General features: G+C 69.8%; 58 protein-coding genes (2 of these 58 only partly in view). 34 read left to right on the top strand and 24 right to left on the bottom strand.

Annotation, left to right across the window (positions count from 1 at the left end):
• The 20 genes from ACZ5PB_RS18660 to ACZ5PB_RS18565 form a co-directional block, all read left to right on the top strand.
• A protein-coding gene (locus ACZ5PB_RS18660) for a terminase (RefSeq protein ID WP_468692405.1) crosses the window boundary here: on the top strand, window positions 1-239 show its 3' end. It extends 1,315 nt beyond the left edge of the window; only the last 239 of its 1,554 coding nucleotides appear in the window; the start codon falls outside the window, past its left edge; it ends in the stop codon at window positions 237-239.
• 154 nt (window positions 240-393) lie between these two features.
• Entirely contained in the window at window positions 394-1,758 is a 1,365-nt protein-coding gene (locus tag ACZ5PB_RS18655) for a phage portal protein (protein WP_468692404.1), read from the top strand.
• Window positions 1,758-2,777 carry an HK97 family phage prohead protease gene (locus ACZ5PB_RS18650; protein WP_468692402.1) on the top strand — a complete coding sequence of 340 codons (1,020 nt, stop codon included), beginning with the start codon at window positions 1,758-1,760 and terminating at the stop codon, window positions 2,775-2,777. Before ACZ5PB_RS18655 ends, ACZ5PB_RS18650 begins: the two co-directional genes overlap by 1 nt.
• Window positions 2,777-4,249, top strand: a complete 1,473-nt coding sequence (locus tag ACZ5PB_RS18645; protein WP_468692401.1) for a phage major capsid protein — start codon at window positions 2,777-2,779, stop codon at window positions 4,247-4,249. Before ACZ5PB_RS18650 ends, ACZ5PB_RS18645 begins: the two co-directional genes overlap by 1 nt.
• A gap of 70 nt (window positions 4,250-4,319) precedes the next feature.
• Complete coding sequence (locus tag ACZ5PB_RS18640) at window positions 4,320-4,730, top strand: hypothetical protein (RefSeq protein ID WP_468692399.1); 411 nt, start codon at window positions 4,320-4,322, stop codon at window positions 4,728-4,730.
• Between the two features lie 10 nt (window positions 4,731-4,740).
• Entirely contained in the window at window positions 4,741-5,049 is a 309-nt protein-coding gene (locus ACZ5PB_RS18635) for a hypothetical protein (protein WP_468692398.1), read from the top strand.
• 4 nt (window positions 5,050-5,053) lie between these two features.
• A complete protein-coding gene (locus ACZ5PB_RS18630) occupies window positions 5,054-5,701 on the top strand; it encodes a hypothetical protein (RefSeq protein ID WP_468692396.1) in 648 nt (215 codons plus the stop codon).
• Window positions 5,702-5,703: 2 nt separating this feature from the next.
• Window positions 5,704-6,522, top strand: coding sequence for a hypothetical protein (locus ACZ5PB_RS18625; protein WP_468692394.1), 819 nt, complete (start codon window positions 5,704-5,706; stop codon window positions 6,520-6,522).
• Window positions 6,522-6,989, top strand: a complete 468-nt coding sequence (locus ACZ5PB_RS18620; protein WP_468692392.1) for a hypothetical protein — start codon at window positions 6,522-6,524, stop codon at window positions 6,987-6,989. Before ACZ5PB_RS18625 ends, ACZ5PB_RS18620 begins: the two co-directional genes overlap by 1 nt.
• Window positions 6,990-7,005: 16 nt before the next feature.
• Window positions 7,006-7,215: a hypothetical protein gene (locus tag ACZ5PB_RS18615; protein WP_468692391.1), complete on the top strand. Its 210-nt coding sequence runs from the start codon at window positions 7,006-7,008 to the stop codon at window positions 7,213-7,215.
• A 3-nt stretch (window positions 7,216-7,218) separates the two neighbouring features.
• Window positions 7,219-8,205: a phage tail tube protein gene (locus ACZ5PB_RS18610; RefSeq protein WP_468692389.1), complete on the top strand. Its 987-nt coding sequence runs from the start codon at window positions 7,219-7,221 to the stop codon at window positions 8,203-8,205.
• Window positions 8,205-8,723, top strand: coding sequence for a hypothetical protein (locus tag ACZ5PB_RS18605; RefSeq protein WP_468692387.1), 519 nt, complete (start codon window positions 8,205-8,207; stop codon window positions 8,721-8,723). Before ACZ5PB_RS18610 ends, ACZ5PB_RS18605 begins: the two co-directional genes overlap by 1 nt.
• A gap of 13 nt (window positions 8,724-8,736) precedes the next feature.
• Entirely contained in the window at window positions 8,737-9,252 is a 516-nt protein-coding gene (locus ACZ5PB_RS18600; RefSeq protein WP_468692385.1) for a hypothetical protein, read from the top strand.
• Between the two features lie 105 nt (window positions 9,253-9,357).
• Window positions 9,358-12,126 (top strand): hypothetical protein, encoded by a 2,769-nt coding sequence (locus ACZ5PB_RS18595; RefSeq protein WP_468692383.1) that lies wholly within the window; start codon window positions 9,358-9,360, stop codon window positions 12,124-12,126.
• Window positions 12,126-14,570 carry a hypothetical protein gene (locus tag ACZ5PB_RS18590; protein WP_468692381.1) on the top strand — a complete coding sequence of 815 codons (2,445 nt, stop codon included), beginning with the start codon at window positions 12,126-12,128 and terminating at the stop codon, window positions 14,568-14,570. Before ACZ5PB_RS18595 ends, ACZ5PB_RS18590 begins: the two co-directional genes overlap by 1 nt.
• A gap of 11 nt (window positions 14,571-14,581) precedes the next feature.
• Entirely contained in the window at window positions 14,582-14,992 is a 411-nt protein-coding gene (locus ACZ5PB_RS18585; protein WP_468692379.1) for a hypothetical protein, read from the top strand.
• Window positions 14,989-15,486, top strand: a complete 498-nt coding sequence (locus ACZ5PB_RS18580; protein ID WP_468692378.1) for a hypothetical protein — start codon at window positions 14,989-14,991, stop codon at window positions 15,484-15,486. The genes ACZ5PB_RS18585 and ACZ5PB_RS18580 overlap by 4 nt, the downstream gene beginning before the upstream one ends.
• 64 nt (window positions 15,487-15,550) lie before the next feature.
• The gene (locus tag ACZ5PB_RS18575; RefSeq protein ID WP_468692376.1) at window positions 15,551-16,306 is read left to right on the top strand and encodes a peptidoglycan recognition protein family protein; all 756 of its coding nucleotides are present in this window, start codon (window positions 15,551-15,553) and stop codon (window positions 16,304-16,306) included.
• 2 nt (window positions 16,307-16,308) lie between these two features.
• The gene (locus tag ACZ5PB_RS18570) at window positions 16,309-16,533 is read left to right on the top strand and encodes a holin (protein ID WP_468692374.1); all 225 of its coding nucleotides are present in this window, start codon (window positions 16,309-16,311) and stop codon (window positions 16,531-16,533) included.
• A gap of 24 nt (window positions 16,534-16,557) precedes the next feature.
• Window positions 16,558-16,890, top strand: coding sequence for a hypothetical protein (locus tag ACZ5PB_RS18565; protein ID WP_468692372.1), 333 nt, complete (start codon window positions 16,558-16,560; stop codon window positions 16,888-16,890).
• A 751-nt stretch (window positions 16,891-17,641) separates the two neighbouring features.
• Here the strand turns inward: ACZ5PB_RS18565 and ACZ5PB_RS18560 are convergent.
• The 4 genes from ACZ5PB_RS18560 to ACZ5PB_RS18545 all read right to left on the bottom strand — a co-directional run bounded on the left by ACZ5PB_RS18560 (window position 17,642) and on the right by ACZ5PB_RS18545 (window position 21,116).
• Window positions 17,642-18,265, bottom strand: a complete 624-nt coding sequence (locus ACZ5PB_RS18560; protein WP_468692371.1) for a hypothetical protein — start codon at window positions 18,263-18,265, stop codon at window positions 17,642-17,644.
• A 122-nt stretch (window positions 18,266-18,387) separates the two neighbouring features.
• Window positions 18,388-18,894 carry a hypothetical protein gene (locus ACZ5PB_RS18555; RefSeq protein ID WP_468692370.1) on the bottom strand — a complete coding sequence of 169 codons (507 nt, stop codon included), beginning with the start codon at window positions 18,892-18,894 and terminating at the stop codon, window positions 18,388-18,390.
• Between the two features lie 339 nt (window positions 18,895-19,233).
• Entirely contained in the window at window positions 19,234-19,779 is a 546-nt protein-coding gene (locus ACZ5PB_RS18550; protein ID WP_468692369.1) for a flavoprotein, read from the bottom strand.
• On the bottom strand, window positions 19,776-21,116 hold the full coding sequence (locus ACZ5PB_RS18545) for a hypothetical protein (RefSeq protein ID WP_468692367.1): 1,341 nt from the start codon (window positions 21,114-21,116) through the stop codon (window positions 19,776-19,778). The genes ACZ5PB_RS18550 and ACZ5PB_RS18545 overlap by 4 nt, the downstream gene beginning before the upstream one ends.
• A 259-nt stretch (window positions 21,117-21,375) precedes the next feature.
• Here ACZ5PB_RS18545 and ACZ5PB_RS18540 point away from each other — a divergent pair, with 259 nt between their 5' ends.
• The 3 genes from ACZ5PB_RS18540 to ACZ5PB_RS18530 are packed head-to-tail and all read left to right on the top strand — an operon-like array spanning window position 21,376 to window position 22,417.
• Entirely contained in the window at window positions 21,376-21,750 is a 375-nt protein-coding gene (locus ACZ5PB_RS18540; RefSeq protein WP_468692365.1) for a hypothetical protein, read from the top strand.
• Window positions 21,747-21,938, top strand: a complete 192-nt coding sequence (locus tag ACZ5PB_RS18535) for a hypothetical protein (RefSeq protein ID WP_468692363.1) — start codon at window positions 21,747-21,749, stop codon at window positions 21,936-21,938. The genes ACZ5PB_RS18540 and ACZ5PB_RS18535 overlap by 4 nt, the downstream gene beginning before the upstream one ends.
• The gene (locus ACZ5PB_RS18530) at window positions 21,935-22,417 is read left to right on the top strand and encodes a hypothetical protein (protein ID WP_468692362.1); all 483 of its coding nucleotides are present in this window, start codon (window positions 21,935-21,937) and stop codon (window positions 22,415-22,417) included. The genes ACZ5PB_RS18535 and ACZ5PB_RS18530 overlap by 4 nt, the downstream gene beginning before the upstream one ends.
• Before the next feature lie 73 nt (window positions 22,418-22,490).
• Here ACZ5PB_RS18530 and ACZ5PB_RS18525 read toward each other — a convergent pair whose 3' ends face one another.
• A complete protein-coding gene (locus tag ACZ5PB_RS18525; protein ID WP_468692360.1) occupies window positions 22,491-23,588 on the bottom strand; it encodes a hypothetical protein in 1,098 nt (365 codons plus the stop codon).
• A gap of 895 nt (window positions 23,589-24,483) precedes the next feature.
• Between ACZ5PB_RS18525 and ACZ5PB_RS18520 the strand changes: the two genes are divergently transcribed.
• Window positions 24,484-24,666, top strand: a complete 183-nt coding sequence (locus tag ACZ5PB_RS18520; RefSeq protein WP_468692359.1) for a hypothetical protein — start codon at window positions 24,484-24,486, stop codon at window positions 24,664-24,666.
• Window positions 24,667-24,708: 42 nt separating this feature from the next.
• Here the strand turns inward: ACZ5PB_RS18520 and ACZ5PB_RS18515 are convergent, their stop codons facing one another.
• The 5 genes from ACZ5PB_RS18515 to ACZ5PB_RS18495 all read right to left on the bottom strand — a co-directional run bounded on the left by ACZ5PB_RS18515 (window position 24,709) and on the right by ACZ5PB_RS18495 (window position 29,956).
• Entirely contained in the window at window positions 24,709-25,482 is a 774-nt protein-coding gene (locus ACZ5PB_RS18515; RefSeq protein ID WP_468692358.1) for an SDR family NAD(P)-dependent oxidoreductase, read from the bottom strand.
• Complete coding sequence (locus ACZ5PB_RS18510) at window positions 25,475-26,014, bottom strand: cupin domain-containing protein (protein ID WP_468692356.1); 540 nt, start codon at window positions 26,012-26,014, stop codon at window positions 25,475-25,477. Before ACZ5PB_RS18510 ends, ACZ5PB_RS18515 begins: the two co-directional genes overlap by 8 nt.
• Window positions 26,015-26,078: 64 nt before the next feature.
• Window positions 26,079-27,011, bottom strand: coding sequence for a carbohydrate ABC transporter permease (locus tag ACZ5PB_RS18505; protein WP_468692354.1), 933 nt, complete (start codon window positions 27,009-27,011; stop codon window positions 26,079-26,081).
• On the bottom strand, window positions 27,008-27,949 hold the full coding sequence (locus ACZ5PB_RS18500; RefSeq protein WP_468692352.1) for a carbohydrate ABC transporter permease: 942 nt from the start codon (window positions 27,947-27,949) through the stop codon (window positions 27,008-27,010). Before ACZ5PB_RS18500 ends, ACZ5PB_RS18505 begins: the two co-directional genes overlap by 4 nt.
• A gap of 714 nt (window positions 27,950-28,663) precedes the next feature.
• Complete coding sequence (locus ACZ5PB_RS18495; protein ID WP_468692692.1) at window positions 28,664-29,956, bottom strand: ABC transporter substrate-binding protein; 1,293 nt, start codon at window positions 29,954-29,956, stop codon at window positions 28,664-28,666.
• A gap of 278 nt (window positions 29,957-30,234) precedes the next feature.
• Here ACZ5PB_RS18495 and ACZ5PB_RS18490 point away from each other — a divergent pair, with 278 nt between their 5' ends.
• Complete coding sequence (locus ACZ5PB_RS18490; RefSeq protein WP_468692350.1) at window positions 30,235-32,364, top strand: NPCBM/NEW2 domain-containing protein; 2,130 nt, start codon at window positions 30,235-30,237, stop codon at window positions 32,362-32,364.
• Window positions 32,365-32,404: 40 nt separating this feature from the next.
• On the opposite strand, the gene ACZ5PB_RS18485 is transcribed toward ACZ5PB_RS18490, so the two are convergent.
• Window positions 32,405-33,367 carry an ROK family protein gene (locus ACZ5PB_RS18485; protein ID WP_468692348.1) on the bottom strand — a complete coding sequence of 321 codons (963 nt, stop codon included), beginning with the start codon at window positions 33,365-33,367 and terminating at the stop codon, window positions 32,405-32,407.
• Window positions 33,368-33,673: 306 nt separating this feature from the next.
• On the opposite strand from ACZ5PB_RS18485, the gene ACZ5PB_RS18480 reads away from it, so the two are divergent.
• The gene (locus ACZ5PB_RS18480; RefSeq protein WP_468692690.1) at window positions 33,674-34,672 is read left to right on the top strand and encodes a LacI family DNA-binding transcriptional regulator; all 999 of its coding nucleotides are present in this window, start codon (window positions 33,674-33,676) and stop codon (window positions 34,670-34,672) included.
• A 70-nt stretch (window positions 34,673-34,742) separates the two neighbouring features.
• Here the strand turns inward: ACZ5PB_RS18480 and ACZ5PB_RS18475 are convergent, their stop codons facing one another.
• The 6 genes from ACZ5PB_RS18475 to ACZ5PB_RS18450 all read right to left on the bottom strand — a co-directional run bounded on the left by ACZ5PB_RS18475 (window position 34,743) and on the right by ACZ5PB_RS18450 (window position 41,290).
• Window positions 34,743-36,656, bottom strand: a complete 1,914-nt coding sequence (locus ACZ5PB_RS18475; protein ID WP_468692688.1) for a serine/threonine-protein kinase — start codon at window positions 36,654-36,656, stop codon at window positions 34,743-34,745.
• Window positions 36,657-36,729: 73 nt separating this feature from the next.
• Entirely contained in the window at window positions 36,730-38,028 is a 1,299-nt protein-coding gene (locus tag ACZ5PB_RS18470) for a DUF6986 family protein (protein WP_468692346.1), read from the bottom strand.
• Between the two features lie 163 nt (window positions 38,029-38,191).
• Entirely contained in the window at window positions 38,192-39,154 is a 963-nt protein-coding gene (locus tag ACZ5PB_RS18465; RefSeq protein WP_468692344.1) for an electron transfer flavoprotein subunit alpha/FixB family protein, read from the bottom strand.
• A gap of 54 nt (window positions 39,155-39,208) precedes the next feature.
• Window positions 39,209-39,994, bottom strand: coding sequence for an electron transfer flavoprotein subunit beta/FixA family protein (locus ACZ5PB_RS18460; protein ID WP_468692342.1), 786 nt, complete (start codon window positions 39,992-39,994; stop codon window positions 39,209-39,211).
• A 211-nt stretch (window positions 39,995-40,205) separates the two neighbouring features.
• Window positions 40,206-40,730 (bottom strand): flavin reductase family protein, encoded by a 525-nt coding sequence (locus ACZ5PB_RS18455; protein WP_468692340.1) that lies wholly within the window; start codon window positions 40,728-40,730, stop codon window positions 40,206-40,208.
• A 212-nt stretch (window positions 40,731-40,942) separates the two neighbouring features.
• Entirely contained in the window at window positions 40,943-41,290 is a 348-nt protein-coding gene (locus ACZ5PB_RS18450) for a TlpA family protein disulfide reductase (RefSeq protein WP_468692338.1), read from the bottom strand.
• Between the two features lie 268 nt (window positions 41,291-41,558).
• On the opposite strand from ACZ5PB_RS18450, the gene ACZ5PB_RS18445 reads away from it, so the two are divergent.
• The gene (locus ACZ5PB_RS18445) at window positions 41,559-42,281 is read left to right on the top strand and encodes a lysophospholipid acyltransferase family protein (protein WP_468692337.1); all 723 of its coding nucleotides are present in this window, start codon (window positions 41,559-41,561) and stop codon (window positions 42,279-42,281) included.
• A 22-nt stretch (window positions 42,282-42,303) separates the two neighbouring features.
• Here ACZ5PB_RS18445 and ACZ5PB_RS18440 read toward each other — a convergent pair whose 3' ends face one another.
• The 6 genes from ACZ5PB_RS18440 to ACZ5PB_RS18415 form a co-directional block, all read right to left on the bottom strand.
• Window positions 42,304-42,903, bottom strand: coding sequence for a transglutaminase domain-containing protein (locus tag ACZ5PB_RS18440; RefSeq protein ID WP_468692335.1), 600 nt, complete (start codon window positions 42,901-42,903; stop codon window positions 42,304-42,306).
• An 87-nt stretch (window positions 42,904-42,990) separates the two neighbouring features.
• Entirely contained in the window at window positions 42,991-44,085 is a 1,095-nt protein-coding gene (locus tag ACZ5PB_RS18435; protein WP_468692686.1) for a threonine aldolase family protein, read from the bottom strand.
• 38 nt (window positions 44,086-44,123) lie between these two features.
• The gene (locus ACZ5PB_RS18430) at window positions 44,124-44,915 is read right to left on the bottom strand and encodes an SDR family NAD(P)-dependent oxidoreductase (protein ID WP_468692333.1); all 792 of its coding nucleotides are present in this window, start codon (window positions 44,913-44,915) and stop codon (window positions 44,124-44,126) included.
• Window positions 44,912-46,294: a DUF6421 family protein gene (locus tag ACZ5PB_RS18425; RefSeq protein WP_468692684.1), complete on the bottom strand. Its 1,383-nt coding sequence runs from the start codon at window positions 46,292-46,294 to the stop codon at window positions 44,912-44,914. The genes ACZ5PB_RS18430 and ACZ5PB_RS18425 overlap by 4 nt, the downstream gene beginning before the upstream one ends.
• Window positions 46,295-46,389: 95 nt before the next feature.
• Entirely contained in the window at window positions 46,390-47,652 is a 1,263-nt protein-coding gene (locus ACZ5PB_RS18420; RefSeq protein ID WP_468692331.1) for an alpha/beta hydrolase, read from the bottom strand.
• Window positions 47,649-48,770, bottom strand: coding sequence for an LLM class flavin-dependent oxidoreductase (locus ACZ5PB_RS18415; RefSeq protein WP_468692329.1), 1,122 nt, complete (start codon window positions 48,768-48,770; stop codon window positions 47,649-47,651). Before ACZ5PB_RS18415 ends, ACZ5PB_RS18420 begins: the two co-directional genes overlap by 4 nt.
• A 52-nt stretch (window positions 48,771-48,822) precedes the next feature.
• On the opposite strand from ACZ5PB_RS18415, the gene ACZ5PB_RS18410 reads away from it, so the two are divergent.
• Both ACZ5PB_RS18410 and ACZ5PB_RS18405 read left to right on the top strand, forming a co-directional pair.
• Complete coding sequence (locus ACZ5PB_RS18410; RefSeq protein ID WP_468692327.1) at window positions 48,823-49,530, top strand: helix-turn-helix transcriptional regulator; 708 nt, start codon at window positions 48,823-48,825, stop codon at window positions 49,528-49,530.
• Between the two features lie 288 nt (window positions 49,531-49,818).
• Window positions 49,819-50,502, top strand: coding sequence for a glycerophosphodiester phosphodiesterase (locus ACZ5PB_RS18405; RefSeq protein WP_468692325.1), 684 nt, complete (start codon window positions 49,819-49,821; stop codon window positions 50,500-50,502).
• Window positions 50,503-50,544: 42 nt separating this feature from the next.
• On the opposite strand, the gene ACZ5PB_RS18400 is transcribed toward ACZ5PB_RS18405, so the two are convergent.
• Window positions 50,545-51,093, bottom strand: a complete 549-nt coding sequence (locus ACZ5PB_RS18400; protein ID WP_468692324.1) for a GNAT family N-acetyltransferase — start codon at window positions 51,091-51,093, stop codon at window positions 50,545-50,547.
• 210 nt (window positions 51,094-51,303) lie between these two features.
• Here ACZ5PB_RS18400 and ACZ5PB_RS18395 point away from each other — a divergent pair, with 210 nt between their 5' ends.
• The 5 genes from ACZ5PB_RS18395 to ACZ5PB_RS18375 form a co-directional block, all read left to right on the top strand.
• Window positions 51,304-51,936, top strand: coding sequence for a DUF5134 domain-containing protein (locus ACZ5PB_RS18395; protein WP_468692322.1), 633 nt, complete (start codon window positions 51,304-51,306; stop codon window positions 51,934-51,936).
• A gap of 93 nt (window positions 51,937-52,029) precedes the next feature.
• The gene (locus ACZ5PB_RS18390; protein ID WP_468692320.1) at window positions 52,030-52,974 is read left to right on the top strand and encodes a M56 family metallopeptidase; all 945 of its coding nucleotides are present in this window, start codon (window positions 52,030-52,032) and stop codon (window positions 52,972-52,974) included.
• A 33-nt stretch (window positions 52,975-53,007) separates the two neighbouring features.
• The gene (locus ACZ5PB_RS18385; protein ID WP_468692318.1) at window positions 53,008-53,730 is read left to right on the top strand and encodes a phosphatase PAP2 family protein; all 723 of its coding nucleotides are present in this window, start codon (window positions 53,008-53,010) and stop codon (window positions 53,728-53,730) included.
• A gap of 2 nt (window positions 53,731-53,732) precedes the next feature.
• Window positions 53,733-54,428, top strand: coding sequence for an HAD family hydrolase (locus ACZ5PB_RS18380; RefSeq protein WP_468692683.1), 696 nt, complete (start codon window positions 53,733-53,735; stop codon window positions 54,426-54,428).
• Between the two features lie 131 nt (window positions 54,429-54,559).
• On the top strand, window positions 54,560-54,651 hold the 5' end (the start) of the coding sequence (locus ACZ5PB_RS18375) for a TetR/AcrR family transcriptional regulator (RefSeq protein ID WP_468692317.1). The gene runs 547 nt beyond the window's last position; the window shows 92 of its 639 coding nt (coding positions 1-92); its start codon is at window positions 54,560-54,562; the stop codon falls past the right edge of the window.

Here is a 54,651-nt window from a genome sequence, read left to right as displayed (position 1 = left end):
GCGGCAGCCTCTTCGACGCGGTCGCCGCTGCCGACATCGTCCACCTCGATCAGGCCCCGTTGGCGACCGCGCTCGCCGGCGCCCGCAAGCGTGACCTCGGTGAGGCGTGGGCGTGGGCGCGCCGTGGCGTCGGTGTGGACATCAGCCCTCTTGTGGGCGTGACGCTGGCCCGCTGGGGGCTGACGGCTGAGGTCGAAGAGCCGGAGGAGGAGGTGGCGCCGTGGGCCGCGTACGGGTAACTCGCGCCGGATGGGCGCGTGCTGGTGTCCTCGCGGGCGGAGCGCTGGTTACGGCCGGCGTGGGCCTCGGCATCGACCTCGCGGCGGCCCTGATGACGGGCGGCGTTCTTCTCATCGTGTACTGCCTGCTGCTGACGGACGTGGGTGGTAGCCAGTGACGAGTCTCTGGCGGGCCGCACGCCGGGGCGCGGCGGTGCGGGACATAGGGAGCATCGACGACTACGCGCAGGCGCTCCAGGAGTCGTTGGGGTACGGCGGGTACTCGGCGCTGGGGATCACGCAGACACAGCCCGGGCAGGCTGCGGAGAAGGCGCCTGGCGACCTCCCGGGTTACGCCAGGCTGTTCGCGACGAATCCGGTTGTGTGGGCGTGCATGGTGGCCCGGCAAGCGGTGTTCTCCGCGCCGCGGTTCACGTGGCAGCGCCTTAACAACGGTGCACCCTCCGAGATGTTCGGAACGACGGACCTGCGGCTGCTGGAGGCCCCATGGATGGGCGGCACCACGCAGGACCTGCTGGCCCGGGTGATCCAGGACGCCGACCTTGCTGGCAACAGCTACTGGACGCGTGATGGTGACGAGCTGGTGCGGATGCGTCCTGACTGGGTGCAGATCGTGCTGGAGCGACGCACGATGCGTGGCGGCGACCTCGGGTGGCGGCGGCTTGGCTACCTCTACCAGGAGCCGGGTGGCAACCCTGTGCCGCTCCTCGCGGACGAGGTGGCGCACTTCGCTCCGGTGCCGGATCCGCTGGCTACGTACCGGGGCATGTCGTGGCTGACGCCGGTGGTTCGCGAGACGCAGGCCGACAACCTGATGGCCACGCACAAGCGGAAGTTCATGGAGAACGCCGCCACGCCCAACATGGTTGTCCGCCTGGCGCGGGAGGTCAGTCCGGACGCGTTCGAGAAGTTCAAGGCCAAGATGGACTCGGCCCACAAGGGCGTCGAGAACGCTTACAAGACCTTGTTCCTCGGCGGTGGCGCGGACGTGACGGTCGTGGGCAGCGACTTCAAACAGCTCGACTTCTCGAACGTGCAGGGCGCCGGTGAGACCCGCATCGCTGCGGCGGCTGGGGTGCCGCCGATCATCGTGGGGTTCTCCGAGGGCCTGGCGTCCGCGACGTACTCCAACTACGGGCAAGCCCGACGCCGTTTCGCGGACGGGACGATTCACCCGTTGTGGCAGAACGTCGCGGGCAGCTTCTCGCACCTCGTCCAGCCCCCGGGCCTGAACACGTCCGGGGCGGTGCGGCTCTGGTACGACGCGAGGGACGTTCCGTTCCTCCGTGAAGACGCACACGATGCGGCGGAGATCCAGGGCATTCAGTCACGGACGATCCGCACCCTGATGGACGCCGGTTTCACCCCGGAGTCCGTGCAGCGTGCTGTCGGCGCACAGGACTGGTCGCTGCTCGACCACACCGGGATGTTCTCCGTGCAGCTCCAGAAGCCGGGCAGCGGTGGCACTGGTCCACCACCGGTCGAGCCGGATCCACCACCACCTGAGGAGGGGGCCTGATGCCCACCCTGCACCCTGCGGCGCGCGACCTGGAGAGGTCCGCGCCGTTCCTGCTCCAGCGCGCCGAGGGCGACGCGGAGGGCGATGACGGCCGCACCCTGTCGGGGTATGCGGCGATGTTCGGCGAGGCCACCGAGATCGACTCGTGGGAAGGCCGGTTCACCGAGACCATCCGCAAGGGCGCGTTCAAGAAGACCATCCGCGAGAGCACTCCGGTCATGCAGTTCGACCACGGCCGGCACCCGCTGATCGGGTCCCTACCGATCGGGTCGATCACCGACCTGCGTGAGGACGACCAGGGCCTGTACGTCGAGGCCCGGGTGACGGACAACTGGCTGATGCAGCCGGTCCGGGACGCGATCGCCGAGGGCTCTGTGAACGGGATGTCGTTCCGGTTCGAGGTCGTGCGCGAGGAGTGGCGCGACGCGGCCGGGAAGGTCGTCCGCCCGGAGCAGGTGATGGACCTCCTCTACATGCCCGGCGACCGGGGTCCGCTTCAGCGTGAGCTGATCGAGCTGAAGTGCAGGGAACTCGGTCCGGTCGTGTTCCCAGCCTACGCGGGGACGAGCGTGTCCGTACGGGCCCGGGACGTGGCCGACGGGCTCGCCACGGACGGCGACATGGCCCGACGAATCCGGCACTCCCTCGCCCGCGACGCCGGCGTCCCCTCGGTCCCTGACGACCCTGACCTTCGCCGCGAGGTGGCCACCGCGCTGCTCTACCAGCAGCCCGGTCAGCCTGCCCGAAGCGACCGCCCCGCAGTCACCATCCACGCGGTGGCCGACCCCGAGGAGATGGCCCGGGGTATCCGGGACACCCTCCTCTCCCTCAGTAGGAACACCGATGGCGCGCCGCCCGAACAAGGGCACCCGCCAGTCCCCGCAGTACCTGACGCGCCGCCCGCCGATGGGCACCCGTCGCCATCCCCGCGTACAGCCGCCCTCCGGGACCAGATCCGCGAGATCACCGGACTCATGGGCGAGCGCCTGGCGCTCATCGACGAATCGAAGGACAACTGATGGAACTCTCCCACCCGCAGGCGAAGATCCGTCTGACGGACATCAAGGCTGAGCTGGAGCGGCTCGGCGAGAAAAACGAGCTGACCGGCGAGGACGAGCAGTCATTCGACGAGCTCACCCGCGAGTTCGCCGAGGTCGACGCGCACCGCCGTCAGCTGGAGCGCAAGGCGGCCCTGGAGCGTGTCCGGTCGGCGACGACCGCGACGGAGCGACGGGCCCCGGCCGCGACTGCCGTTCAGGCAGGCGCCTCCTTCAGTGCCGCAGGCTACGACTCGGACCCGATCCTCAACCCCGACTCCGTGGAGGACCGCCGGTTCCGCAACCCGTGGGACCTCGGCGAGATGCGCACGTTCAACCGCTCGCAGGAGGAGGTCGGTCAGGAACTCCGGTCGCGTGCGCTGTGCGCGGTGGAGAAGATGGCCGGCGCCGACGACCGCATCCGGTCCACGGCCACGCAGATCATCGAGGCGTGGGACGACAAGAAGGGCAGCATCGCCAGGATGTGCCTGGCGACGTCCTCGCCGGAGTACCTGCGCGCCTGGTCCAAGCTCGCGCGTGGCAAGGGGCACATGGTGACCCCGGAGGAGCAGCGGGCGCTGGAGCGTGCCATGTCGCTCACGGACTCCAGCGGTGGCTACATGGTCCCGTTCCAGCTTGACCCGACAATCATCATCACCAGCAACGGGTCCCGGAACCAGATCCGGCAGGTGGCCCGGAGCGTGGTCGCGACCGGCGACGTGTGGAACGGAGTGTCCGCAGGCGCGGTGACGTGGCGGTGGGCCGCCGAGGCGTCCGAGGCCGGGGACAATGCGCCGACCTTCGCGCAGCCGTCCATCCCCGTGTACAAGGCCGACGGGTTCGTGCCCATCTCCATCGAGGCGATGGACGACGCGGAGAACGTCACCACCGAGGTCGGGCGCCTGCTGGCGTTCGGCAAGGACACCCTGGAGGCCGCGGCATTCGTCACCGGGTCCGGGTCCGGGCAGCCGACCGGCATCGTCACCGCGCTCACCGGAACGTCCAGCGTTGTCACCTCGACGACGACTGACACCTTCGCCAGCGGCGACGTCTACAAGACGGACACGGCTCTGCCCTCCCGGTACCGGCCGACCGCTGCGTGGCTGGCCAACCGTGGCATCTACAACGCCATCAGGCAGTTCGACAGCTCCGGGGGTACGAACCTGTGGGAGCGCATCGGCGCCGATGTCCCGCCGCAGCTCCTCGGCCGTCCGGCCCTGGAAGCGGAGGACATGGACGGCACGGTTACCGCAGCGGCCGACAACTTCGTTGCGGTGTACGGGGACTTCGACAACTACGTCATCGCCGACCGCATCGGCATGAGCATCGAGTTCCTGCCGCATCTGGTCGGAGCGAACCGCCGGCCGACTGGTCAGCGTGGCTGGTACGCCTGGTACCGGGTCGGCGCCGACTCCGTCAACGATGGCGCTTTCCGCATGTTGAACGTCACCTGATCCCCTCCCCCTCGTACGGGCCCTGCCGCATTCCGGTAGGGCCCGTACCCGCATCTGAGAGGAGACAGTGATGCGGCAGTCCCTGTACAACATCGCCCGCACCAAGACCACCCTGGCGCTGGCCACCCGCACCAACGGCACCGTCAACGGCACCACCGTCGACCTGCACGAGAACAAGGACGCGTCCCGCTCGGCGATGCTCGTCGTGCTCTCCGGCACCATCACGGACGGCACACACGCGGTGGTGCTCCAGGAGTCCGACGACAACTCGGCGTGGGGCACGGTCGCGGCGGCCGACCTTCAGGGGTCCGCGCCCTCGCTGGTGAGCACCGACGATGACGCGCTCTTCGAGCTGGGTTACAAGGGCTCGAAGCGCTACCTGCGTGCGTCGGTCACGACCAGCGGTGCGACGACCGGCGGTGTGTACGCGGCGTTCATCGTCCGCGCATTTCCCCGCCGTACCCCGATCTCGCACGCCTGAGGAGGCCCCCATGATCAAGCGATGCCGAGAACCCTTCACCGTGTGGCGCGACGGGGTGCCGGTCACCTACACCGCGGGCCAACTCATCGAGGAGAAGGACCGCATCCTCAAGACCCACGGGCACCTCTTCGAGGACGTCGCCACGGCGGCGCAGCCGAGGCAGGAAACGCGGGTCGAGGCGGCCACCGCCGAGCCCGGGGAACAAAGGTCCCTGACCCCACCGGCGCCCGAGACTGCCGAAGACGAGGGCGAGGACACCCCCGACGAGGAGACGTCCGACTCCGCGCCGAAGCGCCGCACCCGCCGCACGCGCGGGTGAGGACGTGGGCAGCTTCGCCCTCCTGCGCGACAGCTTCGGGGACGGGGTGGTGGACCCGGCTCTGTGGCCGCAGTCGTACGGCCCGGTCACCGAGACGGGTGGCCTGGCGCTCATCCCCTGTACGCAGGGGTATGCGGCGCTGTGGTCGGCGGCTACGTGGTCGCTGAGCTGGGGGCAGATCTCCGCGCGAGTGGACCCGCCAGCGGCCGGGGGCGCCTCGGTGGCCACGGTGTCCTTGCTCGTCCTTACGGAAACGGTGGGGACGAACGCGGGCTTCATCGTGGACCGGGCGGCCGGGGTGCTCGGCCTGTACCTGCGCACCGGGTGGGCCGACCCCGGGGCCCTTTTCCCTCCGTACGACCCGGTGGCGCATGCGTGGCTGCGGTTGCGCGAGGACGCCGGGACCTTGTTCTGGGAGGCCGCCCCGGACGGGACCACGTGGTCGGTGCTGCGCTCGGCGTCCTCCCCCACGTGGGCCTCGCAGGCGAATCTGTCCCTCCTGATCGAGGCACATCGGGACGCAGGTGTCGACGACATCGCAGGGATCGCGTCCTTGAACGCGTCGCGCGGCGGCACCCTCTCCGCTGGCACGGGCGCGGTGGCAGCGCTCGGCTCTCACATCCGTACCGGCCCGACCCTGAGCGGAGGTTGACCATGCCGTACGACCTCGGGGCAGTGGTCCCGCTCGGGACGACCGTGCGCGACGCGGCCGGGGTCCTGGCGAACGCCGGGTCCATGGCCGTGACCATCGCCCTGCCCGACGGGACGACGAGCACCGTTTCCCCAGTCGGCCCGGTGTCCACCGGGACCTACGCCTACGACTATCCGACCGTCCAGGCGGGGCGGCACACCGTGCGATGGATCGCCACCGGGGTATGCGCCGGCGCCTACACCGATAGCTTCGACGTGCGGGAGGCGGTGCCGCCGGGCATCCTCTCCCTCGCCGACGCGAAACGGCACTTGAACAAGACACAGGCTCATGACGATGACGAGATCCGGAGCTGGGTCGAGTCCATCACCGCGGGCATTGAGTCACTCTGCGGACCGGTCGTCGTCCGTACGGTGGTCGAGCGCCACGACATGCGCCGGGCGAGGACGCTGGCGCTGCGCATGACACCGGTCCTCACGCTCACAGCGGTTGATCCGCTGCTCTCGTCCGGGGTCGCGACGCCAGTGGTCGACCTCGACGTCGACCCGGACACCGGAGTCGTACGGCGGCTCGACGGTGGTCCGTTGTCCGGGCCGGTGAAGGTCACTTACAACGCGGGGCGCCGGGTAGTCCCGGCCGCGCTCACCTCGGCGGCCCGGATCATCCTTCAGCACCTGTGGCGTACGCAGCAGGGCCCGGGGCGCCCGCAGGCGGGGACGGACGACTACTCGGTGTCGGAGCCGATCTCCGGTTTCGGGTACGCGGTGCCCAACCGCGCGCTCCAGTTGATGGAGCCGTACCGGCTGCCACCGGGGGTGGGGTGATGGCAACGTCAGCAGTTCCTGGGGCGATCACTGCGTTGCTCGCGATCCTGCGGGCGGCGCCGTCGCTCGCCGAGGTAAAGGTCATTGACGGGCCGCCGGTCGGCGATATGGCGGACGCGGATCTTGTGGTCGTCGGCTGGTCTCCGGGCGCGGACGCGGCGGCCGAACTTGTGCAGGACTTCGCTTACGCCGGGGCACGCCGCAGGGATGAAGAGTTCGGGATCTCGTGCTGGATCGAGTCGTGGTCCGGGGACCTGGAGGTCGGCCCTCGGCGTGATCGGGCGTTCGCGCTGCTGGCCGTGGTCGAGGACGCGATCCGGGCCTCTGGCGGCGCACCGGAGGCGCCCACGCTCGGCGGCGCGGTCCTGTGGTCGCACCTGACCCGGGCGCAGTTGCAGCAGTTCACCACTGATCAAGGCGTACGGGCGGGGATCGCGATCACGGTCTCCTGCCGCGCCCGCATCTAGACGAGGGAGTACAGCGATGGCGCGAGTGCGCTACATCGGCCCGGAGCCGGTCACCGTGCCGGAGCTGGGTGACCGGACGGTGGAGCCGGACCAGGTGGTCGAGGTCCCGGACGAGAGGTACGACGGGTACATCTGCCAGCCCTCCGCATGGGAGGCGGTCGAGGAACCGCGGGGTGCGGATCCCGTGCCGAAGAAGAGCGCGGCCCGGCCGCAGAAGGAGGGCTGATCTGTGGCGATCGGATCCGGGCTCGGTGCCCAGCTGGGTATCGCGGCCGAAACGACGTACGGCACCTACGTAGCGCCCGCGAAGTTCCTGGAATTCACGAAGGAATCGCTGGTCTTGAAGAAGACCACAGCCCAATCCGCTGGGATCGCGGCCGGACGGCTGGTGCCGCTGTCCGCACGGCGAGTGGTCACCCAGCGGGAGGCAGCCGGGTCGCTGGAGATGGAGGTCACCAACAAGGGCATGGGGCTCCTGCTCCAGGCGTTGATGGGTACCTCGGTGACCCCGGTGCAGCAGGCGGCCACGACCGCGTACCTCCAGACCCACATCCTGGCGGACTCGTTCGGGAAGAGCCTGACCATCCAGAAGGGCGTGCCCTTGACGACGGGCACGGTGACCCGGAAGAACTTCCTCGGCTGCAAGGTGGTCGCGGCTGAGTTCTCGTGTGAGGTCGGCGGGATGCTGACCGCGTCGTTCGAGATCGACTCGAAGGACTGCGAGGAAACGTCCGTGCTGGCGGTCGCCACGTACCCGGCGATGACCCCGTTCCACTTCGGACAGATGGGGCTCAAGACCGGGCCATACGGCACCGAGGTAGCCAGGGACGGTATCCGCAAGGTGAGCGTGAAGATCGAGCGCGGCATGGCCGTGGACCGCTTCTACGCGAACTCGTCCGCGCTGAAGAAAGAGCCGATCGCCAACGACCAGGTGAAGATCACGGGCAGCATCGAGGGCGACTACGTCGACACCATCCTCGACGACCTCCACACCTCGGACGCGGCGACCTCGCTCGTCTGGGACTTCATCGGGCCGATCATCGCGGCCACCCACAACGAGAGGTTCACGATCAAGCTGCCCGCGATTCGATTCGACGACGCGCCTCCGAGCGTGGACGGTTTCGACGTGGTCCAGCCGAAGCTCGGATTCACCGGCCTGTATGACGGAACGAATCCGATCGCGATCGAGTACATGAGCACGGACGTCACTCTCTGATGGCGTCCGGCTCGGTACAGATCCTCGGCACGGGCCAGCTCCTGGAGCTGCAACGGCGGCTCCGAGCGGCTGGTCACGAGAATCTACGCGCCTCCATGCAGCGGCGCATCCGGCGTGCAGCCGAGCCGCTGCGCGACGACCTGCGCAACACGATGCGGTCGCTGCCGATCCGGTCCGAGCCCCGGAAGCCAGGCAAGCGCGGCGGGCCGTCGACGAACACCCGGCCGCTGCGGGCCACTCTCGCGGGCGCGGTACGGATCAGTGTCCGTACCGCGTCGGGCGGGGGCCCTGGGGCCCGGGTGTGGATCGACCGGGCCGCGCTCCCGAAGGACCTCCGCAACATGCCGACCGTGATGAACGACGGCCGCATCCGCCACCCCGTGTTCGGCAACCGGAAACGATGGGCCACCCAATGGGCTGACCCCGGGTGGTGGGACAAGACCGTGAAACGCCACACCCCTCGCATGACCGCCGAGGTTGCCCGCGTCGTCGACGACGTGCGGCGCCGACTCACCTGACCAGGAGCCCCAGTTGATCATCGTGTACACCCCCGACGGCGGGGAGCCCGAGCAGTACGACGCGCGGTCCCTGCTCACCTCGGAAGCGGCCATCGTCGCCCGCACCGTCGATATGAAGTGGCCGGAGATCAAGCAGGGTCTCGCGGACGAGGATCTCGATGCGATGCGTGGCATCGTCTGGATCCTCAAGAAGAGGACCACCCCCACGCTGCGCTACGGCGACTTCGACCCCGGGGTGGACGAGATGGTCACCCGCTTCGACCGGCGGGAGATCGAGACGTACGTGGCCAACGCGCAGAAGGCCACGGCCACGAACCCGGACGCCACCGGCGCGGAGGTGGCCGAGGCGCTGTCCGGGCTGGAGGACGCGGCGGCCGACCGGGAGCACGCGGAGGCTGTGATCCGCGCAGTGGCTGACGGCCCAAAAGCGCCGGCCCCTGGCGAGCTGGGGACCGAGGGGACTCAGCCCCCGACCTTGCCGAGCGACGAGACGAGTACCTGGGGCTCTTTGCCCACCTCCTCCACCTGACCCCGGCCGATGTTGACGCACTGACTGTCGACGACTTCGAGCTCCTGGTGGCGTGGATCGACGACGCCCAGGCGCAGGGCTCCGAATGACCTAACTGAATAGGCGGTGATCGCGGTGTCGGACTCCCGCCTGAACTTCATCCTCGCCGGACGCGACCAGCTGTCCCGGGTCTTCGACGGGGCAGGGGACGCGGCGAACCGGATGCACCGCCGGATCTCCGCCGCTGCGATCAACTCCGACGCAGCGATCCGACGCATGACCACCAGCACGTCCGCCCGTCTGGCGGCGCTGGACCGGGACACCGAGGCGTCCGGGAAGTTCACCGAGGCCCTCGGCAAGAGCCTGGTCTCCCTTGCTCCTGCGGCGCTCCCTGCTGCTGCGGCGATGGCGCCGCTCTCGGCTGCCACGGCGGCGGCCGGGGTGGCCGCTGCGGTGTATGCGGTCGCGCTCGGCCCGCAGATCAAGGCGATGGGCGAGGCGTCCGAGGCGGAGCAGAACTACAAGGACGCGGTCGAGAAGAGCGGCAAGACCTCGAAAGAGGCGGTGGCCGCGCAGGAGCAGTACCGGCAGGCGCTGGCCAAGCTCCCTCCGGAGACACGTCGGGCGCAAGCCCAGCTGTCCGTCCTGAAGGACACGTACAGCGCCTGGTCCGACGGCTTGGCTAAGGACACGATGACCCCAGTCATCAAGGGGATGTCGCTCTTCACCGGGCTCCTGCCCAAGACCACGGGCCTGGTGCGGGGCACGTCGGGCGAGCTGGACCGGATGGTCACCATCCTCGGCGGAGCGATGAACACGCCTGGGTTCGACCGGACCGTGGGGAAGTTCGAGGCGTTCGCCGTTGGCACCCTGCGCAAGATCACTGACGGGCTACTGTCCCTCGTCCGCACGGGAGATGCCGGGCCGGTAGGGGAGAACGTCCGGGAGTTCATGGACTTCGCCTCAGCCCAGGGGCCCGTCGTCCGGGACACCCTGCTGAACGTGGGCCGCGCCCTGATCAACGTGTTGAACGCTGGCGCGGACACCGGGGTCGGGCTGCTCCAGGTCGTCAACGTCCTGAGCAACATCATCGCTGCGGTTCCGCCCGGAGCGATCGCCATGTTCCTCCAGCTCGCCATTGCGCTGAAGGTGGTGCGCCTGGCGGCGCTCGGGTTCGGTGCGGCGAAGGCCGCGCTCGCAGGGTTCGGCGCGGCTCTGGTCGCGATGCAGACTGCGGCGGCCGGCGCACCCGGGCGGCTCGCTGCGGTGGGTGCGGCCATCGGCTCGCTGTCCCGCGCCGCGAAGGTCGCGCTCGTTGGGACCGGCATTGGCCTGTTGGTCATCGCGATCAGTGAGCTGTCGCAGATCGGGCGGTCCACGCCGCCGGATGTGGACAAGCTGACGTCGTCGCTCCAGCGGTTCGCACAGACGGGGAAGCTGTCAGGCGAGGCCGCGCGGGTCTTCGGCTCTGACCTCAGTACCCTCGGCGAGTCCCTGCGCACGCTGTCGCGCCCGAGCAACCTTCAAGGGTTCCAGCAGTGGGCCACCTCGCTGATCGGCATGGACAGCACGCCGGTGAAGGAGGCGAAGGAGAACCTCGACGGCGCGGACAAGGCCCTGGCCGCGCTCGTGCAGGGCGGCAAGGCCGACCTGGCCAAGCAGGCGTTCGACCGGCTCGCGGCGGGCATGCGGTCGCAGGGCATGACCACCTCCGAGCTGAAGTCCAAGCTCACCGAGTACGACGCCGCGCTCGCCAACGTGAAGACCGAACAGCAGATGGCCGCGCAGTCGATGGGCCTGTTCGGGGCGCAGGCACAGCAGGTGCAGGCCAAACTCGCCGCGCAGAAGCAATCGGCGGACGGGTTGCGCCAGTCGATCCAGGCCCTGAACGACGTCAACAGGTCGGCGCTCGGCGGGATGATCGGGTTCGAGGCGGCGATTGACGCGGCGACGGCCGCCGTCAAGGGGCACTCAACCGCACTGTCGATGACGGGCAACCAGCTCAATCTGGGCTCGGAGAAGGCCCGGACAGCTGCGGGCGTGTTGAACGATCTCGCGGCCAAAACTGAGGCCGCCGCCGCGTCGGCCCGTGAGAACGGGGCGTCGTGGTCCACGGTCAACGGGATCTATTCCCGTGGCCGGGAGGCTTTGATCCGGTCGGCTGACGCGATGGGTCTCACCACGGCGCAGGCGCGGCGGCTCGCTGATCAAATCTTGAAGACCCCGGACAAGACCGCGAAGTTGCGCGGTGACATGGCCGATCTTCAGGCGAAGCTCAACAACGCGAAGGGCCAGTTGGCCCGGGTGCCTGATTCCCGCAAGGCGTCGGTGCGGGCCACCATCGCGCAGCTTGAGGCGCAGATCGCTGCGGCCAAGCGGCGGCTCGCCAGCATCAACGACAAGACCGTGACTCTGCGGATCAACACCTACAGCTACAGCCGGTACGTCAACGTCGGCCCCGCCCCTGGTGGGGTGAGCAACCCGTGGGCGCGCGCGGACGGGGGCATCGTCCGCCGTGCGGCTGGCGGTCCGGTCGGCTACCCGGGTGGCGGCCCGGTTCGGGGTCCGGGGACGAGCACCTCGGATTCCATCCTGGCGATGATCTCGAACGGTGAGTACGTGGTGCGGGCGCGGTCTGTGGCGCGGTATGGCGTGGACTTTATGGACCAGCTGAACGAGGGCCGGTTGGGAGTCAGCCGTGCGGCGCGCACGGTGTCGGTTGGTCGGCCGGCCGTCGCGTCTGCGGCACGAGCGTCCACGCCACAGCAGGTCACCATCAACATCAACGTCACCGGTCCGGTGTCGGACCCGATCGCGCTGGCCCGTGAGACACGCCGCGAGCTGCTCAAGCTCAAGCGCGGCCACGGCCTCAACGTCGAACTGGGGGTGGGCTGATGGCGCTCCTGGTCGAAGCCGGATGGGGCGGGCTCGTGCAGGCCCCGTGGTCGATCACGTGGACGGACATCTCTCAGTTCGTCGACATGGTGCGCGGGATCGTCATCAGCCGTGGCGCCTCGGACGAGGTGTCGGAGATCCAACCGGGGACGATGACGCTGGCCTTCAACAACGAGGACGGGAGGTTCACCCCGGGTAACCCGAGCAGCCCGTACTACCCGTACGTGCGCCGGAACTCCCCGATCCGTGCGGCCGTGACCACGGCGCCTGTACGGTCTGGCCCCGCCCCGTGGCCCGCCGCGCAGCTAGCCGATGATTTCGACGACGAGCGGATAGACCCGGTGCTGTGGTCCGGGTCGTACGGCGGGGCCGCCGAGGTCGACGGACGGGCGCGCGTCCCTGTGATCCCCGGCGGGTTCGCCGCGTACCAGTCGGGTCGGCAATGGCGTCTCCAGGGCAGCCAGTTCAGCGTGAAAGTAGCGACCCTGCCCACGGTGAACGGGTCGTCAGCGGCCTCGGTATCCGTGATGGCGAACTCGGTGACGGCCGGGACCCGGGCCGGGTTCCAGTACAGCCCGGTAACCGGTCAGCTCAGGTGTGCGTCGGACGTCGGTTACTTCGACGCGGGCGCCACCGTCCTCGCCCACTCGCCGATCGAGCACGCGTGGCTCCGCATCCGCGAGGCGGCCGGCACCCTGTACTGGGAGACGGCCAGCGACGGGGTCACGTGGGTGGTGCGCCGCTCGGTGCCGACTCCGGCGTGGATAGTGACGGACACCTTGGTCGTCGAGATGGTGGGCACCCGCACCGGGGGGACTGCGGATTATGTCGAGTTCGACTTGGCTGGGCACCGGCCGCGCTGGCGGCACTGGGGCATGGTCAACGACTGGCCTACCCGCTGGGATGGGCTGCTGTCCACGGTGGCGATCAGCAGCACCGATCTGTTCAAACGGCTGAACCGCCTGCCCCCGTTGCGGTCCTGCCTCGCCGAGGAGGTGCTGCTCCTCGAACCGCTCGCGTACTACCCGCTGACCGAGTCCGCCGAGTCCGCATCCGCCGGCGACTTGTCCGGGACGATGGCCGGACAGCTCACCATCCTCCAGGCGGGCGTGGGCGGGACGCTGGAGTTCGGTTCCGGCACCGGCCCGGCCGCGACCGGGGAGTCCCTGCCCGCGTTCACTCCTGTGTCCGCGTCTGCGGGCAAGTACCTGGTGGCCGACCTCGGCCACGACTTCGCGGGCCGGTCGGCAGGACACTGGAACCACATGGAAGTGTGGTTTGCCACGACGGTGCCCGGCCGGGTCATGTGTGCGCTGACCAGCCATGACCAGCAATTCAACTTCGTGCTCGCGCTCGGGGCTGGAGGGGCTCTTCAGATCGAGTACACGAACGAGGCCGGTGAACCGCTGACCGTGCTGACCGTGGCCACCGGGAATCTCGCCGACGGGAAACCCCACCACGTCGCATGGGACGAGCGCCTCAACGAGCTGTACGTCGACGGGGTCGCACGGACAATCGGCGACGTGCCACTGATGTACCGGCTCCAGCACCTCGCCGTCGGCGGCCACCGCAACCTCCGCCTGTGGTCGGGGAGCGTGGGGCACGTCGCCCTGTACGCCACCGAAACGGGAACCATCACGGCGCCCCAGCTCGCCGAGCACTACACGGCCGGACAGACCGCGTTCGTGGGCGAACAGGCCGACGACCGCATCAAGCGCCTCGCGTCGTACGCGGGGATTACCTCGGTCACCGTGTGGGGGTCCGTACACGACCCGGTAGCCGGGCAAGGCGCCGGCGGAACAGGCGCCCTGGCCCGGATGCGGGAGGTCGAGAAGACCGAGAGCAGCAGGCTGTACGCGGAGCGGGATTGGTTCGGGCTGGCCTACCAGTCGCGCGACCTCCGCTACAACCCTGACCCGTTGTCCGAGGTGTTCACGGTTCCGTACGCGGACCTGGAGACGGACGCGGTGGAGCTGGCCGACGACGACCAGAAGCTGATCAATGTCGTTGATGCATCACGGCCTGGTGGTGCGACACAGCGGGTGTCCGCCCCGGCCTCGGTGCTGGCGTACGGCCCGTACGAAGAGCGCCTGGAGGTCCTGAAGACGTCGGACAATTCCGCGCTGGACGCGGCGAACTGGCTGGTCTCCCGGTACGCCAACCCAGACCCCGAACTCAGGGAGGTGCCGATCGAGGCGGCCACCCTGCCCTACTACTCCGACGTCCTCGACGCCGACATCAGCAGCTACTTCAGCGTGACCGGGCTGCCCGCACAGGCGCCAGCGTCGACGATGCGCGTCACGGTTGAGGGCTACACCGAGACCATCAAGCTCGGCTCCCATCTGATCCAGTTCCGGACCTCGCGCTCGGCCACCGACTCCGTCTGGGTCCTCGGCGACGCCGTGTACTCCGTCCTCGACTCCACTACCCGACTCGCCTACTGAAGGGGGCCATCATGCCCGTGCCCGTCGTCCGCGCCGAAGGTTTCTACCGGCCGCCGCCGCGCCTGCCCGCGACCGCGTGGGACCAGGTCCCCGGTGCCGAGAGGGTGTACCGGTACTTCGAGTACCGGATGGAGCGGCGCATCGAGCCCCCGGCGGAATCGGTCGAGGAGACGTACTACGCGCGCATCAACGCGAACCGGTGGATCGTCGACTGCGTATGCGGCTCGGCGCAGATCAGCACCCCGAGTGACCCCCGAGCAGCGTGCACCGAGTGCGGGTGGGGGTGGTGCACCGTCATCTACCCCGAGGACGTCGCCGCAGTCGAGGCCGGGCTGATGTCCCGGCCGCCGCACCTGCGGAACTGGTGGCACCCCAACGACCCAAGAAACCCTGACGTTCCGGTGGTGGGAATCAACCGATGACGACGACGCCGCGCACGTGGGTGGTCGGCGAGACCGTCACGGCCGCGCTACTCAACACCGAGATCCGCGACCAGTTCGCCAGCATCTTTCAGGCGTGGACGGTGTACACCCCGGTGTGGTCGGGGCTGTCCGCGCTCGGCGCGTCCACGGCGACGGGCCGGTGGCTGGCCGTCGGCCGCACGGTCAAGGTCTTGGCCGAGCTGTCGTGGGGTACCGGGTCGACGCTCGGCAGCGGGAACATCACGTGCAGCTTGCCGTTCACCTCGGCGACGATCGGCACCCCCGACACCGGATGGCGGGCCAGCGGCCGGTTCAAGCCGGGCGGGGGCGGCGCGTGGGCGCCGCTTTTCACCAACATCCAGCGGAACTCGAACGTGGTCAACGTCTTCTCAATCCGTCCGGCCGACGGGGTGATGCAGCCGGTCGGCAACGCAGCACCCGTGTGGGTGTCCGGTAGTCACCTGTCCGTGCAACTGGAGTACGAGATCCCTTAAGCCCACCCCGCCCCTCTGTCTCGCGCCGTCCCGGCCGGGGCTTTCGTCATGTCTGGAGGACTGCATGGCCTGGTATTCAGGGGCCACGAAGTACGAGCTGCAACCCGAGTCGGACAACCAACCGGCGATCAAGCCCACCCAGTTCATCGTGCATTCGATCATCGCCCCGTGGACGGCGAAGCGGACGTACGAGTACTGGCGCGACTCGACGAACTTGGAGTCGCACTTCGGTCTCGGCTACGAGGGTGATTTGGGGCAGTTCATCGGCACGGAGACGAGGGCCGACGCGAACGCCGCGGCGAACCGCCGGCCGGACGGGACCGGCGCCATCAGCATCGAGACCGCGTCGAACCTGGAAGGCTCCGATCCCTGGACGGACGCGCAGGTCGAGCAGCTCATCCGCGTCGGCGTGTGGTCGCACCAGCGGCACGGGATCCCGCTGCGGATCTGTCGCACCGCCGACGACCCCGGGTTCGGTTACCACCGGCTCCATGCCGCGTGGGCCGTGTCCGGCACCGCGTGCCCCGGAGACGCCCGGGTCCGCCAGTTCCGAGAGGTGGTGTTCCCGGGCATCGTCGCCCGCGCCACCCAACCCCCCGAGGAGGACAACGACGTGGCACTCACTGAAGCGGAGATGGACAAGATCGCGGCGAAGGTGTGGGCCTCGCGGTTCAAGAGCCCGGTCGCCGACCCCAAAGCAGGCGACCCGACGAGGGCAGCCAGCACCTACCTCGCCTACCAGGACAAGTTCCAGCAGACGCTGATGGCGGAGTTCGCCGAGATTAAAGCCCAGCTCAAGGCACTCAAGGAAGGCAAGTGACCGTGGCTGCACCCGTAGAGAAGAAGGTCACCGCGGCATCCGCTGGCGCGTACATCGCATCAACTGGGCTCCTTGCGAGTCTCGCCGCGGTGCAGGACAACGCGCGCTTGGTGGAGTGGATGCCGGACGGACTGACCCCGTTCGTCCTCGCCCTGGTCCCGGCTGCGATCACGTTCGTCGGAGGGTGGGTTGCCCGGCATACGCCGCGCGGACCGTCAACCCTCTGACCCCTGCTGGGAGGACGTGCACACGTGGATGCTGCGACGCTCGGCGCTATCGGGGCGATTGTCGTCGGGCTCGCAGCGGCCACCGCGTCGTGGATCGGACAGCGGGCATCGGCACGGGCCAACCACTCGGGCGCGGTGCTGACCGGGTACGGCGGGCTCGTCGATCAACTCCAGGAAGAACGGAACGGATTGCAGGCCAAGCTCACCACGGCCGAGGCGGCGCTGGCCTCGGCCTATGCGGAGCTGTCCCGCGAGCGCGCCGATCGTGCTGCCCTCCAAGCGGAGATCGCGCAGCTGCGGACTGAGATCGCCGACCTTGAGCGTCAGCTCGATGTACTGGGAGGGCCGACTCCGTGAGGACGACGACCAGGATCCGGCGCCGCCCTCGGCACACCCGTGGTCTCCTCGACCGGCGGTGGCGGTCGATCGCGGTGGCCGCGGTTCTGCTGATTCTCTCCGGGGCGGTGGTGCTGGTGTGGGTGCGGATCGAGGCGGAGTCGGAGCGTACGGCTCGGGTGGCTGCGGAGGCGGACCGGCGGGGCGACGCAGTGTCCACGCTCGCGACGGACGTGCGGGTGCTACGGGCGCAGATCCAGGCGAAGGGCGGTACGCCTGCGGCCCCGGATCCTGCTGCTGCGGTGGATGATCTGCCGGACCGTGCCGAGGTGCCGGTGCCGATCCCGGGGCCGCCTGGTCCGGCCGGCGCACGGGGTGAGAAGGGTGAGCCCGGCGTCTCGGGAACACCGGCTCCCCCGGTTCCAGGGCCGTCCGGTCAGCCCGGTGCGGATGGGGCGTCGGTCGTCGGCCCACCTGGTCCTACTGGTCCGCCGGGTCCTGCGGGTGCGGTTGGTCCTGCGGGTGAGCGCGGGCCGCAGGGTGAGCCAGGCCGGGACGGGGCATCCGGTCAGACGTGCCCGGACGGGTACACCCTCCAGCCCCCGGCCGGTGATCCGGACGCCCTGGTCTGTCGACGAGGAGGGGCTCCTCCGTCGGGTGATGCCCCGTCACCCGCGCCGCTCTTCTACCGTAGAAACCCTTAACAGCAGTGCGCCTCCTGTTCGGCCTGCGGGCCGGACAGGAGGCCGCGGAACAAGATGAACATCTCAGTTCACCTCATAAGTTCGGCACCATCTTCCTCTGACTTTGAACGAGTACCCCGAGCGCGCAGCCATCCCCAAATCGTGTGCCCCACGAGAGCAACTGCAACAACGATGGCAATGATTCGACTGACATTCCAGGTAGTCAAAACTACCTGAGGTTGCCCACGATCCTCGTTTTTCAAGCGCATGGAGGTTTCAAAATAGACAATCAAGGGAAGAAGCAGCCGGAATGGCAGGCCGCCAATTCCTGAGATTCGCGCCAAATTACCCACGAATCCAAGAGGCGCCCCAAAGATGAAAGCAAGAATCCCCCAGTAGAGGATTTTTCCTCCGGATGAACTGTAGACGATTAACCCGTTTGCGGCAGCCAGGAAATCCTTAAGCATATAATAAGCGACCACACCGATGGCCAAACCCACGGACGCAAGAATGGTTGACTCAATTTTTGACTTACAAAAATATCCGACCATGAATGCGTAGCAAGCCCACAACCACCCGCCGGAAAAAATGACATTTACCGCCGAACTGGCGACATTATTCCAATTTCCCGCAAATGGCCCCACCAGGCCGAGAAGCAAGCCAAGCCCCAGTAATGCCACCACCGAGCCGACCCGAGCGCGCGTGAAATGCATTATTCCCTTCCACGTCCAAGCAGATTAACCCACTTTCGGGGCTCTCTGCCGATTTCGGCAGAGAGCCCCGAAAGTAATTCGAACTCGTACCTACTTGGGAAACATCCCAACGAGTACTGCGACTAGGCGTTATTGTAATACGTGTAGCAGGTGTAGGCACTGCCGATGTTCGTTACGGTGGCATCGGAGATGTCCCCAGCGCCCACCCAACCGCTGTAGTAGTCCTGATTCATGACTCGCACCGATGATTGGTGCTTCACATTAGCAATGTAGCGCGACCAGCACTTCTTCTTCGGCCCGACGCCACCATTAAGCTCTGAACCGTAGCACCAGGTGCCGTGTGTTACCTCTTTACAGGTTCCTGCGAACAATTGAGCGGAGCCCGTCGGAATCTGCAGCTTTACGACGCCCCACTCAGAGGGGTTACCCATGCCCGCAGGAGGCTTCACTCCGTCACCACGCTTATGGATGACGGGCTCACCCACCTTAAGTTCCGCGAGGGCATCGGCCTGAGCAGCAGCAGGCACAGTGACTCGCTGGTCTTCTGCAAGCGCCGGCGTGGCAGTACCACCCACTATGAGCGCTAAGCCTGCAACGGCAAAGGCTATCGATCTTCCGAACTTCTTCACTGCGTTCCCCCTCGATTGACCTACTGACGTCAGATCCAGAGAAATCCTCAGCGAAGAACCCCCAGCAGTCAATCAGATACAAAGTTGCACACTAAACTAGTGGCTGGTTAAGTTTCCTGATTCGATCAATTTGACCCATTTTAGTCAGCCATCGCATCTCTCTTTCCATAATAGATTTCACGACCAAACGGCTTGATTCGGACCTTCGCCTACAGCAGGCGGGGAAGGGGTTATGCCCTGTCGAGCCCAGCATCGTCGACCAACCAACCGGTCTTGCCCGCACAGTGACAACTCCCCCTCTCGCCTTCGGGCGGGAGGGGGCTTTCGTCGTGCTCGGAGTCAGCGCTTCAGCTCGGCGGCGAGTCGCAAAGCCCGTGACCACGGGTACTTCTTCAGCTGTTCACCGCCGGTGCCCGGTTCGTGCGGCTCCCACTCTCCCGGTCCGTACAGGACCCGCACACCCCACTCGCGCAACACGTCCACAGACCGCCGCGTCGCCGGATGCGCGTCCAACGCGGTCGACCAGAACGGCAGCGCCACGACGGGCACGCCGACGCCGACCATCTCGGTGATGAGTCCTAGGGCGTAGGTGTCTGCGATGCCCGCAGCCAGCTTGTTCGCTGAGTTCATCGTCATCGGCGCACACACCACCGCGTCGGCCTTGGGGTTGCTCTTCTCCTCGCCCGAGCGGCGCCACGACGAGCGGACCGGGCGGCCCGTCATCTCCGCCAGCCCGGCCTGGTCGATGAATCCACCTTCGACCGCGGCAGGCGTACCGATGACGCACACCTCCCACCCGTCGTTGACCGCCTCGCCCACCAGCCTGCTGAGGTCTGCGGCGGGGCCAGCCGCACAGGCGATGACGTAGAGGACCGCGGAGGTCATACCGGCACCGCCGCACGTGAGGCCAGTTGTCTCAGCTCGGGCAACCTGGCGGCACGGTCGCGGGACACCATTTCCCCGATGAGCTCCTTCACCACTGGTCGCGACAAGACCTCTTCCTCCGCTTCCTTCTCTGCGGTCAACAGCGCGGTGACCGCCTTGTCGGGCTGCCCGCACAGGTGGAGGGCGCGGGCCACGTCCATCCAGTACACCGCGCGCCGCTCCGTCACTGCGAGTTGGGTGACGTCGACCTTGCGGGCAGCGTCGAGCGCCTGGCCCGCATTGCCCAGGGTCAGGGCGATCGAGAGCCGGTGCTGCTGGACGTTCTGCAATCCGAAGGCGGTCCACTCCAGGTTGCTGCTCTCGTCGAGGAGTTTCGCCGACCGTCCCGCCTCGTCGAGCAGCTCGGCCGACGTATCGGCATCCCCGCCTACGGCAGCAGCCCAGGCTCCACGAAGGAGCAGCGCACCGAACACAGCGGTCTTCGCTGGTACCTTCCTCGACACTTCACCGCTGAGCTGGTCCGCGCCGACGATGGCGATCCGGATCGCTTGCTGCTTGTGCCCCACGGCTGCAACTGCCTGGGTCAGGCTGCGGGATGCTGCGGCAATCAGCGCCGAGTCACCCACCCGCCGTGCTGCCGCCATGGCCCGCTCCGCGGCGATCCAGGCAGATGCTGCATCCTCGGCCTTGAGAAGCAGCGATGCTGCCACGTGAAAGGCGTGGACCGCGGCGATGTCAACTTCTCTCTGCTCGACCTCCGCCTCTCGCGGCTGCGCAAACTCGATCAACAGGCCTGGGAGCTTCCCCGCCAGCTGCGAGTAGCGGCAGGCCTGTACTTGCCGCTTCGCGGACGCGGTCGCCCGGAGAATGGACTCAACACTGCTCGGGCGGGACGGTGCGGGAAGCGTGCCTGTCAGCACATCCCGAATGCCCGACACCGGATCGGACGGCGGAGCCCCGAGCAGATCAAGGGCGGAGTTCGGAAGTGCTGCGGCGCCGACCGCAGTCACTGAGCGGGCCATGAAGACGCGTCGATTCACCCCTTCATCGTGAACCGGCCCCAGCCCTCCCGACGCCGCGAGATTTCGTGGCCGTCGACGGAATCCGAGTTCTTCAGGGGAGCGACCAAGCAGTGCGGTCAGCACGGCGCGGGCGGGGGGATGTGGCCATCCCGGCCGGGAGGATTCCCACCGCCGGATCTGACGGGCGGTCACCGTGGCATTCACACCCAGCTCAACGGCCTTCTCCTGGAAGGACTCGACGAACTTTTCCTGGGTGTGGATCCCGGCGGCAACGCGCGCCTGGACGAGAAGAGGGTTTCCGGGCGGCGCTGGCATCGTTGGCCTCCACGTGCGTGTCTTACACACGGTAGCCACGGTGGGGCGTTCTCGTCTCGAAAATGTCCTCTGAAATGTCCCCTGAAGCGCCCTGTGATCCGGCCTCGTCTTGACACCTCAAGTGAGGTGTTCTTCAGACATGAAGTCGACTGGTCAGACAGGTTGCAGCTCGTCAGCGACCGCCGCCACCGAGTGGCTTGCCCGAGCACACAGCGTGCCTCCTCAAGCGCAGGCTGAGTGGGCGGATCAGCGGATCGCGATGCTGCCACTCGGCGTCCGCTTCGACACGATCCGGATCCCGGCCGAGGTGTTGTACGCGGCGCTCGTCAACGTCCGCCCGGCCGCCGTGAGTCCGCTGCTGGAGCAGCTGCTCGGCGGTCCGGTGATCCAGGACGCGAACCGGTGGTTCTACCCGCTCGTACCGATCGGGCCGGCGGACCGCTGGCAGTCCCGCGCAGCCGAGTACCTCGGAAAGGGTGGGTGGCTCGGGGTGCCGCAGGTCGATCAGCTCGCCCCGCCCGGCGCCCACTGGATCGTCCCGGTACGCGCACCCGGACGTCTCTGCCGCTTGCAGTCTGTGTCCGAGCTGGTGGACATCGGGGCCGCCCGCCTCGCGTGCGGGATGTCGTCATGACGGCCTCGACCACACCGTCCGCGACGGCGTACCGGACACCGGAGTGCCGCAGCGACGTGCACGCCATGTGCTCCGGACCGCGACGCGAGATCCGGCTGCCCTGGATGCAGTCGACAGACCTCCCGGTCGAAGTGCTCCGCTGCGCGTGCGAGTGCCACCGCCGCAAGACTGCCGAGGCCGATCGGTGAGCACCCTGCACGGCCACGAACTGAAGGTCACCCAGTACGAGACGGTGCGGATGCCGGGCGACCTGGTGCACGCCGCCGCACGCAGTACCGCCCCTCGCCGCGTTGCCGCGTTCCTCGCCCGGTTCTTGGAGGGACCGGTGGTCTGTGCTCCAGGAGACGGCTGGTATCTGGCGCTCACCCAGCCGACCGGCTCCGGCTGGTACCGAAGGGTCGACCCGGACGCACTCGGTGAGGTCGTCCGGGTAGAGGACCGTCCGGTCCTGCCGCCTCCTGCTCGCACCACCCCGTGCAGCAAGGGGGCGTTCTGGTCGACGTCTGTCCAGCCGGGAGGGGAACTCTGCCGGATGCTCACCGTGGCCTGGCTGCTTGGTATAGGTGACCACGCCACCAGATGGGCGGCGATGTGGGAGGTCACCTCACATGACGACTACGTACGAGGTGTCAGAGCTCCCGTGATCGCTGGCCGGAAGGCCGGGTGACCCACAGACCCCGGTGGCTCGCTGCCCTACCCAGCGGGCCACCGGACGCACCAAACCCGAGGAGCAGCGCGTGCTACAACCCCCGCTCCGCCGAGCCGCCCCACCAGATGAGGACCTGGTCTCGGGTCATGCCGAGGGTGTCCCGCAGTGCGGCCAGCTCGCGGTCGACAGCACGACTCGACAGACCGACGCGAGCACCGACACGGGCTTGAGCGCAGCCCTTTTCCAGCTCGCGCAGGATGCTCCGCTGCTGGCGGTTGGTCACCGAAACGCCAGCATCCGGCGCCACCGTCTGCCACGGGGTCGCGTCAGCCCAGAATGCCTGGAACCCCCTTCTCACCCACGCGATCACGGGTTGGTCGACAACGTGCAGGCCGGAGTTCTCGTCCGCGTCGAGGACGTTGTCGATGAAGAGGTGGCGGCCATCGACGATGACCATGCGGGGGAACCCCCTGCTGCGGAGACGCACCTCGCCACCCGCACTGATGAGATCTGCGGCGTACTGCTGCGTCCCTGGGTCGGACCGTGCGTCACAGTGGTACAGGGCGCGGTTGGTGATGCCAGATCGTGCGGCGTCGCGCCCTCGCATGTGCCCGACCTCCTGTGCGTCCGGCCTGCGCTCGGCTGGTGGCTGAGGCTGAGCTGTGAGCAGTTCGCTCGTGGCGGTGGCGAGGGTCTCGCCGATGCGGGCCTCCATCTCGGCGCGGCTGCCGAGGAATTCGCTACGCGGGCCGCCGAACCATCTGTGTGGGTCGAAGTGCCTGGCGAGCTCGGTCAGTGCGGGCGCGGTGGCCATGATCGCGGTGGCCTGTGCAACGACCGCGGCCTGAGTGCTGAGGAGTTCATGGGCCGCCGCGCGTGGGTCGAGGGCGACATAGGGGCGCCGGTGCGTCGGATCTTCGGCCACGAGGCCAAGGGCCAGGAGTCGATCGACGGAACGGCCGTCGGGTACGTCGTCGCCTGCTGCGATGGCCGTGTAGGTGTCGACATCGTCAGGTGTCAGCGGTTCGGTGCTCATGGTGGTGCCCCCGTTGCTGGCGAGATCTCGCCGGGCGAGATGTCGCCACGCGAATGTGTGGATCTGGTGTACGCGCATATGCCAGGCTACGAGCACAGAGCGCGAATCGGATACACGTTCGATAAACATGCAGGTCAACAGGAGGGCCATCATGCGCACCAGGACACAACGCATAGCGACCGTCGCCGCACTACTCACCCTCGGACTACTCGCTCCAGCAGCAACAGCCGTGGCCGACTCGGCAAGTGATAGAGGAACAGCGGTCATCGCGGGTGACCCCGGATGGGGATCCGCTTCCGCCGAGGAGCCGCGCACCACCGAAGCGTCCGCGAAGGATCCGGGCTGGGGCTGACAGGCCCTCCAAACCCGCATCCGGGACACCCCCAGCCCGGCACGGCACTCCGTGCCGGACAGGCCGCCTGCCCGTCGTGAGTACCCCCTCGTCGACGAGCGGGCGGCTCCTGTCTCTTTAAAGCGGTTCATTTCATCGCGATAGGTGATCACCCGTGACATATGCACGCTAACTCTCGTTAGCCAGTTCGGCCAGGGTGGGGAACCGTCGACCTCCTCGGGTGACACCCCACCCTGGTTTACCCACAACGGCCCCGGCGGCATTCGCTTGGGGCCGCTGGCATTCCCATGGGAGACCCATGGGAGAACGATCTTGCCAGTCAGGGCTAACTCAAGCTAACTCGAACCATCTAGGACTAAGAGCCGGATAGGCGTATGCGCAGGTGAGCCGCTGACCTGCTCCTTTGCGGTGGACACCGTTGATCCAGACGATCACAGTGCCCCCTCTGCCGTAGCCCCCAGTGGACTGCCCGCAACACCCTGCCACGAACAGCGGGACCGGCGGCATGGTGCCTGGAGCAGTTCGCGCACACAACCGTGTCCGTCCTGTGGCCGGGACGGGGCAACGCACCGCAGGTGAAACGGCGTCGATGCAGATAACGGGGGCGCCCCGGGACGACTGCGACCGTGACCCGCCGTCACGGAGTCTCGTTGGGCGCACAGAGGTACAGCAGGAGCACGAAGAGAGGGATGCGGCATGAACCGCACGGTTTTGCAGCGATTTCCGGCCGGTGGTCCGCGCGGCAGCTGGCCCGCCGAGGAGTACGCGCACGCCCGCCGGGCGGAGGGGTGCCCGGCGGAGGTCGTCATGGACCTGGACGCGGACGCCTTTCTGGTCGTGGTCGCCCAGGGGTCCGGGGCGGAGCCCGTGGCCGCCTGAACTCCCCTTCGCCGACTGCTGACTTCTGCCTACCGGGCGGGCTTACCAGGTGGGGCGGGCGCTGATGCCGCCGTCCACCACCAGGTTCGTACCGCTGATCCAGGTGGCGGCGTCGGAGGCGAGGAAGACGCAGGCGTTGCCGATGTCCTCGGGGCTGCCGAGCCGTGCGAGCGGTGCGTTCTCGCTCCACCGCCGTACTCCGTCCGGCCAGTCGTCGGCGAGACCGGGGCGGTCGATCAGCCCCGGCGAGACGGTGTTGACGCGGATGCCGTGGCGGCCGTGTTCGAGGGCGGCAGAGCGGGCGAACATGATCAGGGCGGCCTTGGAGGCGCAGTAGTGCGCATGGCCCGGGGTGGCCATGGTGCCCTCGATCGACGCGATGTGGGTGATGCTGCCGCCCCCGCGCGCAGCCAGCAGGGGTGCGGCGGCCGCGGTGCAGGCGAAGGCGCTGGTGGTGTTCGTGTCGTACACCTCGCGCCAGTCGTCGGCGGTCATGTCGGCGAGGTCCTGCACGGGCTGGATTCCGGCGTTGTTGACGAGGGCGTCAAGGCCTCCGCGCCAGTCGGCCGCCGTCTCGACGAGCCGCACGCACTCCGACTCGCGCGACAGATCGGCCTGTACGGACAGGGCCCGCCCGCCCGCGTCGACGATCCGGGCGACGAGCGCCAGGGCGGACTTCTCGTCGTGCCGGAAATGGGCGACGACATCGGCCCCTGCGGCGGCGAACCGCTCGGCGATGCCCCCGCCGATCAGACCGCTGGCCCCGGTGACCAGCACCACCCGTCCGTCGAGACGGGGCAGGCTCACGTCACTCATCCTCAGCACCTCCGGTCATCCGCAGCGGCGCACCACTCCGGCACAACTCGCTTATCCGCGCGGCCTGTTGGGGGTACTGGCCGGCGAGCTTAGCGGCGTCCGCCCCTTCGTAGTCGGCGGGCAGGAATCCGGGTGCCATCGTCGTCCCGAACAGCGACCAGGCACCTCCCTCGGCCACCCGCGCCGCCATCCACGTCCCCGCCCGTACGACGTACTGCACCGGCCCGCCCCGCTCGAAGTCCCCGAGCAGCACGATCCGGTCGCTCCCGTCGGGTTCGAGCAGCAGCAACTCCAGCGGGTCGCCCCGGTAGAAGTGCCACACCTCGTCGGCCGGCAGCCGGTGCAGTGCGGAGAAGTCCCCGGGAGCGGACGTCAGCAGCACCATGATCGCGGTCCCGGCCGGCCGGCCCGTGTCGTCGGCTGCCCCCGCCCAGGTCTGCCGGAACAGCCCGCCCTCCACAGGCAGCGGCTCAAGCCGGTAGACCTCGGCCAGCCGCCGGGCCTCCACAAGCGCGCTCGCAAGTTCGGTCACCGACGGAACCTACCGCGCGGAGCCCCCCGCGAAACGGACTGCGGCCCACCCCGGCCGGAGCCCGTCACCCCTTGGTCGAGCCCAGCGTCAGGCCCGCGATGAAGTGGCGTTGCAGGAGCAGGAAGACGATCAGGGTGGGCAGGGCGACGATGACCGAGCCCGCCGCCAGGAGGTTGTAGTCGGTGAAGAACTGGCCCCTGAGGTTGTTGAGGGCCGAGGTGACGGGGAGTTTGTCGCCGTCGGAGACGAAGACCAGGGCCCACAGAAAGTCGTTGTACATCCAGGTGAACTGGAGCGTGCCGAGGGCGGCCAGGGCCGGGCGGGACAGGGGCAGGACGATGCGCCAGTAGCGGGTCCAGACTCCGGCGCCGTCGACGATGGCGGACTCCTGGATCTCGTACGGCAGCGCCCTCATGAAGTTCGAGAGGACGAAGACGCAGAAGCCGAGCTGGAAGCCGATGTGGACGATGATCACCGCCCAGTAGGAGTCGAACATCGTCATCGAGTCGGACATCCAGTAGGGCAGCGGGATCTTGTTGAAGACGACGTAGAGGGGGGTGACGATGACCTGTTGCGGCAGGAGGTTGCCCGCGGTGAAGAGCATCAGGAGGGGGATGGTCCAGCGGGCGCGGAGCTTGAGTCCGGTGGTGGCGAAGGCCACGAAGGAGGCGAGGAAGAGGACGACCAGGACGCCGGGGACGGCGATCAGGAGGGTGTTGAGGAAGTACTTGACCATCCCCGAGTCGGTGAAGGCCTGCCGGTAGTAGTCGAGGGAGAGCTTGTCGGGGAGGGAGAAGTAGCCGCGCTCGGAGGTTTCGTCGTACGGGCGCAGGGAGGCGTACACCGCGAGGGCGAGCGGGGCCAGGAAGCCGAGGGAGACCGCCATCAGGAAGGCGTGCAGTCCCAGGCGGCGGCCGGTGATGCGGCGGCGGGGCGGCCTCGGGGGCGGTGACTTCGGGGCGGACGGGGGTGCCGGGGTGGCGGTGGCGGCGGTCATCGCTTGCTTTCCCCTCGTAGTTCCTGGACCAGGTACGTCGCCACGAACCCGAGGGAGACCAGGAGGAGGACGACGGCTATGGCGGAGCCGTAGCCGATGCGGCTGGCCTCGCCGATGATGTTGTCGGTGACGAGGACGGAGAGCACTTCCAGGCCGTTGCGGCCCTTGTTGATCGCGTAGACGATGTCGAAGGCCCGCAGGGATTCGATGACGGTGATGATCCCGACGATGACGTTGACCGGACGCAGGGTGGGAAAGACGATGCGGAAGAAGGTCTGGGCCTCGTTGGCGCCGTCGATCGCGGCGGCTTCCTTGAGGGTCTGGTCGACGGCCTTGAGGCCGGCCAGGTAGAGGATCATCACGTAGCCGGTGTGCCGCCAGGCGGCGGCGAGCAGCACCACCCAGAGGTTGAGGTCGGGGTCACCGAGCCAGTCGGTGGGGTGTTCGGTGTTGCCGAGCAGGGCGTTGAGCGCGCCCTGGTCGCGGGAGAAGACCAGCTGGGCGATGAAGCCGACGACGGCGAGCGAGAGCACGACCGGCATGTAGAGCGTCGACTGGTAGAAGCGGCTGAAGCGGACGCCCCGGTCGATCAGTACGGCCAGGAAGAGGCCGAAGGGCGCGGCGACCAGGCCCAGGAAGGCCAGCCAGAGGAGGTTGTGGCGGACGGCCGGCCAGAAGGCGGGGTAGTTGGTGAAGACGTTGGTGTAGTTGTCCGTTCCGGCCCAGGTGATCTCGCCGAGCCCGTCCCAGTGGGTGAAGGACAGGACGACCGAGGCGAGGGTCGGACCCCAGACGACGAACACGTCGAGCAGCAGCGGCACGCCCAGCAGCGCACCGAGGACGAGGAGATCGCGTCGGGTGAAGCGCCGGGCCCGCTTTCTGCCCTTTCCGGGTACGGGGCGGGTGGCGCGCGGCGCGGTGAGGGGCGGCACGGTCATGTGCTCCAAGGACGCGGTGCGGACGGGGGGTCGGTAGTGGCGGGCGGGTGACTTGCCGGTGTCGTGCGGCGGAGTGCCGATGACGTCGCGGGGACGTGCGGTGGAATGCGGTGCGGTGGAGGGGCGGCGACGTCGCGGTGACGTGCCGTGGGAGTGCGGCGGGGGCGATGGAAGGGCGACGACGTGCCGTGCGAGGCGGTGGAACGCGGGCGGTGGAAGGGCGACGACGTCGCGGTGACGTGCCGAGGGATGCGGTGCGGTGCGGTGGAAGGGCGACGGCCTCCCGGTGGCGTGCCGGGGGGATGCGGCGGGGCGGTGGAAGTGCGACGACGTGCCGTGCGAGGCGGTGGAATGCGGACGGTGGAAGGGCGACGACGTCGCGGTGACGTGCCGAGGGATGCGGTGCGGTGCGGTGGAAGGGCGACGGCCTCCCGGTGGCGTGCCGGGGGGATGCGGCGGGGCGGTGGAAGGGCGACGACGTGCCGTGCGCTGCGCTGCGGTGGAAGGGCGACGGCCTCCCGGTGGCGTGCCGGGGGGGATGCGGTGGAAGGGCGACGGCGTCCCGGTGACGTGCCGTGCGATGCGGTGCAGTGCGGTGGAAGGGCTACGGCCTCCCGGTGGTGTGTCGTGGGAATGCGGTGGAGGGACGATGACATGAGGGGCAGGTGGCGGCGAAGGGGCGGTGGCGGGCCCTGGCGTGGCGCCGCGTGGGGGTCAGGCCGAGGCGAAGAGGGTCTTCTTCTGGCGCTCGATTCCGTTGACCAGTCCGTCCACGTCCTTCGGGTTGCTGATGAAGGTCTGGATGGCGGGGATCATCACGGTCGTCGCGAAGTCCGGCCGGGTGTCGCGGTCCAGGAACTGGGAGATCTGCTGGGAGCCGGAGATCAGCTCGACCGACTTCCGCTGGAGCGCCGAGTAGCCGGAGATGTCCGCCTGGTCGCTGACCGCGACGGCGGTCGGGTCGCTGGCGAGGTAGAGGTCCTCGGCCTTGCCGGTGGCCAGGAAGCGCAGCAGGTCCTTGGCGCTCTCCATGGTCTTCTTGTTCTTGAGGTTTTTGGCCTTCTTCGCGAGCAGGAAGCCGTCGGTCGGGGCCTCCACCGCGTCCCGCCCGTGCGCCGGGTCGATCTCGGGGAACGGGAAGAAGTCGAGGTCCGCCTGGTCCGCCGCCGGGAACTGCTGCCCGGCGTGCTGGAGGCCGAGCACGACCATGCCGCTCTGCCGCTTCTGGAGGGTGAGCGCGGACTCCTGCCAGGTGCGGCCGTTGGCGCCCTCGTGGCAGTACGGGAGGATGCGGCGCCAGGTGTCGAAGACCTCGCGGACCTTCTTGTCCGTCCAGGACTCCTTGCCCGCCATCAGCGACTTGTGGAACTCGTACCCGTTGGTGCGCATGTTCAGGTAGTCGAAGGTGCCCATCGCGGGCCAGCCGTCCTTGTCGCTGAACGCGATCGGAACCAGCTTGTCCTTCTGCATCTGCTTGGCCAGCGCGAGGTACGCGTCGAGGGTCTTGGGTACCTCGTAGCCGTGCTTGGCGAAGACGCTCTTCCGGTGGAAGACGGCCCACGGGTAGTAGTAGTACGGCACGAAGTACTGCTTGCCGTCCTCGCCCGTCGACTGCGCCTTCACCGCCGGGGAGAAGCCCTTGAAGTCCGCCCAGAGGTCGCTGATGTCGTACAGCAGGCCCTTCTTCGCGAAGAACTGCATGCGGTAGCCGGCGAACCACATGAAGACGTCGTTGGGGCTGCTCTGCAGGTAGCGGTTGATGTTCTCCTGGAAGGAGTTGTGGTCGACGGTGTTGACCTCGACCTTCCTGCCGTCCTTGGCCTGCTTCTGGTACGCGGCGAACGCGTCGGCGTACGCCTTCTTCGGTACGGCGTCGGAGGCGTTGGAGCCCACGGAGACAACGTTGCCGTCCCCGCCGGGCCCGCCCCCGCAAGCGGTGAGCAGTGCGGGCAGGGCCACGGCCCCGGCTCCTGCGGCGGCCCCCCGCAGCAGGTTCCGGCGGGACATCCCGGTCCCCTCGTGGATCGGCATCTGCGGACTTCCTCTCCTAGGGGGCCGCCGGAAGCACCCCGGCACAACCCAACACAATCGAACGGAAGAGTTGGATCCCACCCCCAACTCCCGTTCCCGTCAAGAGTTTTGACCGTCCATCAGCCAACCGTTACTCGCTCTCTTCCAACAGGCTCCAACAAGCTCTACCGTAAGCGCGCAGCGATGACACGTACATGACGCCTCACTCTCGTCCGTGAGTACCCCGCGTCACCACGAGTACGGAGGAACCGCACATGCACCGTCCGACCGAACACTCCCGCCCCACCGGCCACTCGCGCCGCCGAAGAGTCGCGGGGATCGCGGGAACTCTCACTGCCGCGATGCTGCTGGGAGGCGTGGGACTCACCGGGCAGGCAGCCCAGGCGGCCCCCGTCCCGGCTCCGGCTCCGGGCCCGGCCGCCCCTGCCCCCGGCGCCGGTCCCGCAGGTCCCGCCGGCCCCGTCGCCCCGCAGCCCCGGCTCCCCGACGGTCTCGCCCTCACCCCGCCCATGGGCTTCAACAACTGGAACTCCACCTACTGCCGTGCCGAGTTCGACGAGGCCATGATCAAGGGGATCGCCGACATCTTCGTCGAGAAGGGCCTCAAGGACGCCGGGTACGAGTACGTCAACCTGGACGACTGCTGGGCGAAGCCGGAGCGCGACGCGGCGGGCAAGCTGGTGCCCGACCCGGTCCGCTTCCCCCGGGGGATCAAGGCCGTCGCCGACTACGTCCACGCCAAGGGCCTGAAGTTCGGCCTGTACAGCAGTGCGGGTACCAGAACCTGCGACAGCGTCGGCATGCCCGGCGGGCTGAACCACGAGTACAGCGACGCGAAGCAGTTCGCCGAGTGGGGCGTCGATTTCCTGAAGTACGACAACTGCAACAACCAGGGCGTGGACCACATGCTCCGGTACACCACCATGCGCGACGCGCTAAAGGCGGCGTCCGCCGAGACCGGCAGGCCCATCCTCTACAGCCTCTGCGAGTGGGGCTCGTACAAGCCGTGGGAATGGGGCAAGGACGTCGGCCACATGTGGCGCACAACGGGTGACATCAGGGACAACTGGGCCTCGATGCTGGGGATCATGAAGCAGAACCTGCCGCTGGCGAAGTACGCGGGCCCCGGCGGCTGGAACGACCCGGACATGCTGGAGGTCGGCAACGGCGGCATGACCGGCACCGAGTACCGCACCCACTTCTCCATGTGGTCGATCATGGCGGCGCCGCTGCTCATCGGCTCCGACCTGCGCAAGGTGACCCCGGAGACCTTCGACATCCTGTCCAACAGGGAGGTCATCGCCGTCGATCAGGACAAGCTCGGCAAGCAGGGTGCCGTGGTGACGTCCGAGGGCGGCCGGTGGGTGGTCGCCAAGGAGATGGCCGACGGCAGCCGTGCCGTGGCGCTCTTCAACGAGACCGGCGCCCCGCAGCGCATCGCCACCACCGCGAAGGCGGTCGGCCTGCCCTCGGCGACCGGCTACCGGGTGCGCGACCTGTGGGCGAAGAGCACCGGGCACACCTCGGGGACGCTCGCCGCGACGGTGCCCGCGCACGGCACCGTGATGCTGCGGGTGTCGACCGAAGGGAAATGGGCGCAGCTGCCGCCGGTGGTCGAATCCGGCCTGGACAACGCCCCGTTGACCGAGGCGGGGCAGACCGTGAAGACCGCCTCCACGGTCGCCGACCTGGGCCGCACGCCCGCGCTCGACGTCTCGGTGAAGCTGACGGGCCCGGCCGGCTGGCAGCTCCGCGCCACCTCCGCCACCGGCAAGGCCGCGCTGCTCGGCGGCAGGAAGTTCCGCACCGGCTGGAGCGTCACCGCACCTGCGGGCACCGCGCCCGGGAGCTACGGGCTCACCCTCACCACCTCCTACCTCGCGGTCACCGGACAACGGCTGACCACGTCGGCCCCGGCGGCGGTGCGGGTCGCGGTCGCGCCGCCCGGCGGGGTCTCGTACGCCAGTGATCTCGGCGCGTTGACGTCGGCCAACGGCTGGGGTCCGGTGGAGAAGGACCGCAGCAACGGCGAGGCCCCCGCGGGCGACGGCCAGCCGCTGACCATCGGCGGCCAGGTCTTCGCCAAGGGCCTCGGCACCCACGCGGCGAGCGAGGTCGCGTACTACACGAACGGGAAGTGCACCGCCTTCACCGCACAGGTCGGACTCGACGACGAGAGCGGCACCAAGGGCACCGTCGCCTTCGAGGTGTGGGCCGACGGCAAGAAGGCGGCAACGACGCCGGTGCTCGACAACGCGGCCGCCGCACAGCGGATTTCGGCCAATGTGAGCGGGGCGCAGGTGGTCCGGCTGGTCGTCACCGACGGCGGGGACGGCGTCCAGTACGACCACGCGGACTGGGGGGACGCCAAACTGAGCTGCTGAGGCAGGCGTGGGGGCGCGGTCAGCCGTCAGCTGTCAGCCGTCAGCCGGGGAGGTGCTGCGGCTGTTCGCGCCCCTGGAGCGCTGCCGCAGCCGCTCCCACCAGGCCCGCTTCGGTGCCCATCCGCGCGGGCACGACCTTGATTCCCCGTACGAAGGAGAGCGCGGCGTACTCCGCCAGGGCCTGGCGCAGCGGGCCGAAGAGTACGTCGCCCGCGCCCGCCACTCCCCCGCCGATCACCGCGATGTCCACCTCGACGAGGGTCGCGGTGGCGGCGATCCCTGCGGCCAGTGCCTGTGCGGCACGGGCGAAGGCGGCGAGTGCGACGGGGTCCCCGGCCCGGGCGGCTGCGGCCACGGCGGCGGCCGTGGTGTCGCCGTCGGGGCCGGGGGTCCAGCCCTGTTCGGCGGCGCGGCGGGCGATGTGCGGGCCGCTGGCGATGCGTTCGACGCAGCCGCGCGAACCGCAGGGGCAGGGGTCGCCGTCCAGGTCGACGCTGATGTGGCCTATGTGTCCGGCGTTTCCGGTGGGGCCGGGGTGGAGCTGCCCGTTGAGGACGAGGCCGCCGCCGACTCCGGTCGAGACGACCAGGCACAGGGCGTTGTCGTGGCCCTGGGCCGCGCCCTGCCAGTGCTCGGCGGCGGTCATCGCGACACCGTCACCGACGAGCCGTACCGGCAGGTCACCGGCGCCCGCGTGGACCCGCGCCACCAGCGGGAAGTCGCGCCACCCGGGGACGTTGACGGGGCTGACCGTGCCCGCCGAGGCGTCCACGGGGCCCGCGCTGCCGATGCCGACGGCGGACACCCGGGACCACAGCGGGGACGCGGTCAGCTCGGCGAGGACCTTCTCGACCGCGCCCATCACCCGCTCGCCGTCCTCCTGGGCGGGGGTGGGCTGCTGGGTCTTGAGGTGTATCCGGCCGGTGTCGTCCACCAACGCACCTGCGATCTTGGTGCCGCCGATGTCGAGCGCGGCGACGAGGTCGGTGAACTCGGTGTGCATCGGTGTCGCGTCTCCAGGAGGAAGGGGTGGAAGGTGCTGAGGGGGATGAAGAGGGTGGGGTGTGTGAGGGAACCGGGTGGTCAAAGGGCTAGGCCAGTCTCCATTTAGCTGACAACGTTGTCCAGGTGTCAGCACCCTATGCTCGGTGCCGCACCGCTCCGTTCCGCTCAGTACCGCTCCGTACTTCGTCCCCGCCGACAACCGACAGGACAGCGCACCGTGGCCGACACCGCCCTTCCCCCTCCCGCCGCAGGAAGGACCCCGCGTCCGGTGCCGTCCCCGCACCGCTACGGCAACCGGCCGACCATGAAGGACGTCGCCGCCCGCGCGGGCGTCGGCCTCAAGACCGTGTCCCGGGTCGTCAACGCGGAGCCGGGAGTCACTCCGGACACCGAACGGCGCGTCAAGGAGGCCATCGACGCCCTGGGCTTCCGCCGCAACGACAGCGCGCGGGTGCTCCGCAAGGGCCGCACCGCCAGCATCGGTCTCGTCCTGGAGGATCTGGCCGACCCCTTCTACGGGCCGCTGAACCGGGCCGTGGAGGAGGTCGCCCGTGCGCACGGCGCGCTCCTCATCAACGGTTCCAGCGCCGAGGACCCGGACCGCGAGCAGGAGTTGGTGCTCGCGCTGTGCGCCCGCCGGGTGGACGGGCTGATCGTGATCCCGGCCGGGGACGACCACCGCTATCTGGAGCAGGAGATGGCGGCCGGGGTCGCCACCGTCTTCGTGGACCGCCCTGCGGGCAAGGTCGACGCGGACACCGTGCTCTCCGACAGCTTCGGCGGGGCGCGCGACGGGGTGGCCCATCTGATCGCGCACGGCCACCGCCGGATCGGCTTCATCGGCGACCAGCCCCGCATCCACACCGCCGCCGAGCGACTGCGCGGCTATCACGCGGCGATGGAGGACGCGGGCCTCGTGGTCGACCCGTCGTGGGTGGCACTGGGCAGCACGGATCCGGACCGGGTACGGGAGGCTGCGACGGGCATGCTCGGCGGACCGGCCCCGGTGACCGCGCTGTTCTCGGGCAACAACCGGGTGACGGTCACGGTGGTCCGGGTACTGGCGGACCGGGAGCGCTCGCGGGAGCGGCCGACGGCCCTGGTCGGCTTCGACGACTTCGAGCTGGCGGACCTGCTGGTGCCGGGGGTGACGGTGGTCGCGCAGGACGCGGCTGCACTCGGCCGCACGGCGGCGAACCTGCTGTTCCGCCGGCTGGAGGACGCCTCGCACGATCCGGTGCGGGTGGTGCTGCCGACCCGGCTGATCGCACGGGGGTCGGGCGAGACGACCCCGGCGGGCTGACCGCGGACAGGGCACGCGCTGGGTGCCGTCACCCGGCACCCAGCACCCAGCACCCGGCACCCGTCACCGGTCAGCAGGTCGGCAGGCCCGGCAGCGGCTTGTCGTTGTCGCCGCCCTTGAGGTAGACGACGCTGACGTACACGTTGGTGTTGCCGCTGTCGTCGTCCGTCCTGGCCCACCAGACGTTCGTCCAGTTGCCGTAGGTGACGCGTCGGCCCAGATTCGTCTGGCAGTAGAAGTAGTTGGTGCCCGCGTTGAGGGTGCCCGCACGGTCGCCGTTGGCGCGGATCGAGTCGGAGGTGCGCCAGACGTTGCAGTTGTACTTGCCGCCGCCGATGCCGTGGCAGACGGGCGCGGGTGCCGGGGGCGGCGGGGGCTGGTTGCCGCCTCCTGCGACGGCACCGCCGCCGGCTGCCGCACCGCCGCCACCGGACGCGGGGCCTCCGCCGGAACTGGCCGTTCCGCCCGAGCTCCGGGAGCCGCCGGTGGCGGTGGAGCCGTTGCCGCCCGTGGCCGCAGGACCGGTGGGCTTGCCGCCCGCACCCGGGGTGGGCTTCTTCCCGTCGGCGTCCTTGCCCTTCCCGTCCTTGCCGTCCTGCCCGCCCTTGCCCTTGCCGGTGGGCGCGGGGCCCTCGGTCTTCTTCGCGGCGTCGGTCGGCAGCGCACCGGGGGCCAACGGCCCTTCCTCGCCCGGCGACTTGGCGGCATCGGAGCTGTTGGCCGCAGGGGTGCTGCCCGCCACGTCCTTCTCGCCGCCCCGGTCGCCGAGCGCGTACGTCACCCCGGCACCGATCAGCAGTACGGCCGCGACTCCCGCAGCCACCACGGCCTTCCGGCGCCCGCCCGATCCCTCACCGACAGGCGCGGGCACGGACGCGGGCGCGGCCCCCGCTCCGTTCACCGGCTGTCCGGCCGGGATGGGACCGCTCTGGAAGGCGGACTGCCCCGCCGGAGTCGGCCCGGTCTGGTACGCGCCCGGCGCGGGCCCCGCCCCGTATCCGGCGTGCGGGGTGTGCGGGGTGTGCGGGGTATGAGTGTGCGGGGTATGCGGGCCGAACCCCGGGGAGGGCTGGACGTACGGAGCGGGCGCGGGCGCCGGGGCCGGGACGGGCGCGGGCCCGAATCCCTCCTGCGCGGCGGGCGGCTGGGCGGCGTCCGCCACCTGGGCCAGCAGCCGCGCCGCCTCCGCCGCGTCGGGCCGCTGTGCCGGGTCCTTGGCCATGAGCCTGCGCAGTACGGGCGCGAGCGGCCCGGACCGTACCGGCTCGGGCAGCGGTTCCACCACGATCGCGTTCAGCGTCGACCAGGTCGACGTACGGCGGAAGGGCGAGCCGCCCTCGACCGCCGCGTACAGCGTGGCGCCGAGCGCCCAGATGTCGGACGCGGGTCCCGGCTCCTGGCCCTGGGCGCGCTCGGGCGCCAAGTAGTCGAGGGAGCCGACCAGTTCGCCGCTGCGGGTGAGGTGGGTGGTGGAGCCGTCGCCCGGATCCTCGATCGCGGCGATGCCGAAGTCGGTGAGGACGACGCGGCCGCCGGCGTCCAGCAGGATGTTGCCCGGCTTCACGTCCCGGTGCAGTACGCCGACCCGGTGCGCGGCGCCCAGCGCGTCCAGCACCCGGGCGCCTATGGAGGCGGCCTCGCGCGGGTCGAGGAGCCCCTTGTCGGTCAGTACGTCGTCCAGGGACGGTCCTTCGACCAGTTCCATCACGATGAGCGGGCGGCCCTCGTGGTCGGCGACGTCGTGCACGGCGATCACGCCGGAGTGCCGGATGCGGGCTGCGGCGCGGGCCTCGCGCTGCATCCGCACCTTGAGGTCGGCCAGTTCCGGGCCCGAGGCGTCGTTGTACGTCCGCAGTTCCTTGACGGCGACCTCACGGCCCAGCACTTCGTCCACGGCGCGCCAGACGACGCCCATGCCACCCCTGCCGAGCTGCTCGATCACCCGGTAGCGGCCGGCCAGCCGCTCGTTGTCCCCCGTTGCCACCACTGCCCCGTTCCGTTCCGCCGGATGTGCTCGCGAACAGACTACGGGGCAGCGGTGACAGCGGAGTGCGGGGTCACGAAGCGGTGGCCGTGAGGTCCCCTCGGCGCGGCGAGGCGAAGCCCTCCAGGTCAGCCGCGGTCAGACCGCTGAGCCTGGCGACCTCGGCGGCGTCGAGGGCACCGCACTGGATGCCGCGCAGCAGGTAGGAGGCGAGCGCCTTGGCGGACGCGGGCTCGTCCGCGACATCGCCGCCGGTGACCTGGTTGGCGTAGGCGGCGAGGCGGGCCGCGGCCTGTTCGAAGCCCTCGCGGTAGTAGGTGAAGACGGCCGCGTAGCGGGTCGGCAGGTGGCCGGGGTGCATGTCCCAGCCCTGGTAGTAGGCGCGGGCCAGGGCGCGGCGGGTGAGGCCGTAGTGCAGGCGCATCGCGTCGTGCACCTTCTCCGTGCTGCCGACCGGCAGGACGTTGGTGGAGCCGTCGGAGACGCGGACCCCGGTTCCCGCGGCGGCGACCTGCATGACGGCCTTGGCGTGGTCGGCGGCCGGGTGGTCGCTGGCCTGGTAGGCGGCGCTGACGCCGACGCAGGCGCTGTAGTCGAAGGTGCCGTAGTGCAGTCCGGTGGCGCGGCCCTCGGCGGCCTCGATCATGTGGGCGACGGTGGCGGTGCCGTCGGCGCCGAGGATGGACTGGCTGGTCTCGATCTGGATCTCGAAGCCGATCCGGCCGTCCGCCAGGCCGTGCGCCTTCTCGAAGGCCTCCAGGAGGCGCACCATGGCGGTGACCTGTGCGGGGTATGTGACCTTGGGGAGCGTCAGGACCAGCCCGTCGGGCAGGCCGCCGGCCTCCATCAGACCGGTGAGGAAGACGTCGAGGGTGCGGATGGCCCGGTCGCGGACGGCGGCCTCGAAGCACTTCATCCGGATGCCCGTGTAGGGGGCGGCGGTGCCGTTCGCGTACGCCTCGGCCACCAGGCGGGCGGCGCGGGCGGCGTACTGGTCCTCCTCGTCGGCGGGGCCGGTGTAGCCGTCCTCGAAGTCGATGCGGAGGTCTTCCACGGGCTCGCGCTCCAGCTTGGCGCGCACCCGGTCGTACACGGCGTCGGCGAGCGAGGCGTCCAGGCCGAGCACGGCCGCGAACGAGGCGGCGTCGGGGGCGTGTTCGTCGAGCATGGCGAGCGCCTGGTCGCCCCAGGAGCGGATGGTGCCGCTGTCGAAGACGTTGCCGGGTACGTAGACGGTGTGGACGGGCTGCCGGGTGCCGGGGTCTCCGGGGTAGCGGCGCGCGAGCTCCTCGTCCACGGATACGAGGGAAGCGCTGATCTCCTCGCTGACCGCGCCGGCGAGGCTCGTTGCCACCTTCTCCTGCTGACCCATTCCAACCCTCCACGTTTCCGCTTCACGGAATCAACAATCCGCATAGCGAAGTTAATGCGGCCCACGACCGGAGTCAATGGTTGCCTGGCACACGTATACGAAACGACTCGGGGCCGCCCGGCGAAAATCGCCGCGCGGCCCCGAGTCGTACGGAAATCGCAGGTCAGCCCTTGCGGGACTCGACCTCGTCGGTCAGCTGCGGAACGACGGCGAACAGGTCGCCGACCACGCCGTAGTCGACGAGCTCGAAGATCGGCGCCTCGGCGTCCTTGTTGATGGCGACGATGGTCTTCGACGTCTGCATACCGGCGCGGTGCTGGATCGCACCGGAGATGCCGGAGGCGATGTACAGCTGCGGCGAGACCGACTTGCCGGTCTGGCCGACCTGGTTGGAGTGCGGGTACCAGCCGGCGTCGACGGCGGCGCGGGAGGCGCCGACGGCGGCACCGAGCGAGTCGGCCAGCTTCTCGATGATCGCGAAGTTGTCGGCACCGTTGACGCCGCGGCCGCCGGAGACCACGATCGCGGCCTCGGTCAGCTCCGGGCGGCCGGTGGACTCGCGCGGGGTGCGCGAGACGACCTTGGTGCCCTTGGCTGCGTCCGAGAAGGTGACGGACAGCGCCTCGACCGCACCGGCGGCCGGAGCGGCCTCGACCGGGGCCGAGTTCGGCTTCACGGTGATGACCGGGACGCCCTGCGAGACGCGGGACTTGGTGGTGTACGACGCGGCGAACACGGCCTGCGTCGCGACCGGACCCTCGTCACCGGCCTCCAGGTCGACGGCGTCGGTGATGATGCCGGACTTGATGCGGACCGCGAGACGGGCTGCGATCTCCTTGCCCTCGGCGGAGGACGGGACGAGCACGGCGGCCGGGGAGACGGCGTCGTACGCGGCCTGCAGCGCGTCGACCTTCGGGACGACGAGGTAGTCGCCGAACTCCGGGGCGTCGGCGGTCAGCACGCGGGTGGCACCGTGCTCACCGAGTACGGAGGCGGCGGCGTCGCCACCGGCGCCGAGGAAGACCGCGACGGGCTCGCCGATGCGGCGGGCGAGCGTCAGCAGCTCCAGGGTGGGCTTGCGGACGGCACCGTCCACGTGGTCGACGTAGACGAGAACTTCAGCCATGGGAATGCTCTCCTGCGAGTGCGAAGAAACGGGGAAGGGGGCGTCCGGTCCGGACTAGATGAACTTCTGTCCGGCCAGGTACTCGGCGAGCTGCTTGCCGCCCTCGCCCTCGTCCTTGACGATCGTGCCCGCGGTGCGCTCGGGGCGCTTGTCCGCGGAGTCGACCGAGGTCCAGGAGCCCTCCAGGCCGACCTGCTCGGCGTCCAGGTCCAGGTCGTCCAGGTCCAGGGACTCCACCGGCTTCTTCTTGGCGGCCATGATGCCCTTGAACGACGGGTAGCGGGCCTCGCCCGACTGGTCCGTCACCGACACGAGCGCCGGGAGGGAGGCCTCCAGCTGCTCGGTGGCCGAGTCGCCGTCGCGGCGGCCCTTGACGACACCGTCCTCGACCTTGACCTCGGAGAGCAGCGTGACCTGCGGGACGCCCAGGCGCTCGGCCAGGATCGCAGGCAGGACGCCCATGACGCCGTCCGTGGACGCCATGCCGGTGATGACCAGGTCGTAACCGGTCTTCTCGACGGCCTTGGCGAGCACCAGCGAGGTCGCCATGACGTCACTGCCGTGCAGGTCGTCGTCCTCGACGTGGACTGCCTTGTCGGCGCCCATCGACAGCGCCTTGCGCAGCGCGTCCTTGGCGTCCTCGGGACCGACCGTCAGGACGGTGATCTCCGCGTCGTCGGCCTCGTCGGCGATCTGCAGCGCCTGCTCGACGGCGTACTCGTCGAGCTCCGACAGCAGACCGTCGACATCGTCGCGGTCGACCGTCAGGTCATCGGCGAAGTGCCTGTCGCCGGTGGCGTCGGGCACGTACTTCACACAGACAACGATCCTCAAGCTCACGCCGGCTCTCCTACTGCATCGTCTATTTGTCGGCTGCCTCGTTGCAGGCAGCATAGGCGCCTGAAGGGGCGGTTTCCGGTCGGGGCGGGTTGCGCCCCGACCAAAATATTACTCGTCAGTACACCCAGAGCGTTCCCCGTAAGCAAGCGCTTTGAACTGTGACCTTGCCAACGCTGTGTAATCGCCGACATGCGCCGCTTTCCGGGAACTCTCAGTCGCGCAGGGCGTTGAAGCGCCCCTGGTGGTACAGCAGTGGCCGGCCCTGGCCCGAGGGGTCTCCCTCGACGACCTGGGCGAGCACGATCCGATGGTCCCCGGCGGGCACCCGGGCCACCACCCGGCACACCAGCCACGCCAGTACGCCGTCCAGGACGGGCACCCCCTCGGGGCCCGTGTGCCACCGCGTCGGCGCGCCGAAGCGGTCCGCCCCGCTGCGCGCGAACGTCCCCGCCAGCTCCTCCTGGTGCTCCCCCAGGATGTGTACGCCGATGTGCTCGGCGTCCGCGAGCACGGGCCAGCTGGAGGAACCCGTACCCACACCGAAGGACACCAACGGGGGCTCCGCGGCAACGGAGTTGAGGGACGTGGCGGTGAAGCCGACCGGGCGTCCGTCACGGCCCGCGGCGGTGATCACGGCGACCCCCGCGGCGTGCCGGCGGAAGACCGAGCGGAGCAGATCGGGTGCGCCCTGCCGGGGCACGGTGCGTTCCGGGGCGAGGGTGGGCTGAAGCGTCATGGAATTGTCCTTCGGCGGGAGCGGAGGGTGCGGCTGAGGTGTCCGTGGCTGCTCAGACACCACGACAGCGCGCGCTCGCGTTGCGGGCCAGATCGACGTCGGCCCGCCCGTACAGAAGGAGTTCCGGGGGCATGACGTCACCCTGACGACAGGGGCCGCGCACCGTCAAGTGCGCACCGGGTCCCGGCCGGTAGGAGATTGATCACGTTGTGTCACGCGACGGCGCGCCCCAGGGCCGCGATGACGTCCACGCGGCGCGGCTGTCCGGCCGCCCGGCGCACGATGCGGCCGCCCGCGTCCAGGACGAGCACGGTCGGTGTACTGCTGATCCCCAGCTCCCGTACGAGGGCGAGGTGTTCCTCGGCGTCGATCTCGACGTGGGTGACGCCCTCCACCATCGCGGCCACCTCGGCGAGGATCCTGCGCGTGGCGCGGCAGGGCTGGCAGAACGCGCTGGAGAACTGGACGAGGGTCGCCCGCTCCCCCGGTTCGGCCCCGAGTTCGGCCGCTCCCAGCCGCCGTTCCCCTGCCCGTTCCCGTTCCCGTTCCCGTTCCGGCATATTTCACCCTCCCCTTACACACCGCTTGTCACAGTGTGCAGCGTGTCCCACGGTGTCGCGATTCCCGGCCATGCTGCCGGTGACGCGCGAGCGACAGCAGGTCAGGGCATGGATGGACATGGCATGACGTGATGAGAATCTCTCGTTCTGGGTACCCGGGGACTGGCTACTCGGCCGTACATGGGGCACGATCTGGCAGACGCCGAAAACCTACGGCAGCGTAACTTTCACCGGGAGAGCCCTCCCCGGGTAGAGAAGGGTCCCCGTCATGGCAGAACTCGTCTATCGGCCGGTCATCGGCGCCGCACGCACGCTCTTCAAGGCGCTCGACCTCAAGATCGACACTCAGGGTTCTGAGAACATCCCCCGCACCGGCGGGGCAGTGCTGGTCAGCAACCACATCAGTTACCTGGACTTCGTCTTCAACGGCCTCGCCGCGCTGCCGCAGAAGCGGCTGGTGCGCTTCATGGCCAAGGAGTCGGTCTTCCGGCACAAGATCTCGGGACCGCTGATGCGCGGTATGAAGCACATCCCGGTGGACCGCAAGCAGGGCGAGAACGCGTACAAGCACGCACTGGACTCGCTGCGTTCCGGCGAGATCATCGGTGTCTTCCCGGAGGCGACGATCTCCGAGTCGTTCACGCTGAAGAGCTTCAAGTCGGGCGCCGCCCGGCTCGCCCAGGAGGCCGGCGTACCGCTGATCCCGATGGCGGTCTGGGGCACCCAGCGCATCTGGACCAAGGGCAAGCCGCGCAACTTCGGCCGCAACCACTTCCCCGTCACGATCCGGGTGGGCAGGCCCGTGGAGGCCGGTGCGGACGAATACGCGGGCGCCATCACCCGGCGGCTGCGCGAGCGCGTGCAGGAGCTCCTGGAGGCCGCTCAGCGCGCCTATCCGGTGCGTCCCCGGGACGACAAGGACACCTGGTGGATCCCGGCCCACCTCGGCGGCACCGCGCCCACCCCGGCGCAGCTGCGCGAGGCGGGCTGAGCCCTCGGGCCGACCCCTCGGGTCAGTGGGCGAGGGCGTTGGGCAGCGCGTCCCAGAGCTGCGGCCGGTCCGCCGGCTCCTTGAGGACGCGCAGCACCTCCGGTTCGGGCGCGGCGTAGAGGACGGGATAGTCCACTTCGCCGCGCCCTTCCCGCGGTATCCAGGCCAGCCGCTCGCCGTCGAGCGAGAATTGCGCGTCCACCCCCGGTTTGTTCCCCCGGCAGTCCTGGCGGTGCCACGCGCCGTGGAACCGTACGGCCACCAGCCCGTGCACACAGTGGCCGCTCGCGCCGTCGTACTCCAGGCGCTGGTAGCAGAGCGCCGTCGGAATGTCCTCGGCGCGCAGCAGCGCCGCGAGCGCGTGCGCCTTGGCGTGGCAGATCCCGGTGCGCCGGGCGAGGACGTCGGAGGCGCGCCAGGTGACGGTCATATCGCCGGAGTCCGCCGAGTGCGGGATGGTGTCGCGGACGAATTCGTAGGCCGCGCGGGCGTATGCATATGAGTCCGAGGCGTCGGCGGCGAGGCGCGCGGCCGTCTCCCGTACCAGCGGATGGTGATGGTCGACGGCCTCGTCGGCCGCCAAGTAGGCGGACAGATCAGGGGTTTGCTGGATCAGTTCCATGGTCGGGGAGCATAGGAATGCGACCACCCGCGAGTCAATGACTTTACGGATGATCGCATACTTATGCAGCGAGAGGCAGGGTGGCGGTCAGCGCGCCATCTCCTCCTTGAGTGCCTGTACGAAGGCGTCCACGTCGTCCGCCGTGGTGTCGAACGCGCACATCCAGCGCACGTCGCCGGCCGCCTCGTCCCAGAAGTAGAAGCGGAAGCGCTTCTGGAGTCGTTCGCTCACGTCGTGCGGGAGCCGGGCGAAGACCGCGTTGGCCTGCACCTCGTAGAGGACCTCCACCCCGTCGACGCCGCGGACGCCCTCGGCGAGCCGCTGGGCCATCTCGTTGGAGTGCCGGGCGTTGCGCAGCCACAGGTCGCGGGCGAGCAGCGCTTCCAGCTGCACCGAGACGAAGCGCATCTTCGAGGCGAGCTGCATCGACGTCTTGCGCAGCCGCTTCATCGCCGTGGGCCGCACCGCGTCCGGGTTCAGGACGACGACGGCCTCACCGAAGAGCATGCCGTTCTTGGTGCCGCCGTACGACAGCATGTCGACGCCCACCGCGTTGGTGAAGGCGCGCATGGGGACGTCGAGGGAGGCCGCGGCGTTGGCGATGCGGGCGCCGTCGAGGTGGACCTTCATGCCGTGCTCGTGGGCGTGGTCGCAGATCGCGCGTATCTCGTCCGGTGTGTAGACCGTGCCGAGCTCGGTGTTCTGGGTGATCGAGACGACCTGGGGCATGGCCCGGTGCTCGTCGTCGAAGCCCCACGCCTGCCGGTCGATCAGCTCGGGGGTGAGCTTGCCGTCCGGCGTCGGTACGGTGAGCAGCTTCAGCCCGCCCATCCGCTCGGGCGCACCGCCCTCGTCGACGTTGATGTGCGCGCTCTCGGCGGCGATCACCGCACCCCAGCGGTCGGTCAGCGCCTGGAGGCAGACCACGTTGGCACCGGTGCCGTTGAAGACCGGGAACGCCTCGGCGGACGGGCCGAAGTGGCCCCGGACCACCTGCTGGAGGTGCGCGGTGTAGTCGTCCTCGCCGTAGGCGACCTGGTGGCCGCCGTTGGCGAGGGCGAGCGCGGCCAGGACCTCGGGGTGGGCGCCGGCGTAGTTGTCGCTGGCGAAGCCCCGTACCGCCGGGTCGTGGTGCCGGCGCGCGTCGGTCCTCGGCGGGTCGGCGGGGCCCTCCGTGGTCACGGAGGTGGTCGTCGTGGTCGTCACCGTGGTGGTCGTGGTCACGGCTTGGGGGTCAGCCACAGGCGCTGTCCATTCACTTCGGATGCGGGCTTGTCCCAGACCCCGGCGATGGCCTCGGCCAGCTCCGTGACGTCCGTGAAGCCCGCGAACTTCGCATTCGGGCGCTCGGCGCGCATCGCGTCGTGCACCAGTGCCTTGATCACCAGGATGGCAGCAGCGGTACGCGGCCCGTCCTCGCCCCCGGCCTTGCGGAAGGCGTCGCCCAGGGCCAGCGTCCACGCCTCGGCGGCGGCCTTGGAGGCGGCGTACGCGGCGTTCCCGGCGGTCGGCTTCGAGGCTCCGGCGGCGCTGATCAGCAGGTAGCGGCCCCGGTCGCTGCGCTCCAGGCCGCCCTGGAAGGCGAGCGAGGTGTGCTGCACCGTGCGGATCAGCAGCTTCTCCAGCAGGTCCCAGTCGGCGAGGTCGGTCTCCGCGAAGGACGCGGAGCCGCGCCAGCCGCCGACGAGGTGGATCATGCCGTCGATCCGGCCGAATTCCTTCTCGGTCTTGTCGGCCCAGGCGCGCGTCGCCTCCAGGTCGAGCAGGTCCACGGTGTCACCGGTGACGGTGGCCCCGCCGTGCGCGTACCTGGCGGCGTCCACGGCCTCCGCGAGACGGGCGGCGTCCGCGTCCGCCCCGACGACCGTGGCACCGGCCTCGGCGAGCCGCAGGAGGGTGGCGCGCCCCGCCGGCCCCGCCGCCCCCGCCACCGCGATGACGGCACCGTCCAGAGGGCCCTCGGGAGGGTTGGCTGCGTTCATGTCGGTCGCCTCCTCGGCGCGGGAGCTCATGCGGCCACCCGCTCGGCGCTCGCCGCGGTGATGCCCTTGGTGGAGGCGATCACGGTCTTGAGCTTCTTGGAAAGCGCCTCATAGAACATGCTCAGCGGAAACTCGTCAGGAAGCACGTCGTCGACCAGTTTCCGCGGCGGCAGCGACAGGTCCAGGGCGTCGGGGCCCTTGGCCCAGCGGGATCCCGGGTGCGGGGCGAGATAGGTCGAGACCAGGTCGTACGCGGCGAACCAGTGGACCAGCTTCGGCCGGTCGATGCCCGCCCGGTACAGGTCCTCGATCTCGCCGCAGAGCTGGTTGGTGACCTGCGGGGCCCGCTCCCAGTCGATCTTGAGGGTGTTGTCGGTCCAGCGCACCACGTCGTGCTTGTGCAGGTACGCGAAGAGGAGCTGGCCGCCGAGACCGTCGTAGTTGCGGACCCGCTCGCCGGTGACCGGGAAGCGGAACATCCGGTCGAAGAGCACCGCGTACTGCACGTCGCGGCCCTGCTTGACGCCGTCGGCCTCCAGCTTCACGGCCTCCTTGAAGGCGGTGAGGTCGCAGCGCAGCTCTTCGAGCCCGTACATCCAGAACGGCTGGCGCTGCTTGATCATGAAGGGGTCGAAGGGCAGGTCGCCGTGGCTGTGCGTGCGGTCGTGGACCATGTCCCACAGGACGAAGGCCTCCTGGCAGCGGTCCTGGTCGGCGACCATGGCCCGGATGTCCTCGGGGAGCTCGACACCGAGGATGTCCACGGCCGCCTCGGTGACCGCGCGGAAGCGGGCCGCTTCGCGGTCGCAGAAGATGCCGCCCCAGGTGAATCGTTCCGGCGCCTGGCGCACGGCGATGGTCTCGGGGAAGAGCACGGCGGAGTTGGTGTCGTAGCCCGAGGTGAAGTCCTCGAAGGTGATGCCGCAGAACAGCGGGTTGTCGTAGCGCGTGCGCTCCAGCTCCGCCAGCCACTCGGGCCACACCATGCGCAGCACGACGGCTTCGAGGTTGCGGTCCGGGTTGCCGTTCTGGGTGTACATCGGGAAGAGCACGAGGTGCTGGAGGCCGTCGGCGCGCGCGAGGGCGGGCTGGAAGGCGAGCAGCGAGTCGAGGAAGTCGGGGACGCCGAATCCGGCGTCGGCCCAGGCGCGGAGGTCGCTCGCGAGCGCCCGGTGGTACGCCTCGTCGTGCGGCAGCAGCGGGGAGAGCTCCCCGACCGCGGTGATCACCTGGTCGAGCGTGGCCCCGGCGAGGGCGCGCGTCGGGGCGCCGTCGGCGTCGAAGTCGATGGATCCGTCGGCGGACTGCCAGGGCCGGATCTCCTCGACGGAGCGCTTCAGCGCCGCCCACGCCGGGTGGTCGATCACCCGCGAGGCCTCGGCTATGGCTCCACCAGCAATGTCCTGCATCAGATTTTGCGTCATGTCACTTCCTCCACGGGAGAACCTCGCGTAAAGGAACCGTATCCATCTACGGTTCTTCCACACAAGAGGTCCGTGGGAAATTATCCTGTGGCACCCCCCAGATCACCGGAAGTCTTCCTGTCCGACACCCCGGTGGCGGCGATGGCTCCGGCGACGGCGGACATGGCGGCGCGGGAGTCCACCAGTGCTTCGGTGAACCCCAGGAACCCGTGGAACATCGCCGGGAAGTGCTCCTCGGCGACCTTCACCCCTGCTGCCCGCAATGCGGAGGCGTAAGCCCTCCCCTCGTCGCAGAGCGGGTCGCAGCCCGCCGTCAGCACGAGGGCGGGAGGCAGCCCGGCCGGGTCCGGGGCCCGCAGCGGGGAGGCGTACGGATGGCGGGCGTCGGGGCTCCCGGGCCCGGCGGGGCCGAGGTACTGCTCCCAGAACCACCGCATGTGAGCGGCCGTCAGGAAGTAGCCGGTGGCGTTGCGGCGGTACGAGTCGGTGTCCTGGGCGGCGTCGAGCACCGGGTAGAGCAGCACCTGCAGCGCGAGGTCCGGGCCGCCGCGCTCGCGGGCGATGCGGGCGGCGACGGTGGCGAGCGCGCCGCCCGCGCTGTCGCCCGCGACGACCAGGGCACCGGGATCGCCGCCCAGCTCGCCGAGGTGTCCGGCGGCCCAGAGCAGCGCCGCGTAGGCATCCTCGACGGCCGCCGGGAAGGGCGCCTCCGGGGCCAGCCGGTAATCCACGGAAACGACGGCCGCCCCCGCGTCGCGGCACAGCTTGCGCACGGTCGCATCGTGGGAGTCGAGCCCGCAGATGCTGAATCCGCCGCCGTGGAAGAAGACGACGGTGGGAAACGGGGCGGGCCGGTCGGGCAGATAAACCCTGACGGGCACGGGCGGCGCCCCCGCCGGACCGGGAACCGCCCGCTCCTCGACGAAGCCGACCGGCAGCGCCACCCGCCCGGCCCCCGGCGCAACGGCCAGAAGGCGACGCGCCTCGACGGCGTCGGTGACGGCGCCACCGAGATCGGGAAACGCCGCGGCAAGCAGGTCGACGAGGGGACGAGCGGCGGGGTCGAGGCGGTCGGGGGCGGCGGGTTGGTCGGGGGCGGCAGACGGAATGGGCCGGTGGGAGGCATCGGGCCGGTCGGGGGAAGCGGACGCAACGGGCCGGTCGGGGGCATCGGGCCGGTCGGGAGCGGCGTACCGGTCGGAGGCCGCAGGCCAGTCGGGGGCCGCGGACGCAACAGGCCGGTCGGAGACGGCAGGCCGGTCGGACGCCGCAGACGCAACAGACCGGTCGGGCTCGGCAGGCCGGTCGGAGGCCGCGGGCCGGTACGCGGTCACGGGGGTCACAGCTCCCTGAAGTGTGGGATGACCTTTTGGCCCCACTGACGCAGCGTCTCCAGGCAGGCTTCCTGCGGGACGGTGCCCATCTGGATCAGGCACATGATCTCGTCGGCGCCCGCGTCCCTGAGCCGTTCCACGTATGCGATGGCGTCGTCGGCGGTGCCGTAGGCGTGGTCGGGGTTGAAGGTGGCCGTCGAGTTCGGGCGTACCGGGATGTCGTGCTCGTGCAGGTGTGCCACCACCTGTTCGGCCGCCCTGCGCATCTCGGCCGCCTCGTCGGTGCCCTCCACGACCGCCTCGTCGGGGATGCCCGCGCCGCCGTACCAGTGGCCGATGGACTGGGCGAAGAAGCGCTGGCCCCGGATGCCGATGCTGCGGGCCCGCTCGCCGTCGTCCAGGACGATGGTGGGGCAGAGCACCGAGAAGTGGTCGTTGACGACGGTCGACACGAAGCGCGCGTCGCCCCGGGCCGCGCGCGCCGCGTCGTAGGTCTGCCGCATCCCGGCGATCGAGTCGGGTCCGGCGAAGCCCATCACCAGGGCGCCGACGCCCAGTTCGGCGGCCCGGGTGAGGGTTTCGGTACGGCTGCAGGCGAGGAAGAGCGGCGGGTGCGGGGTCTGCCGGGGGCGCGGCAGGATCGGGTGTGGATCGATGTCGATGAGCTCGCCGTGGTACTCCAGTTCGTCGTTCTGCCAGGCCTTGCCGATGATCCTCAGGCCCTCCTCGACCTCCTGGGCCGTACGGTCGCGGTCGACTCCGCACAGCGAGGTCTCCTGCTCGGTGCCGCCGCGCCCGGCACCGAGGTCGAGCCGTCCGCCGGAGAGCAGGTCGAGCATGGCGGCGCGCTCGGCCACCCGGGCGGGGTGGTTGAAGGCGAACGGCATGCAGACGACGCCGTGGCCGATCCGGATGGTCGAGGTCTTGGCGGCGACGTACGCGAGGAACACCTCGGGCGCGGACATGTGCGCGTACCACTTGAGGGAGTGGTGCTCGACGGCCCAGACCCGGTCGAAGCCCATCTGCTCGGCGAGTACGGCCTGTTCGACGCTGTCGCGGATGACCTGGCGCTCGCGCTCGGGGGTGGGGTCGGCCAACTGGGCCTCGAAGATGACTGAGAATTCCACGGCCCCTCCAGGGGGTTGATTTCCGTGCTCCGCCCTTACTTCAATTCGTCATATGACTAGTCGTCAGGTCCCGAAGAAGCAAGACGCACGACGCGACGGACCCGCCGCGATCCCCGAACTCCCGGCCACCGCCTGGGCGGTGCTCGGCCTGCTGTCCTTCCCCGGCGAGCGCACCGGGTACGAGCTGAAGAAGTGGGCGGACTCCTCGCTGCGCTTCTTCTACTTCTCGCCCGCGCTCAGCCAGATCTACGCCGAGCTGCGCAGACTGGAGTCCCTGGGGTACGTCACGTCGCGCCGCTCGGGCCCCGAGGAGCCGCGCACCAAACGGAGTTACGCGATCACCGGCGCGGGCCGCGAGGCGCTCACCGGGTGGGCCGACGGCACCGAGGACGTCGAGCCGCCCGTACTGAAGCACCCGCTCGTGCTGCGCGTCTGGCTCGGCCACCTCGCGGACCCCGACCGGCTGCGCGACCGGATTGCCTCCCATATCGCGCGTACGGAAGGGGAGTTGGCGGAAGTACGGGAGGCCCAGCGGCGGGCCGACGGGGTGGCGGACTGGGCGCACCCCCGGGTGGCGCTGCGCTGGGCGGAGCGCCAGCACCTCGCGGAACTGGAGCTGGCGCGGGCGATGCTCACGGACCTCACGGAACTCGCGGACCTCGCGGACCTCGCGGACCTCGCGGAACCGACGCCCCTCACCGCCCCCACGGACCCGCGCGCACTCCGTCAACTCCCGCCGCACACGCCCACGGACGGGTGACGGAGGCCCAACCGGGTCCCGTACGGCGGTAGGACGGTCCCACCCTGTCCTACGTACCGCCGCCACTCCCCCATGTACCTGGAGACGTCCCCCGTGAGCATGCGCGCCATTCTTCTCGCCGCCCTCGTCACCGCTCTGATCCTCGGAATCGCGAACATCCAGACCGAGGATTCCACTTCCGCACGTCAGCCGGGTTCCGTTGCGGAGGCCGGCCGCTAGGCTTCTCGCGAGTCCTCGCCGATAAGTTCCGAGTCGCTTTGAGCCGCCGTCGACGGAAGCGAGATCGCCTTGTCTTTCCTCACCATCGGTCATCGCGGAGTCATGGGTGTCGAACCCGAGAACACCCTGAGCTCCTTCCTCCACGCCCAGCAGGCGGGCATGGACGTCATCGAACTCGATCTGCACCTGAGCAAGGACGGCGCACTCGTCGTCATGCACGATCCCGACGTGGACCGCACCACCGACGGGCACGGCCCGATCGCCGGGATGACCCTCGCGGAGCTGCGCACCCTCGACGCCGGGAAGGGCCAGCGCATTCCGCTCTTCGAGGAAGTCCTGGACGCGGTCACCGCTCCGCTCCAGGCCGAGATCAAGGACGTGGCCGCCGCACAGGCACTGGCCGAGGTCATGCACCGGCGCGCACTGGTGGACCGCGTCGAGGTGCTGTCGTTCCACGACGAGGCGCTGGAGCGGATCTCGGCGCTGGTGCCCGGGGTGCGGACGGCCCTGGTCGCCCAGTTCTACGGTCCGGAGGTGGTCGAGCGGGCCCTGGCGGCGGGAGCCGGGGCCCTCGTGCTCGACCTGCAGCGGCTCACCCTGGAGACCGTCCACCTGGCGCACGCCGGGAAGCTGCGGGTGATCGGCTGGGTGGCGAACACCCCGGAGGAACTGCGGCTGGCCCACGCGCTGGAGCTGGACGGGGTGACCACCGACTTCCCGGAGATCCGCAGGACCGGCCGCTTCATGGCGTGAGGGTCGCGGAGCGGGCGAGCGGCGCCCGCCGGCCTCCGGTGCTCAGAGCTCCTTGGTGAGCAGCTCGAACTGGAGGTCGTCGCGCTGCGGGATGCCGAAGCGCTCGTCGCCGTACGGGAAGGGCGTCATCTGTCCCGTACGGCGGTAGCCCCGGCGCTCGTACCAGGCGATCAGCTCGTGCCGTACGGAGATCACGGTCATCCGCATCTCCCGGACCCCCCAGGTCTCCTGCGCCAGCCGCTCCGCCTCGGCGATGATCGCCTTGCCCAGTCCGCCGCCCTGGAGCCCGGGGCGTACCGCGAACATGCCGAAGAAGCCGGCCTCGCCCCGGTGTTCGATGCGGCAGCAGGCGATGAGCTCGCCGTCGCGCTCGACGGCGAGCAGGCGGCTGCCGGGGGCGGCGATGGCTTCGAGGACGCCTTCGGGGTCGGTCCGCTGGCCCTGGAGGATGTCCGCCTCGGTGGTCCATCCCGCGCGGCTGCTGTCGCCCCGGTAGGCCGATTCGACGAGTCCGGCCAGGGCCTGCGCGTCGCCCTCGGCGGCGTCACGGAAGACGAGTTCCCCGGAGACCGGGTGCGAAGTGGTGTTCATGGCGGTGTTTCCCTCTGCTGGTGCGGTGGCGGCTGTTGCTGTGGCGGCGGATGTGCGCACGGAAGATCCTGCGACCCTAACGCGGCTCCGCGCTCCCCCCGTGTGCCGTTGCGCATGCGTGCGCCCCGGGCAATGCGGGCATCGACTCCTCGACCTGTCGACAAGTCGTGGAGTACCCGAGCGGGGAGGGACGCCGTGCACGGAACGGCGATGTCCGGCTGGCTACTGGTGGCACTGTGCGGGCTGACGAGTGCCTACTGCCTGCTGCGGATGCGCAGCGGTCCCGAGGAGCAGCGCGGGGTGGCCCGCGGTGAGGCGCTGATGGGGTTCGGGATGGCCGTGATGGCGGTGCCCGCCGCCGTGTTCGCGCCGCCGGAGTGGAGCTGGGCGGTGTACGCGGTGGTGTTCGGCGGGGCGGCGCTGCGGGCGCTGTGGTGGGCGCGGGGCGCGGTCCTGCCGGGGCGCGGCCGTGGTGACGTGGCCGGGAACGGGGGTGAGTCGGCTGCGCACGCGCACCGGCTGCACCATCTTATCGGTTCCGTGGCGATGGTGTACATGGCGGTGGCCATGGCCCCGGGCGCGGGCGGCGGACACGTCGGTCACGCCGTCGCGGGCGGGGTTCCGCTGCTCACCGGGGCGCTGCTGGTCTATTACGCGGTGTACGTGCTGCGGGTGGGGGCGCGGCTGCTCCCCGTGCCGGCGGCGGCGACCTCCGCGGGAACCTCTGCGGGAGCCTCCGCGGGCGTGACCGGGACGGTGGCCTGGGGGGCGCGTCCGGAACTGGCGCTCGCCTGCCGTCTCGCGATGGCGCTGGGCATGCTGACGATGCTGCTCGCGCTCTGAGCCGCTCCCGTTTGAAACATGATCCACCGTGTCGTACGTCACTCCCGGTCCGCGTCCGTACCGCGGCCGGGGCCGCCCTCATAGGCTGGGGCCATGACGGTCTCCCTGGCGCTGCTGGTACTCGGCCTGCTGACCGCCCTCGTCGCTCCGCGGCTCCTCGCGGCGACGGACTGGCGGGAGCGGGAACCCGTGGTCGCGCTGTGGATGTGGCAGTGCGTGGTGGGCGGTGTCCTGCTGTGCTTCGCGCTCGCGATGACGTTCAGCGCGGCGGCCGCCTGGCAGCTGGTGCGCGGCCACGTCTTCGCCTCCGCACCGCACGGGGTCGTCGAGGCGTACGCCCTGAGCGCGGGCGGCCCGTGGGCCGCCGTGCTCGCGGTCGTCCTGGCGGGCTGCGGGGTGTGGACGGGTGCGATGCTGACCCGGGAGATCCACCGGTCGCGCACCCGGCGCAAGCAGCACCGCGCGGAACTGCTGGTACGCGCCCCGGCGTTGCCCGGCGAGGAGCCCGGCGAGGACCGCCTCGTGGTCCTGGAGGGAGAGCACCCGGACGCCAGGTGGCTGCCAGGCACCCCCGGCACCGAACCCCGGCTGGTCATCACCACGGCGGCGCTGCGCCGTCTCAAGGGCCGTCAGCTGGACGCGGTGGTCGCCCACGAGCAGGGACACGCGCGGGCCAGGCACGACTGGCTGCTGCACTGCTCGGGTGCGCTGGCCGAGGGCTTTCCCCGGATCCCGGTGTTCGCCGCGTTCCGCGACGAGATGCACCACCTGGTCGAGCTGGCCGCCGACGACATGGCGTCCAAGCGGCACGGCCGGCTGACGACGGCGCTCGCCCTGGTCGAACTGAACGAGCACCGTGGGGTGTTCGGACCTTCGTCGTCACCGGACGCGGGTCTTCCGCAGCGGGTGAACCGGCTGCTCTCCCCGGTGCCCCGGCTCAGTCCGGGCCGTCGGCTGCGGCTCACCGCGGCGTGTGCGCTGGTGCCCGTCGTACCGCTGGTGGTGGCATTCGTGCCGGGACTCAGCGCCCTCGGATAGCTTGATCCACCGCTGGTCGGCAAGTATCACCTCATGCGCTCCCCCGATTCCGGCCCGTCCTCCTCCCGTCCTCCCGGGCGTCCTTCCCGGCACCCCTCCCCCCGCTCGCCGTCGCCCGTGCTCCTCGCGGGTGCCGTGCTCACCGGACTGTTCGGCCTGCTGCTGGGCCTGGTCGCCGCCCGGTGGGCTCCGCTGCTCGCCCTCGACGGCGACCTCGCGAACAGCCTCCACCGGCTGGCCGTCGAGGAGCCGGGGCTGACGCAGGCCAACCGGATCTTCTCCGACTGGATCTGGGACCCCTGGACCATGCGTCTGGTGATCGCGGTGGTCTTCGTGTGGCTGCTGATGCGTGGCGAGCGGCTGATCGCGGGGTGGATCGCGGCGACGAGCCTGGCCGGTGCGCTGGTGCAGCAGTTCCTGAAGTGGGTGGTGGGGCGCGAGCGTCCGCTGTGGCCCGACCCGGTCGATTCCGCGCACTACGCCGCGTTCCCCTCCGGGCACGCGATGACGGCGACGGTCACCTTCGGTCTGCTGCTGTGGGTGCTGCGGCTGCACGGCAGGAGGGGCCCGGCGCGGATCGCGCTGCTGGTGGTGGGTGTGGTGTCGGCGCTGGGCGTGGGCCTCACCCGGATGTATCTGGGGGTGCACTGGTTCACCGACGTACTGGGCGGCTGGCTGCTCGGGGCCGCGCTGGTGCTGCTGGCCGCCGCCCTTTACGCGCACCGGACCGCAGCTCGGGAATGCTCGGCGCCATGACGATCAAAGCCGTGCTCTTCGATTTCTCCGGCACCCTGCTGCGCATCGAGTCGACCCGCTCCTGGCTGCGCGCGGTGGTCGCGGACCGCTCCCCTGGCCTGTCCCTGACCGAGGCCGAACTGGACGGGTACGCCGCCCTCCTGGAGGAGGCGGGCGCCCTGCCGGGCGGGGCCGATCCGCTGCGGATGCCGCCGGAACTGGCCGGACTGTGGGCGACCCGCGACGAGACCATGGAGCGGCACCGGGCCGCGTACACCGGCCTCTCCCGCCAGGTGGAGCTCCCGGACGACGCCCTGCACGACGAGCTGTACGAGCGCCACCGGACACCGGCCGCCTGGCAGCCCTACCCCGACGCCCGGGAGGTCCTTGAGTCGCTGCACGCGCGCGGGGTGGCGGTGGGCGTGGTGAGCAACATCGGCTGGGACCTTCGCCCGGTGTTCCGGGAGCACGGCCTCGACCGGTACGTCGACGCCTATGTCCTGTCGTACGAACACGGTGTCCAGAAGCCCGACCCCCGGCTGTTCCGCACGGCCTGCGAGGCACTGGGGCAGGATCCGGCCGGTGTCCTGATGGTGGGCGACGACCGGCGTGCCGACGGCGGGGCCGCCGCGCTGGGCTGCGCCGTGCACTTCGTGGACCACCTGCCGGTCGCGGAGCGCCCCGACGGGCTGCGCCCGGTGCTGGGCCTGCTCGGCTGAACCACAGCCTTGGGCGATCCCCCGCGTCGCCCAAGGCTGCAGCGCAGCACATCCGTCCCCGCCCTCACGAAGGGGGGACGGAACCGCGCTGAGTATATTGGCTCGGAGCCAGTCAACGCAGGAGTTACAGGATGTCCCCGCGCAGCGCATCGGTCAATGAAGAGTTGCGCCGCCGTTCCCGCGAGCGGATTCTGCAGGCGACGGTGGAGCTGGTGAGCGAACG

Source organism: Streptomyces sp. NPDC032721 (genome assembly GCF_055579625.1).
This window is presented reverse-complemented; position numbering and strand designations above follow the sequence as displayed.

Excerpts from the sequence above, each read along its gene's own strand:
- ACZ5PB_RS18445 (WP_468692337.1), top strand. The coding sequence starts at position 41,559 with ATGGCAGAACTCGTCTATCGGCCGGTCATCGGCGCCGCACGCACGCTC.
- ACZ5PB_RS18625 (WP_468692394.1), top strand. The coding sequence starts at position 5,704 with ATGCCGTACGACCTCGGGGCAGTGGTCCCGCTCGGGACGACCGTGCGC.
- ACZ5PB_RS18615 (WP_468692391.1), top strand. The coding sequence starts at position 7,006 with ATGGCGCGAGTGCGCTACATCGGCCCGGAGCCGGTCACCGTGCCGGAG.
- ACZ5PB_RS18495 (WP_468692692.1), bottom strand. The coding sequence starts at position 29,956 with ATGTCCCGCCGGAACCTGCTGCGGGGGGCCGCCGCAGGAGCCGGGGCC.
- ACZ5PB_RS18540 (WP_468692365.1), top strand. The coding sequence starts at position 21,376 with ATGCTGCCACTCGGCGTCCGCTTCGACACGATCCGGATCCCGGCCGAG.
- ACZ5PB_RS18430 (WP_468692333.1), bottom strand. The coding sequence starts at position 44,915 with ATGAGCTCCCGCGCCGAGGAGGCGACCGACATGAACGCAGCCAACCCT.
- ACZ5PB_RS18410 (WP_468692327.1), top strand. The coding sequence starts at position 48,823 with ATGACTAGTCGTCAGGTCCCGAAGAAGCAAGACGCACGACGCGACGGA.
- ACZ5PB_RS18385 (WP_468692318.1), top strand. The coding sequence starts at position 53,008 with ATGCGCTCCCCCGATTCCGGCCCGTCCTCCTCCCGTCCTCCCGGGCGT.
- ACZ5PB_RS18480 (WP_468692690.1), top strand. The coding sequence starts at position 33,674 with ATGAAGGACGTCGCCGCCCGCGCGGGCGTCGGCCTCAAGACCGTGTCC.
- ACZ5PB_RS18455 (WP_468692340.1), bottom strand. The coding sequence starts at position 40,730 with ATGACGCTTCAGCCCACCCTCGCCCCGGAACGCACCGTGCCCCGGCAG.
- ACZ5PB_RS18400 (WP_468692324.1), bottom strand. The coding sequence starts at position 51,093 with ATGAACACCACTTCGCACCCGGTCTCCGGGGAACTCGTCTTCCGTGAC.
- ACZ5PB_RS18440 (WP_468692335.1), bottom strand. The coding sequence starts at position 42,903 with ATGGAACTGATCCAGCAAACCCCTGATCTGTCCGCCTACTTGGCGGCC.
- ACZ5PB_RS18490 (WP_468692350.1), top strand. The coding sequence starts at position 30,235 with ATGCACCGTCCGACCGAACACTCCCGCCCCACCGGCCACTCGCGCCGC.
- ACZ5PB_RS18500 (WP_468692352.1), bottom strand. The coding sequence starts at position 27,949 with ATGACCGTGCCGCCCCTCACCGCGCCGCGCGCCACCCGCCCCGTACCC.
- ACZ5PB_RS18395 (WP_468692322.1), top strand. The coding sequence starts at position 51,304 with ATGTCCGGCTGGCTACTGGTGGCACTGTGCGGGCTGACGAGTGCCTAC.
- ACZ5PB_RS18650 (WP_468692402.1), top strand. The coding sequence starts at position 1,758 with ATGCCCACCCTGCACCCTGCGGCGCGCGACCTGGAGAGGTCCGCGCCG.
- ACZ5PB_RS18515 (WP_468692358.1), bottom strand. The coding sequence starts at position 25,482 with ATGAGTGACGTGAGCCTGCCCCGTCTCGACGGACGGGTGGTGCTGGTC.
- ACZ5PB_RS18635 (WP_468692398.1), top strand. The coding sequence starts at position 4,741 with ATGATCAAGCGATGCCGAGAACCCTTCACCGTGTGGCGCGACGGGGTG.
- ACZ5PB_RS18590 (WP_468692381.1), top strand. The coding sequence starts at position 12,126 with ATGGCGCTCCTGGTCGAAGCCGGATGGGGCGGGCTCGTGCAGGCCCCG.
- ACZ5PB_RS18580 (WP_468692378.1), top strand. The coding sequence starts at position 14,989 with ATGACGACGACGCCGCGCACGTGGGTGGTCGGCGAGACCGTCACGGCC.
- ACZ5PB_RS18560 (WP_468692371.1), bottom strand. The coding sequence starts at position 18,265 with ATGCATTTCACGCGCGCTCGGGTCGGCTCGGTGGTGGCATTACTGGGG.
- ACZ5PB_RS18505 (WP_468692354.1), bottom strand. The coding sequence starts at position 27,011 with ATGACCGCCGCCACCGCCACCCCGGCACCCCCGTCCGCCCCGAAGTCA.
- ACZ5PB_RS18465 (WP_468692344.1), bottom strand. The coding sequence starts at position 39,154 with ATGGCTGAAGTTCTCGTCTACGTCGACCACGTGGACGGTGCCGTCCGC.
- ACZ5PB_RS18605 (WP_468692387.1), top strand. The coding sequence starts at position 8,205 with ATGGCGTCCGGCTCGGTACAGATCCTCGGCACGGGCCAGCTCCTGGAG.
- ACZ5PB_RS18535 (WP_468692363.1), top strand. The coding sequence starts at position 21,747 with ATGACGGCCTCGACCACACCGTCCGCGACGGCGTACCGGACACCGGAG.
- ACZ5PB_RS18425 (WP_468692684.1), bottom strand. The coding sequence starts at position 46,294 with ATGCAGGACATTGCTGGTGGAGCCATAGCCGAGGCCTCGCGGGTGATC.
- ACZ5PB_RS18620 (WP_468692392.1), top strand. The coding sequence starts at position 6,522 with ATGGCAACGTCAGCAGTTCCTGGGGCGATCACTGCGTTGCTCGCGATC.
- ACZ5PB_RS18450 (WP_468692338.1), bottom strand. The coding sequence starts at position 41,290 with ATGCCGGAACGGGAACGGGAACGGGAACGGGCAGGGGAACGGCGGCTG.
- ACZ5PB_RS18640 (WP_468692399.1), top strand. The coding sequence starts at position 4,320 with ATGCGGCAGTCCCTGTACAACATCGCCCGCACCAAGACCACCCTGGCG.
- ACZ5PB_RS18545 (WP_468692367.1), bottom strand. The coding sequence starts at position 21,116 with ATGCCAGCGCCGCCCGGAAACCCTCTTCTCGTCCAGGCGCGCGTTGCC.
- ACZ5PB_RS18390 (WP_468692320.1), top strand. The coding sequence starts at position 52,030 with ATGACGGTCTCCCTGGCGCTGCTGGTACTCGGCCTGCTGACCGCCCTC.
- ACZ5PB_RS18470 (WP_468692346.1), bottom strand. The coding sequence starts at position 38,028 with ATGGGTCAGCAGGAGAAGGTGGCAACGAGCCTCGCCGGCGCGGTCAGC.
- ACZ5PB_RS18585 (WP_468692379.1), top strand. The coding sequence starts at position 14,582 with ATGCCCGTGCCCGTCGTCCGCGCCGAAGGTTTCTACCGGCCGCCGCCG.
- ACZ5PB_RS18575 (WP_468692376.1), top strand. The coding sequence starts at position 15,551 with ATGGCCTGGTATTCAGGGGCCACGAAGTACGAGCTGCAACCCGAGTCG.
- ACZ5PB_RS18485 (WP_468692348.1), bottom strand. The coding sequence starts at position 33,367 with ATGCACACCGAGTTCACCGACCTCGTCGCCGCGCTCGACATCGGCGGC.
- ACZ5PB_RS18520 (WP_468692359.1), top strand. The coding sequence starts at position 24,484 with ATGAACCGCACGGTTTTGCAGCGATTTCCGGCCGGTGGTCCGCGCGGC.
- ACZ5PB_RS18645 (WP_468692401.1), top strand. The coding sequence starts at position 2,777 with ATGGAACTCTCCCACCCGCAGGCGAAGATCCGTCTGACGGACATCAAG.
- ACZ5PB_RS18550 (WP_468692369.1), bottom strand. The coding sequence starts at position 19,779 with ATGACCTCCGCGGTCCTCTACGTCATCGCCTGTGCGGCTGGCCCCGCC.
- ACZ5PB_RS18525 (WP_468692360.1), bottom strand. The coding sequence starts at position 23,588 with ATGATGGCCCTCCTGTTGACCTGCATGTTTATCGAACGTGTATCCGAT.